Annotated in this window: 53 protein-coding genes and 1 tRNA gene (2 of these 54 running past the window's edge); 15 read left to right on the forward strand and 39 right to left on the reverse strand. The window is 39.3% G+C overall.

What is annotated here, in order from left to right; translation table 11 throughout:
* The 3 genes from pyc to ORD22_RS00990 all read right to left on the reverse strand — a co-directional run.
* Positions 1-1,939: the 5' portion of a pyruvate carboxylase gene (gene pyc, locus ORD22_RS00980; protein ID WP_317643973.1), read on the reverse strand. The gene continues 1,508 nt to the left of window position 1, outside the view; 1,939 of the gene's 3,447 nt are visible here — the first part of the coding sequence; the start codon lies at positions 1,937-1,939; its stop codon lies off the left edge, out of view.
* A 14-nt stretch (positions 1,940-1,953) separates the two neighbouring features.
* Positions 1,954-3,123, reverse strand: coding sequence for an FtsW/RodA/SpoVE family cell cycle protein (locus ORD22_RS00985; protein ID WP_317643974.1), 1,170 nt, complete (start codon positions 3,121-3,123; stop codon positions 1,954-1,956).
* A gap of 63 nt (positions 3,124-3,186) precedes the next feature.
* The gene (locus tag ORD22_RS00990; RefSeq protein WP_317643975.1) at positions 3,187-3,468 is read right to left on the reverse strand and encodes an Fpa/YlaN family protein; all 282 of its coding nucleotides are present in this window, start codon (positions 3,466-3,468) and stop codon (positions 3,187-3,189) included.
* A gap of 180 nt (positions 3,469-3,648) precedes the next feature.
* Here ORD22_RS00990 and ORD22_RS00995 point away from each other — a divergent pair, with 180 nt between their 5' ends.
* The gene (locus ORD22_RS00995; protein WP_317643976.1) at positions 3,649-4,149 is read left to right on the forward strand and encodes a peptidyl-prolyl cis-trans isomerase; all 501 of its coding nucleotides are present in this window, start codon (positions 3,649-3,651) and stop codon (positions 4,147-4,149) included.
* Between the two features lie 13 nt (positions 4,150-4,162).
* Positions 4,163-4,366 (forward strand): YlaI family protein, encoded by a 204-nt coding sequence (locus tag ORD22_RS01000; protein WP_317643977.1) that lies wholly within the window; start codon positions 4,163-4,165, stop codon positions 4,364-4,366.
* Positions 4,367-4,385: 19 nt separating this feature from the next.
* Here ORD22_RS01000 and ORD22_RS01005 read toward each other — a convergent pair whose 3' ends face one another.
* Positions 4,386-4,730 carry a YlaH-like family protein gene (locus ORD22_RS01005; RefSeq protein WP_317643978.1) on the reverse strand — a complete coding sequence of 115 codons (345 nt, stop codon included), beginning with the start codon at positions 4,728-4,730 and terminating at the stop codon, positions 4,386-4,388.
* 15 nt (positions 4,731-4,745) lie between these two features.
* The gene (gene typA, locus ORD22_RS01010) at positions 4,746-6,587 is read right to left on the reverse strand and encodes a translational GTPase TypA (RefSeq protein ID WP_317643979.1); all 1,842 of its coding nucleotides are present in this window, start codon (positions 6,585-6,587) and stop codon (positions 4,746-4,748) included.
* Between the two features lie 99 nt (positions 6,588-6,686).
* Between typA and ORD22_RS01015 the strand changes: the two genes are divergently transcribed.
* On the forward strand, positions 6,687-6,872 hold the full coding sequence (locus ORD22_RS01015; protein WP_317643980.1) for a YlaF family protein: 186 nt from the start codon (positions 6,687-6,689) through the stop codon (positions 6,870-6,872).
* A 56-nt stretch (positions 6,873-6,928) separates the two neighbouring features.
* Here ORD22_RS01015 and ORD22_RS01020 read toward each other — a convergent pair whose 3' ends face one another.
* Positions 6,929-7,681, reverse strand: a complete 753-nt coding sequence (locus tag ORD22_RS01020; RefSeq protein ID WP_317644191.1) for an inositol monophosphatase family protein — start codon at positions 7,679-7,681, stop codon at positions 6,929-6,931.
* A gap of 173 nt (positions 7,682-7,854) precedes the next feature.
* On the reverse strand, positions 7,855-8,055 hold the full coding sequence (locus ORD22_RS01025; RefSeq protein ID WP_317643981.1) for a hypothetical protein: 201 nt from the start codon (positions 8,053-8,055) through the stop codon (positions 7,855-7,857).
* Between the two features lie 162 nt (positions 8,056-8,217).
* Here ORD22_RS01025 and ORD22_RS01030 point away from each other — a divergent pair, with 162 nt between their 5' ends.
* On the forward strand, positions 8,218-8,850 hold the full coding sequence (locus ORD22_RS01030; protein WP_317643982.1) for a YktB family protein: 633 nt from the start codon (positions 8,218-8,220) through the stop codon (positions 8,848-8,850).
* 131 nt (positions 8,851-8,981) lie between these two features.
* Here ORD22_RS01030 and ORD22_RS01035 read toward each other — a convergent pair whose 3' ends face one another.
* The 7 genes from ORD22_RS01035 to ORD22_RS01065 form a co-directional block, all read right to left on the reverse strand.
* Positions 8,982-9,257, reverse strand: coding sequence for a UPF0223 family protein (locus ORD22_RS01035; protein WP_317643983.1), 276 nt, complete (start codon positions 9,255-9,257; stop codon positions 8,982-8,984).
* A 12-nt stretch (positions 9,258-9,269) separates the two neighbouring features.
* Positions 9,270-10,232 (reverse strand): NAD(P)H-dependent flavin oxidoreductase, encoded by a 963-nt coding sequence (locus ORD22_RS01040; protein ID WP_317643984.1) that lies wholly within the window; start codon positions 10,230-10,232, stop codon positions 9,270-9,272.
* 72 nt (positions 10,233-10,304) lie between these two features.
* Complete coding sequence (gene lpdA, locus ORD22_RS01045; RefSeq protein WP_317643986.1) at positions 10,305-11,717, reverse strand: dihydrolipoyl dehydrogenase; 1,413 nt, start codon at positions 11,715-11,717, stop codon at positions 10,305-10,307.
* Positions 11,718-11,722: 5 nt separating this feature from the next.
* Entirely contained in the window at positions 11,723-13,066 is a 1,344-nt protein-coding gene (locus tag ORD22_RS01050; RefSeq protein WP_317643988.1) for a dihydrolipoamide acetyltransferase family protein, read from the reverse strand.
* Positions 13,067-13,096: 30 nt separating this feature from the next.
* A complete protein-coding gene (locus tag ORD22_RS01055) occupies positions 13,097-14,074 on the reverse strand; it encodes an alpha-ketoacid dehydrogenase subunit beta (protein ID WP_317643989.1) in 978 nt (325 codons plus the stop codon).
* A 3-nt stretch (positions 14,075-14,077) separates the two neighbouring features.
* Positions 14,078-15,193 carry a pyruvate dehydrogenase (acetyl-transferring) E1 component subunit alpha gene (gene pdhA / locus ORD22_RS01060; protein WP_317643990.1) on the reverse strand — a complete coding sequence of 372 codons (1,116 nt, stop codon included), beginning with the start codon at positions 15,191-15,193 and terminating at the stop codon, positions 14,078-14,080.
* Positions 15,194-15,475: 282 nt separating this feature from the next.
* Entirely contained in the window at positions 15,476-16,111 is a 636-nt protein-coding gene (locus tag ORD22_RS01065) for a YkyA family protein (protein WP_317643991.1), read from the reverse strand.
* 179 nt (positions 16,112-16,290) lie between these two features.
* Here ORD22_RS01065 and def point away from each other — a divergent pair, with 179 nt between their 5' ends.
* The 3 genes from def to rnjA all read left to right on the forward strand — a co-directional run bounded on the left by def (position 16,291) and on the right by rnjA (position 18,979).
* Positions 16,291-16,848 carry a peptide deformylase gene (gene def / locus ORD22_RS01070; RefSeq protein WP_317643992.1) on the forward strand — a complete coding sequence of 186 codons (558 nt, stop codon included), beginning with the start codon at positions 16,291-16,293 and terminating at the stop codon, positions 16,846-16,848.
* A 196-nt stretch (positions 16,849-17,044) separates the two neighbouring features.
* Entirely contained in the window at positions 17,045-17,308 is a 264-nt protein-coding gene (locus ORD22_RS01075; protein WP_411567599.1) for a DNA-dependent RNA polymerase subunit epsilon, read from the forward strand.
* Between the two features lie 3 nt (positions 17,309-17,311).
* On the forward strand, positions 17,312-18,979 hold the full coding sequence (gene rnjA / locus ORD22_RS01080) for a ribonuclease J1 (RefSeq protein WP_317643993.1): 1,668 nt from the start codon (positions 17,312-17,314) through the stop codon (positions 18,977-18,979).
* Between the two features lie 51 nt (positions 18,980-19,030).
* On the opposite strand, the gene ORD22_RS01085 is transcribed toward rnjA, so the two are convergent.
* Genes ORD22_RS01085 through ORD22_RS01105 form a run of 5 tightly spaced genes read right to left on the reverse strand, consistent with a single transcriptional unit; the run spans position 19,031 to position 23,515 of the window.
* Complete coding sequence (locus ORD22_RS01085; RefSeq protein WP_317644193.1) at positions 19,031-19,690, reverse strand: potassium channel family protein; 660 nt, start codon at positions 19,688-19,690, stop codon at positions 19,031-19,033.
* A gap of 50 nt (positions 19,691-19,740) precedes the next feature.
* The gene (locus tag ORD22_RS01090; protein ID WP_317643994.1) at positions 19,741-20,814 is read right to left on the reverse strand and encodes an ABC transporter substrate-binding protein; all 1,074 of its coding nucleotides are present in this window, start codon (positions 20,812-20,814) and stop codon (positions 19,741-19,743) included.
* Entirely contained in the window at positions 20,811-21,611 is an 801-nt protein-coding gene (locus ORD22_RS01095) for an ABC transporter permease (RefSeq protein WP_317643995.1), read from the reverse strand. Before ORD22_RS01095 ends, ORD22_RS01090 begins: the two co-directional genes overlap by 4 nt.
* Positions 21,595-22,419: an ABC transporter permease gene (locus ORD22_RS01100; protein WP_317643996.1), complete on the reverse strand. Its 825-nt coding sequence runs from the start codon at positions 22,417-22,419 to the stop codon at positions 21,595-21,597. Before ORD22_RS01100 ends, ORD22_RS01095 begins: the two co-directional genes overlap by 17 nt.
* The gene (locus tag ORD22_RS01105; protein ID WP_317643997.1) at positions 22,409-23,515 is read right to left on the reverse strand and encodes an ABC transporter ATP-binding protein; all 1,107 of its coding nucleotides are present in this window, start codon (positions 23,513-23,515) and stop codon (positions 22,409-22,411) included. Before ORD22_RS01105 ends, ORD22_RS01100 begins: the two co-directional genes overlap by 11 nt.
* Positions 23,516-23,713: 198 nt before the next feature.
* On the opposite strand from ORD22_RS01105, the gene ORD22_RS01110 reads away from it, so the two are divergent.
* The 4 genes from ORD22_RS01110 (at position 23,714) to ORD22_RS01125 (ending at position 26,764) form a co-directional block, all read left to right on the forward strand.
* The gene (locus ORD22_RS01110; RefSeq protein ID WP_317643998.1) at positions 23,714-24,016 is read left to right on the forward strand and encodes a hypothetical protein; all 303 of its coding nucleotides are present in this window, start codon (positions 23,714-23,716) and stop codon (positions 24,014-24,016) included.
* A 171-nt stretch (positions 24,017-24,187) separates the two neighbouring features.
* Entirely contained in the window at positions 24,188-24,730 is a 543-nt protein-coding gene (locus ORD22_RS01115) for a peroxiredoxin (protein ID WP_317644001.1), read from the forward strand.
* An 83-nt stretch (positions 24,731-24,813) separates the two neighbouring features.
* Complete coding sequence (locus tag ORD22_RS01120) at positions 24,814-25,269, forward strand: TlpA family protein disulfide reductase (RefSeq protein ID WP_317644002.1); 456 nt, start codon at positions 24,814-24,816, stop codon at positions 25,267-25,269.
* Between the two features lie 304 nt (positions 25,270-25,573).
* Complete coding sequence (locus ORD22_RS01125; RefSeq protein WP_317644003.1) at positions 25,574-26,764, forward strand: MFS transporter; 1,191 nt, start codon at positions 25,574-25,576, stop codon at positions 26,762-26,764.
* A gap of 133 nt (positions 26,765-26,897) precedes the next feature.
* On the opposite strand, the gene ccpC is transcribed toward ORD22_RS01125, so the two are convergent.
* The 6 genes from ccpC to ORD22_RS15125 all read right to left on the reverse strand — a co-directional run bounded on the left by ccpC (position 26,898) and on the right by ORD22_RS15125 (position 31,549).
* On the reverse strand, positions 26,898-27,785 hold the full coding sequence (gene ccpC, locus ORD22_RS01130; protein WP_317644194.1) for a transcriptional regulator CcpC: 888 nt from the start codon (positions 27,783-27,785) through the stop codon (positions 26,898-26,900).
* Complete coding sequence (locus tag ORD22_RS01135; RefSeq protein ID WP_317644195.1) at positions 27,772-29,211, reverse strand: MDR family MFS transporter; 1,440 nt, start codon at positions 29,209-29,211, stop codon at positions 27,772-27,774. The genes ccpC and ORD22_RS01135 overlap by 14 nt, the downstream gene beginning before the upstream one ends.
* A gap of 133 nt (positions 29,212-29,344) precedes the next feature.
* On the reverse strand, positions 29,345-29,794 hold the full coding sequence (gene cbpB, locus ORD22_RS01140; RefSeq protein ID WP_317644196.1) for a cyclic-di-AMP-binding protein CbpB: 450 nt from the start codon (positions 29,792-29,794) through the stop codon (positions 29,345-29,347).
* A 115-nt stretch (positions 29,795-29,909) separates the two neighbouring features.
* Positions 29,910-30,140 carry a hypothetical protein gene (locus ORD22_RS01145; RefSeq protein ID WP_317644004.1) on the reverse strand — a complete coding sequence of 77 codons (231 nt, stop codon included), beginning with the start codon at positions 30,138-30,140 and terminating at the stop codon, positions 29,910-29,912.
* A gap of 176 nt (positions 30,141-30,316) precedes the next feature.
* Complete coding sequence (locus ORD22_RS01150) at positions 30,317-31,186, reverse strand: NAD(P)-dependent oxidoreductase (protein WP_317644005.1); 870 nt, start codon at positions 31,184-31,186, stop codon at positions 30,317-30,319.
* A 162-nt stretch (positions 31,187-31,348) separates the two neighbouring features.
* Positions 31,349-31,549, reverse strand: a complete 201-nt coding sequence (locus ORD22_RS15125) for an aspartyl-phosphate phosphatase Spo0E family protein (RefSeq protein WP_411567600.1) — start codon at positions 31,547-31,549, stop codon at positions 31,349-31,351.
* Between the two features lie 223 nt (positions 31,550-31,772).
* Between ORD22_RS15125 and ORD22_RS01155 the strand changes: the two genes are divergently transcribed.
* Both ORD22_RS01155 and ORD22_RS01160 read left to right on the forward strand, forming a co-directional pair.
* On the forward strand, positions 31,773-31,961 hold the full coding sequence (locus ORD22_RS01155; protein ID WP_317644006.1) for a YkvS family protein: 189 nt from the start codon (positions 31,773-31,775) through the stop codon (positions 31,959-31,961).
* A 59-nt stretch (positions 31,962-32,020) separates the two neighbouring features.
* Entirely contained in the window at positions 32,021-32,656 is a 636-nt protein-coding gene (locus ORD22_RS01160) for a hypothetical protein (protein WP_317644007.1), read from the forward strand.
* Positions 32,657-32,715: 59 nt separating this feature from the next.
* Here the strand turns inward: ORD22_RS01160 and ORD22_RS01165 are convergent, their stop codons facing one another.
* Positions 32,716-34,107 (reverse strand): ATP-binding protein, encoded by a 1,392-nt coding sequence (locus ORD22_RS01165; protein ID WP_317644008.1) that lies wholly within the window; start codon positions 34,105-34,107, stop codon positions 32,716-32,718.
* A 169-nt stretch (positions 34,108-34,276) separates the two neighbouring features.
* Between ORD22_RS01165 and ORD22_RS01170 the strand changes: the two genes are divergently transcribed.
* The gene (locus ORD22_RS01170; protein WP_317644009.1) at positions 34,277-36,043 is read left to right on the forward strand and encodes a B12-binding domain-containing radical SAM protein; all 1,767 of its coding nucleotides are present in this window, start codon (positions 34,277-34,279) and stop codon (positions 36,041-36,043) included.
* A 41-nt stretch (positions 36,044-36,084) separates the two neighbouring features.
* Here the strand turns inward: ORD22_RS01170 and ORD22_RS01175 are convergent, their stop codons facing one another.
* From ORD22_RS01175 to ORD22_RS01195, 5 genes are all read right to left on the reverse strand, one after another.
* Complete coding sequence (locus tag ORD22_RS01175; RefSeq protein ID WP_317644010.1) at positions 36,085-37,434, reverse strand: TrkH family potassium uptake protein; 1,350 nt, start codon at positions 37,432-37,434, stop codon at positions 36,085-36,087.
* 330 nt (positions 37,435-37,764) lie between these two features.
* Positions 37,765-38,523 carry a TerC family protein gene (locus ORD22_RS01180; RefSeq protein ID WP_317644011.1) on the reverse strand — a complete coding sequence of 253 codons (759 nt, stop codon included), beginning with the start codon at positions 38,521-38,523 and terminating at the stop codon, positions 37,765-37,767.
* A 405-nt stretch (positions 38,524-38,928) separates the two neighbouring features.
* Complete coding sequence (locus ORD22_RS01185; RefSeq protein ID WP_317644012.1) at positions 38,929-41,997, reverse strand: efflux RND transporter permease subunit; 3,069 nt, start codon at positions 41,995-41,997, stop codon at positions 38,929-38,931.
* Between the two features lie 178 nt (positions 41,998-42,175).
* Positions 42,176-43,750 carry a peptide chain release factor 3 gene (locus ORD22_RS01190; protein ID WP_317644014.1) on the reverse strand — a complete coding sequence of 525 codons (1,575 nt, stop codon included), beginning with the start codon at positions 43,748-43,750 and terminating at the stop codon, positions 42,176-42,178.
* 1,475 nt (positions 43,751-45,225) lie between these two features.
* Positions 45,226-46,728: a UDP-N-acetylmuramoyl-L-alanyl-D-glutamate--2,6-diaminopimelate ligase gene (locus ORD22_RS01195; RefSeq protein WP_317644015.1), complete on the reverse strand. Its 1,503-nt coding sequence runs from the start codon at positions 46,726-46,728 to the stop codon at positions 45,226-45,228.
* A 186-nt stretch (positions 46,729-46,914) separates the two neighbouring features.
* Here ORD22_RS01195 and ORD22_RS01200 point away from each other — a divergent pair, with 186 nt between their 5' ends.
* Entirely contained in the window at positions 46,915-47,988 is a 1,074-nt protein-coding gene (locus ORD22_RS01200) for a two-component system sensor histidine kinase NtrB (RefSeq protein ID WP_317644016.1), read from the forward strand.
* Here ORD22_RS01200 and ORD22_RS01205 read toward each other — a convergent pair.
* The 8 genes from ORD22_RS01205 to ORD22_RS01240 form a co-directional block, all read right to left on the reverse strand.
* Entirely contained in the window at positions 47,965-49,353 is a 1,389-nt protein-coding gene (locus tag ORD22_RS01205; protein WP_317644017.1) for an aldehyde dehydrogenase, read from the reverse strand. The genes ORD22_RS01200 and ORD22_RS01205 overlap by 24 nt on opposite strands.
* Positions 49,354-49,447: 94 nt before the next feature.
* A complete protein-coding gene (locus tag ORD22_RS01210) occupies positions 49,448-51,553 on the reverse strand; it encodes a heavy metal translocating P-type ATPase (RefSeq protein WP_317644018.1) in 2,106 nt (701 codons plus the stop codon).
* A 216-nt stretch (positions 51,554-51,769) separates the two neighbouring features.
* Positions 51,770-52,663, reverse strand: a complete 894-nt coding sequence (locus ORD22_RS01215) for an RluA family pseudouridine synthase (protein ID WP_317644019.1) — start codon at positions 52,661-52,663, stop codon at positions 51,770-51,772.
* A gap of 267 nt (positions 52,664-52,930) precedes the next feature.
* Positions 52,931-53,767, reverse strand: a complete 837-nt coding sequence (locus ORD22_RS01220) for a malate synthase (RefSeq protein WP_317644021.1) — start codon at positions 53,765-53,767, stop codon at positions 52,931-52,933.
* Positions 53,768-54,220: 453 nt separating this feature from the next.
* On the reverse strand, positions 54,221-55,267 hold the full coding sequence (locus ORD22_RS01225; protein WP_317644022.1) for a threonine aldolase family protein: 1,047 nt from the start codon (positions 55,265-55,267) through the stop codon (positions 54,221-54,223).
* A 446-nt stretch (positions 55,268-55,713) separates the two neighbouring features.
* Positions 55,714-55,786 (reverse strand) — tRNA-Val (locus tag ORD22_RS01230).
* 192 nt (positions 55,787-55,978) lie between these two features.
* The gene (locus ORD22_RS01235; RefSeq protein WP_317644023.1) at positions 55,979-56,128 is read right to left on the reverse strand and encodes a hypothetical protein; all 150 of its coding nucleotides are present in this window, start codon (positions 56,126-56,128) and stop codon (positions 55,979-55,981) included.
* Between the two features lie 353 nt (positions 56,129-56,481).
* Positions 56,482-57,671: the 3' portion of a TRAP transporter permease gene (locus ORD22_RS01240; protein ID WP_317644024.1), read on the reverse strand. 841 nt of this gene lie beyond the right edge of the window; 1,190 of the gene's 2,031 nt are visible here — the last part of the coding sequence; its start codon lies beyond the right edge, outside the window — the gene reads right to left on this strand; it ends in the stop codon at positions 56,482-56,484.

Genomic DNA, 57,671 nt, shown 5'->3' on the forward strand with positions numbered 1-57,671 from the left:
GGAATACATCAATTCCAGATGCTGCGGATTCTTTAATAAATTCACGAATGACGTTGTCAGGGTAGTTTGTATAGCCAACAGCATTCGCACCTCTAAAGAGCATTTGGAACAATACATTTGGAATCTGCTCACGTAATCTCTCCAAGCGCTCCCAAGGGCTTTCCTTTAAGAAACGGTACGCAACATCAAAAGTCGCCCCACCCCACATTTCAAATGAAAATAAATCAGGAAGTAAATGTGCGCTTTCTGTTGCTATGTTCGTCAATTCTTTCGTTCTCATACGTGTCGCTAATAACGATTGGTGCGCGTCACGGAACGTCGTATCTGTCAATAAGACATCCTCTTGCTTACGTACCCAATCCACTAAACCTTCTGCACCCCGCTCATCCAAAATTTGTTTTGTACCTTTTGGAAGCGTTGCTTTCTTATCAATGTCAGGAATTCGAACCGGATGTAACACTGGACGCGTTGGATCATCTATACCAGGGAATCCGTTAATAGTAACATTTCCAAGATACGATAGAATCTTTGTTCCTCTGTCCTGTTTCTTAGTAAACGTGAATAGTTCAGGTGTCTCATCGATGAAGCTCGTATTATATTCACCGGACAAAAAGTTTTCATGACAGACTACATTTTCAAGGAAGGGAATATTCGTTTTAATTCCACGAATTCTGAATTCTTTCAAATTTCTGTGCATTTTACTTGCAGCATTGCCAAATGTCGTGCCCCATGTCGATACTTTTACTAACAACGAATCATAGTACGGACTAATAATAGATCCTTGGTACGCGTTCCCAGTATCCAAACGAACGCCAAACCCTCCAGCTGAACGATAAACTTGCAACTTCCCAGTATCGGGCATGAAATCATGTAATGGATCTTCTGTCGTTACACGCGACTGAATAGCGTAACCGAATAACGGAATCTTTTGTTGTTCAGGAATGTTCACTTTTTCGGAGTGTATCCCTTCACCTGCTGCGATTAGCACTTGGGATTGAACAATATCAATTCCTGTAATCATTTCTGTAATCGTATGTTCCACTTGAATACGCGGATTGACTTCGATGAAATAAAATTCATTATCAGCCACTAAAAACTCAACTGTTCCAGCATTTCTATACCCTACATTTTTCGCTAACTTAACAGCTGCTTCACAAATAGCCGTTCGTAATTCTTCAGTTAATGATAGTGAAGGTGCAATTTCTACTACTTTCTGATGACGCCGCTGGATTGAACAATCACGCTCATACAAATGGACAATTTCACCATATGTATCACCAAGTATTTGCACTTCTATATGTTTTGGTTTATTAATATATTTTTCTACGTATACTTCGTCTGATCCAAAAGCAGATTTCGCTTCGGATTTTGCACGGTTATACGCTTCTTGCACTTCTTCTGCCGATTCAACGATACGCATTCCGCGTCCGCCACCGCCCAACGAAGCTTTAATAATGATTGGATATTTATGTCGTGCACCAAACGCTGCTACTTCTTCTACTGAAGTTACAGGTCCATCACTTCCGGGGATAACTGGAATGTCTGCTGCCATAGCTTGCTCTCTTGCCTTAACTTTATCACCGAACATTTCAAGATGCTTTGATGTCGGTCCGATAAAGATAATTCCTTCTTCTTCAAGACGAGATGCAAACTCAGCATTTTCAGCCAAAAATCCATAACCTGGGTGAATCGCGTCGACATTTGCTTTCTTAGCAATTTCAATAATTCCTTCGATATCTAAGTAGGCGTCGATTGGTTTCTTTCCCTCTCCTACTAAAAAGGATTGATCAGATTTATATCGGTGCAGAGATCTGCGGTCTTCCGCTGAATAAATACCAACTGTAGCTATGCTTAATTCTGTACACGCTCGAAATACTCGGATCGCAATTTCACCGCGATTTGCGACCAAAACTTTCTTAATTTCTCTTCTCCCCACCAACAACACAATCCTCTCTACTTCATTTTTTCATACTTCACAAACATCGATACATTCATCAGTATGCCAAGCGCAATTGACAAAAAGACGACAGACGTCCCTCCATAACTAATAAATGGCAATGTGACACCTGTTAATGGGATCAACCCTGTAAGTCCCCCTAAGTTTACTAGTGTTTGAATGGCGATCAAACTACCGACACCAGCGGCCAACATACGAGCATGTGCATCTTTCGTTCGTAAAGCAACAATAAACGCCCTAGCGACAATGAAAAATAGCCCTCCTAATACAAGCGTCGTTCCCAATAAACCTGTTTCTTCAGAGATTACAGCCATAATGACATCAGTATGTGGCTCAGGTAAATAACCAAGCTTTTGAATAGAATTTCCAAGCCCGACACCTTTCAAGCCACCTGCACCAATCGCAATATAGCCATTGACTATTTGCAATCCAGACCCTTGAATATATTCAAACGGATCTGTGAATGCTAGGAAGCGCCCAACGCGAGACTCCGTCATGACATCATCCCACTTTATCCATAAAAGGATACTAAGCGCACCTCCCAGTATAGCAAAAAAACCACTAATTTTCAAATAATTCCTTATATTCATACCGCTAGCTGCGATCACAGAAACTGCGACTAGAAATAGTATCATGGTTGCTCCGAAATCCGGTTCCAAAATTACTAAAAATAGTGAAATTGTCAAAATGGAGAATGTTGGAAAAATAGTAGTTTTAATTTCATCCAATGTACCTGCGTAATACTTATTCGCGAATACACCAGAGAAATAGACAATAAATGCAATCTTCGCTACTTCCGTCGGCTGTAGATTTCCTAATCCAAATGGCAGTGAAAGCCAACTTTTCGCACCGACATTGTCACCAAAACCAATAAATTTAACAAGAATTAATAATGTGAACATAACTCCAAGCGTAATATATAAGAACTTTTTATTTCTGTAATGTCGATACGGAATAATGGCCGCTACAAAGAAGGCGGGTATCGCGATAGCTAGACTCTTTATTTGTTTAAGATAAAAGTGAGCGGGATCAAAATTATAAATATTGACTGACCACACCATACTGGCACTGTAAATCATAATTAGACCAAACAAACAAAGTAGCAGATAGACTGCAAATAATGGATAGTCAAAGTTTCGTAGTATTCGGTTTACATAAGTCTTCATTTATTCGTACCTCATCGTCCTAAATAAAAAACTCAAACCGCTAAAGTAGTTTGAGTCTTTCATTTATTTATTTGTATACAATTCATGCAAGATATTTAACTCTTTTTCCAGCATTGAGAGAATTTCACGGCCTTTTTCTTGCTCTACTAGACCGACTTTCACAGCAAAATCAATTTCACGGGATAAGCCGTACATTTGCGTATCAAGCACTTCCTCATATAGTGGACATTGCGGCATAGTCAAATTATCCATTTGCACCTTTATTAACTTGGCAATTTTCTCTGCGTCTATGTGCAGTTGTTTCATTGCTTTTTCTTTGTACGTATCTTGAACTTCTATATCCATGGAGACGCCCCCATTATTCATTATTTCCGCAAGTTGTTAATGTCTAAATTGTATCTTTTGCAATTAAAAATTGCAAGTAATACCCGAGATATTCTTATAAAGTCGATTGAAATCCTTTTCACTTGTCAAATGAAACGTTATACTAAAAATAGTGACTACTGAAATTGAGGGGGAAGTATTTTGGAACTGATTATACCTATTACAGGAAACGTAAAACATGCGATCACTTTAGATCCAACGGTTTGGATTTTTGACGATCGCCGCATAGACTTGGATCTATTCTTCTCTAAAGAATTTGTCGAAATAGACGCGATGGAAGAATACAAAGAAAAGATGGGTAAACATTGGTCAAGGGAAATCATGGAAGGCGCTACATACCCTCCAACTATAAAGAGCGAGAAAAGATATGAAAAAGATAAAATGCTGACTGGTAGCTTTGCAATCGTTTTACAGCCTTTTATACGCAACGCTGTACCGTCAGCTAATGCTAAAACATTCACAATCATCACAAAAGATGATGAAAAATACACGTATCCACTTGCGGAAGCGGAAAACATTCTCTTTAAATTCAGTCATGAAGGCAAGCCTTTACGTGAAGATGGGCCTGTCCACGTACTATTTAAAGATGGTTCGAATCAACATTCACCGATCCGTCATGTTCAAGCCATTCAAGTGGACTGAAGGAGATGAGCGCATGCGCGTTAAATGCGTACTATGCGATGAGATTAATCAATTAGAAGATGGGGATCCACTTGCTAAAAAACTGCGTAATCGGCCGATACATACCTATATGTGCCCTACGTGCAAAGAGCGAATTCGTAGGTTGACCGATGAACGAGTAGCGACAGGAAACTTCATCTTTTATAGAAGTTCACACCTAACAGAAAAAGATTTTTAATAAAAAAACGACTCCGTTGTCATTGGACAACGGAATCGTTTTTTTGTTCATTCATACGACGAACACGATAAATGATTAGAATGGCAGCAGCCACAATCAAGCCTTCCACAATCGGAAGGAAGAAAGCCAAGAAAGTCAGTATCAAACATCCTATAAACAAAAATGTATAAATAATGACATTTCGCCAAAGGCCGATCTTTCTCGCAAAGCCTAGTTTATACACAATAGCAGACATGATGAAAACGAGTGCGAACAGAATATAGCCGGCCATCGAGAAATCCGGCGCAAGTTCATAGATCATGCGCGCAATTCCCGACATCCGATTGTAGACCATTTCTGAATCCTCTACTCTCATTCCATACATTCCCTTCTACTTTTATTATTCGCCAAGTTTTTTCTTTTTATTTACACGTTCACGTTCATTCTTGTCGAGAATTTTCTTACGTAAACGAATCGTTTGTGGTGTAACTTCACAGTATTCATCGTCTCCAATGTACTGAAGTGCTTCTTCAAGAGATAAAATACGTGGTTTTTTAGTAGTAACTGTTTGGTCTTTCGTAGCAGAACGAACGTTAGTCGCATGCTTAACCTTAGTCAAGTTAATTGTTAAATCGCTATCACGGTTACTTTCCCCTACTACCATACCCGCATAGATCTCAGCGCCAGTTTCAACGAACATCGTACCACGATCTTCAAGTTGCATTACACCGTAACCAGTTACTGTTCCGTTTTCCATAGAAACAAGAACTCCATGTCTTCTGCCACCAATTTTACCTGTAGTGATTGGTTTATACGCGTCGAATGTATGGTTTAAAATGCCGTAACCACGAGTCAATGTAAGAAACTCAGTAGTATAACCGATTAACCCACGAGCTGGCACTAAGAAAATTAGACGAACTTGTCCATTTCCGTTATTAATCATATCCAGCATTTCGCCTTTACGCTCACCGATTGACTCTATGATTGAACCTGTGTGCTCTTCAGGCACATCGATTTGTACACGTTCATAAGGCTCGCAACGTTTGCCATCAATTTCACGAATGATAACTTGAGGCTTAGACACTTGCAACTCGTATCCTTCACGACGCATATTTTCAATTAAGATAGACAAGTGAAGCTCTCCACGACCTGAAACAATCCACTCATCGGGTGAGTCCGTTGGCTCTACACGAAGGGAAACATCTGTTTCTAACTGTTGATCCAAACGTTCTTGGATTTTACGTGCAGTGACCCATTTACCTTCACGTCCAGCAAATGGACTGTTGTTTACTAGGAAACGCATTTGTAATGTAGGCTCATCGATATGAAGTTCTGGAAGTGCTTCTTGATGATTAGTCGGACAAACTGTCTCACCGACATCAATATCACCCATTCCGGAAACTGCTACGAGGTCGCCCGCATATGCTTCTTCAACTTCTACTCTCTTCAGTCCAAGGAAGCCATACAATTTCGTTACACGTAAATTCTTAACAGAACCATCACGCTTCAATACTGCAACTTGTTCGCCGACTTTCATCGTTCCACGGAAAATACGTCCGATACCGATACGTCCCACGTAATCATTGTAGTCTAAAAGTGACACTTGGAACTGCAACGGTTCCTCACGATTATCAATTGGTGCTGGAATATGTTCTATAATCGCATCGTAAAGAACACGCAACGTATCTTCTTGTGTTGCTGGATCTGGAGAAAGACTTGCAGTACCATTAAATCCTGAAGCATATACAACAGGGAACTCTAACTGCTCATCGTTTGCGTCCAACTCGATGAATAACTCTAATACTTCGTCAACTACTTCTTCCGGTCTAGCAAAGTCACGGTCAATTTTGTTCACTACAACGATTGGCTTTAAGTTTGTTTCTAAAGCTTTCTTCAAAACAAAACGTGTTTGTGGCATACACCCTTCGAATGAATCGACAACTAATACAACGCCGTCTACCATACGTAAGATTCTTTCTACCTCGCCACCGAAGTCAGCGTGTCCAGGTGTGTCTAAAATATTAATCTTAGTGTCATTATATTCAACAGCTGTGTTTTTAGCTAAAATCGTAATTCCGCGTTCACGCTCTAGTTCGTTTGAGTCCATTGCACGTTCTTCTACATGCTCGTTTGATCGGAAAATGCCCGATTGTTTAAGTAATTGGTCGACTAATGTCGTTTTACCATGGTCTACGTGGGCAATAATTGCAATATTTCTAAGATCTGTACGTTCGTTTGTCATTTTTTCACTCCGTTTATCTTTTTTCAGATGTTCAACTGTGTTATTATAGCACAAGATAGTTCATTTCAATAATATTTAAATTTATATGGAGGGATTTTTTTGAAAGACATTAAGTGGATTTTCGTTCTGTATTCACTTGCAGCTGTTATTTCTATGTCTGCAATCGGCGTTGGAATAGGCATGCGTAGCCTTTTCGTCGTTGTACTTGCCATTGTCGCTCTGATCTTAATAATGGGTAACGGATTTAAAACTAAAGCACGTATGCGTCGTGAAGGTACGCTATAAAGATAGCAAAGGGACTGTACATTAAACCTATTTGGTTTAACAAACAGCCCCTTTTTTTATTTTAGTCGGATATATTTTGATAAAATCTCCTCATGTAAACCTGGACGCGTCACGATAAATGTGTCCATTCCAAGTAAATGGGGCGTTTCTCCACTCAAATTCGTAGCAACCGCACCTACTTCTTGAGCAATAACAATTCCCCCTGCTATATCCCAAGGTGCTAGGCGCATGGAAATATACGCATCAATTCGACCTGAAGAAACATATGCTAACTCAATTGCCGCTGACCCATAGGACCGCGTTCCTCTGCAACGAGTCACGAGTTCAATAATCTTTTCATTTTCTACTTTGCGATTAGGCGCAACCCAAGCTGCGTTAATACCGATGATTGCCTCTTCAAGTGGTGTTATTTCAAGCTGTGGTAATCGCTCATCATTGAAATAAGCGCCCTCACCCGTTGCTGCATGGTATAAATCATCCCGCATAACATCATATATGTAGCCCAGCATCCCCACGCCGTCTACATAAATCCCCAATGAAATTGCGAAGTTTCTTCTTTGATGGATAAAGTTCATCGTTCCATCGATTGGATCTAAAAACCAGACAACTCCATCCAACGAAGAAATTTTATCTCCGAATCCCTCTTCCGAAACGATTTTATGTTCCGGAAAATCATTTTTTACTCTTTCAATAAAAAATCTTTCTACTTCTTTGTCAATATTGGTAACCAAGTCATTAGCATCAGCTTTTGAATCGATGTCTATTTTATTAAAAAAAGACACGCGAATCTTGTGCCCTGCTTCTTTGATTAATGATTTTGCATATCCATCATGCCACCTCTTCCCATTCCGACTAGTGTTAGTATAACATACAGTCTATAGAACAGAAGAGATAACGGTTACAGCTAGTTAAGCAAAAAGGCATCCCGTCACATTTCCTTCAATTCTGAAGTAGATGGGGATGCCTTTTTATTGCGTACAACTTACATTGAGAAAACATTTAGAGTCTCCATTTCGTTATGAATTTCAGCAAGACGTAGTTTACTTTTTTCGGCTTGTTTTTGATCTTGTTCCTGAATCGCATCAAATAGAGTAGCTAATTCATAATCAAGCTCCAATTGCAACGTTCTAATATATTCTCTCTCAACATCCTCTTTACGAATGAAATGAACTACTTGTTTCATAATAAGCACCCCTTTTTAGTCATTTTTTCTCTTCTAACCACCTTATTATTATAAGTATGTCAAATTTTTAACTTTATACTGGTTAGAAGCCTTCTTATTTTAAATTATTCCCCGTTTATTGATAAGATAAACGTAGCAAAGATAAACTGGAGGAGATTTTTATTGACTCAGACATTTTGGACGACGAAAGATTTTGAAGTTTTTACAATAGATGGTCTTGATTCGCGCATGACAGCATTACAGGAAATTATCCAGCCAAAGTTCAGAGCATTAGGAGATCATTTCTCACACCACCTTTCAGTACATGGTAAAGGAGAGTTTTTCCCGCATGTCGCAAAACATGCAAGACGGACAGTGAATCCACCAAAAGACAGCTGGGTGGCATTCGCTCCCGCTAAGAGAGGTTATAAAGCGTTGCCTCACTTTCAGATTGGCTTATGGGGCACACATTTATTCATCGTTCTTGCAATTATTTATGAAAATCCAGATAAAGTTGGAATCGCTGAACGTTTAGAAAAAAACAGGAAGGTCCTAACATCTTTACCAAAGGACTTTATTGTTTCTGGTGACCATATGAAACCAAATGCGGATCTCCTTAGCGAAGTAGGAACAGAAGGTTTAGAGAAAGTGTTAGAACGTCTACAAACCGTGAAAAAGGCGGAATTCCTAGTAGGTAGACATGTCTCAAGCGAGCAAGCAATAAAAATGGATGAACAAGAGTTTTATAACATAGTCGAAGACACATTCAATCATCTTTTACCTGTTTACGATGTGGTGATTAATTCATTTGTTTGATATGTCGAGATGTAAATGTGGCTAGAATAATATTAAAAAACCGAGTGAATGCCAAGTTATGCGAATCTCGGCTTCACGCGGTTTTTATTATTCTTTAAAGTTACACAAGATTTTCCACTTGTGCACTAGCCTTATTTTATCTTTATTTGAACTCCCGCAGCACTTTCTTTTGCTAGTTTTACGACACGAAACGCGACGTATTGGCTGCTTTCTTCAAACTCTTTACATAACGTCTTTTCCTCAGCCATAGATGGCACGACTTGTTTAAACGCACGATAATGCTTCATGAACTCTTCTCGTTCGACAGAGGACTCATATGCTTGCTCTACCTTTGTAAAAAAGTCGATTACTGCGATAACCTCCTCGGTGGACCAATCTGCACGCAAAGGATATTGATAACCAGACATATTCTTCCCTCCTTATTTCACATTCCATTTTACTCTAATATTTTCTGCTTCGTTTTTCATTCTCGCAAATAATTCTGCTACACTCGGAACATCATCTATCATTCCAGCTACTTGACCACCCCAACCGAAACCTTCACCCTGTAGACCTTCGTGGATGAATTTACGGTTGGCATCCCCACTGATATAGGATTTCAACCCTTCATAATCCACACCTTTTGCTTCTTTCTCTAAGATCTGAGCTGTCCATTCATTCGTAAGTGCTCGTGCAGGTGCTCCTATTGTTCTTTTAATAACTGTCGTATCTTGCTCACTACTCTCTAGTAATGTTTGAATATACGCCGGGGAAGCATCTACACATTCTTTCGTGGCGATAAAACGTGTACCCATCTCTATCCCTTCTGCACCTAGCGCATGTGCAGCCATCCAGCCACGTCCATCACCTATTCCACCAGAACCAATGACTGGAATACTGACAGAGTCTACTATGCGCGGAATCAATACCATCGTTCCGATATCATCGCGACCTAAATGTCCTCCGCCTTCTTGGCCGACCGCAATCACTGCATCGGCACCAATCTCTTCTGCTTTTTGCGCTTGTCTTGTAGCCGCTACAAGTACTAACTTCTTGACGTCAGTCCCTTTTAGCATGTCAAATAGAGGGGTTGGATTTCCTCCCGTAACAGAAATAATCTTCACATTTTCTTCCAAAGCAGCATCCACCATCGCTTCAAACGATCGGCCATGGTTTCCAATAGCAAAATTGACACCAAACGGCTTAGATGTTTTCTCTCGCACTTTGTGAATTTCCCGCTTTAACGCATCTGGCGAAGATAAACTCATTGCAGTAATTTGACCAAGTCCACCCGCTTCTGAAACAGCAGCGGCTAAATCAGCGTATGCCAAATAAGCTAACCCACCTTGCACAATCGGATAATCAATTCCAAACAACTCTGTCACTCTCGTTTTCCAATTCATAATCCCACCCCTTGTCATAATGTAAAAACAACCCATGAGAAAAGAATTCCCATGGGTTGTTTTCTAGCTGTATTATTTCGTCATCATGTGAATCGGCTTACCAAGAGCAACTTCTGCTGCTTCCATGGAAATTTCACCGAGTGTCGGATGCGCATGGATTGTCATAGAAACATCTTCAAGCGTCATGCCTGCTTCGATAGCTAATCCCAATTCAGCGATCATATCAGAAGCATTTTCTCCAACGATTTGAGCTCCTAGAAGCAAACCATCTTCTTTACGCGCAACAAGCTTCACAAAGCCTTCTGTTGCGTCCAATGAAATTGCACGGCCATTCGCAGCAAACGGGAATTTACCAGTTACTACTTCATAGCCTTCGTCTTTCGCTTGTTGTTCGTTCAAGCCGACTGTTGCAAGTTCTGGATCTGTAAAGCAGACTGCCGGAATTGCTAAGTAATCTACTTCAGACTTTTCACCTGCAATAGCTTCAGCTGCAACTTTAGCTTCGTATGATGCTTTATGCGCAAGCTGCGGTCCCGCCACGATATCACCGATTGCATATACATTCGGTAAGTTCGTACGGCATTGCTTATCTACTTCAATCAAACCGCGATCAGTCATGTTCAAACCAAGACCTTCTAAACCAATTTCATCTGTGTTTGGACGACGACCCACTGTTACCAATACATAATCAGCTTCTACTTTTACTTCTTCACCTTTAGCTTCATATGTAACAATAACACCGTCTTTTGTTTCTTCAACACCTTTTGCAGATGCTTTTACTACGACTTCAACGCCTTTTTTCTTCAGGCCTTTTTTCACAATTTGTGTCATTTGTTTTTCGAAACCTGCAAGGATATCATCTGCACCTTCAATAATCGTTACTTCTGATCCTAGGTTTGCATAAGCCGAACCTAGTTCCGTTCCGATATATCCGCCACCGACAACAACAAGCTTCTTAGGCAATTCTTTCAAGTTCAACGCACCTGTTGAATTAATCACGCGGTCAGTGAATTTGAACGTTGGAATTTCAACTGGACGTGCACCAGTTGCAATGATGACGTTATTGAATTTATACGTTTGTGCTGATTTCTCAGTCATTACTCGTACTGTATTCGCATCAACGAAGTATGCTTCACCCATAACAGTTTCTACTTTATTGCCTTTTAACAGACCTTCAACGCCACCTGTTAATTTAGATACTACACCATTTTTAAATTTCTGAGCTTTAGCAAAGTCTAGTTTTACAGATTCAGCTGTAATTCCCATAGAATCAGAATTTTGTGCTGCTACAAAGCGGTGTCCAACAGAAATCATTGCTTTAGATGGGATACATCCAACGTTTAAACAAACGCCACCGATTGTCTCTTTTTCTACTAGTGTTACTTTTTGTCCAAGTTGTGCCGCACGAATTGCTGCAACATACCCTCCTGGGCCTGAACCTACTACGAGTGTATCAACTTCGATTGGAAAATCTCCTACTACCATGTGCTTTACGCCTCCATTAATAAAAGTGATGGGTTCCCTAGTAATTCCTTTAGATAGTTTAACGCTAATTGTCCCGTTACGCCATCAATTACTCGGTGATCGAACACTAATGACAATGCTAACATAGGTGCCACTATAATTTCACCATTTTTCACTACAGGTTTCTCAGAAATTCTTCCGACACCTAAAATAGCTACTTCAGGATGATTGATAATCGGTGTAAACCATTGGCCGCCTGCTGAACCAATATTCGTAATTGTACATGATCCGCCTTTCATCTCAGAAGCTTGTATCTTACCAGAACGTGCTTTTTCTGCAAGTTCATTCACTTCCGCAGAAATAGCAAACACTGATTTACGGTCTGCATTTTTAACTACCGGTACCATTAGACCACGATCCGTATCTGCAGCGATTCCAATATTATAATAATGTTTCTGAATTAATTCTTCAGTTGCATCATCCAGTGATGTATTAAGTTGTGGGAATTCACGCAATGTAGCGACTAATGCTTTCACTACATACGGTAAATACGTAAGTTTAATATCTTTCTTCGCTGCAATCTCTTTGAATTCTTTACGATGAGCAACAAGCGCTGTGACATCCACTTCGTCAAGCAACGTAACATGAGCTGCTGTGTGCTTAGAATTCGACATAGCTTTAGAAATTGCTTTACGCATAGGAGACATTTTTTCGCGCGTTTCCGGGAACTCACCTTCAAAGACTGGTTGTTGTTTTTCCGCAACCGCCACTGACTCAACTTGAGCATCCTGCACAGTATCAACAACTTCAGCACTAGCTTGTTGTTGACCACCCGATTTGAAGGAGTCCACATCTTCTTTTAACACGCGACCATTTTTTCCACTACCTACAACTTCTGCAATCACTACATCTTGCTCTCTCGCATATTTGCGAACAGACGGCATGGCAATTACACGGCGGTTTTCATCTGGAGTTCCAGATATCTTTGGTTGTTGCGTTTGTTCAGGTTGATCTTCAGCAGGTTTCTTAGCTTCTGTTCCACCAAGCGCCTTCTCTACTTGCTCATGAGATTTTTCGGCACTAGCTTGTTCAGATGCCGTATCATCCTCGTGGTGATCAGGAATACCATGATCCGGTGCATCAAAACGCACTAACTTATCACCTACAACAGCTACTGTACCTTCTGTAACGTAGATTTCTTCTACAGTACCGGAAACTGGCGATGGAATTTCTACTACAGCTTTATCATTTTGCACTTCTAGTAATGTATCATCTTCCTGGATAGTATCGCCCGGTTTTACGAACCACTTAACGATTTCTCCTTCATGTATACCTTCTCCAATGTCTGGTAAACGAAATTCATAGGTCACATAATTCACCCTTTCTGGATTGTCTAACAATTAAAATGTTAGTACTTCTTTTGCTTTATCAACAATGTCTTTTGCATTTGGAAGCCAAGTGTTTTCACCCGCTGCGAATGGATAGACAGTATCTGGTGCTGTAACACGCATAACAGGTGCTTCTAGACTTAAAATCGCACGTTCTGAAATTTCCGCTACAACATTCGCAGCAATACCCGCTTGACGTTGCGCTTCTTGAACAACAATTACTCGATTCGTTTTTTCAACTGATTGAATAATCGTTTCAATATCAAGAGGTTGAATCGTACGTAAGTCTACAACTTCTGCAGAATAACCTTCTTTCTCTAATGTTTCTGCAGCTTTTAGACTCTCCTGAACCATCGCACCGTATGCAATGATCGTCAAATCCGTACCTTCACGTTTCACATCAGCTTTGCCTAATGGAATAGTATAGGCTTCTTCTGGAACTTCTTGTCTAAATGAACGATATAACTTCATATGCTCTAAGAAAATTACTGGATTCTCATCTTTAATCGCTGAGATCAATAGACCTTTAGCATCATAAGGAGTCGATGGAATAACTACTGTTAAACCTGGCTGGGCTGCTACCAGTCCTTCTAAGCTGTCCGCGTGCATTTCTGGAGTTGCTACGCCACCACCAAACGGTGCTCGAATCGTAATCGGCGCATTGTAACGGCCACCTGTTCTAAAGCTCATACGTGCCATTTGGCCACTTACAGAATCCATTACTTCGAATAAAAAACCGAAGAATTGAATTTCCATAACCGGACGGAAACCAGTTAGCGCAAGACCAATTGCAAGTCCGCCAATACCTGACTCTGCAAGAGGTGTATCAAACACGCGCTCTTCTCCAAATTCTTTATGAAGGCCTTCCGTCGCACGGAAGACACCTCCATTTGCGCCTACGTCTTCACCAAATAACAATACATTTTCATCTGCTTTCAGTTCCGTACGAAGCGCTTCTGTAATCGCTTGAATCATTGTCAATTGTGCCATGGGTCAGTTCGACTCCTTTCCTACATACGCATCTAATTGTTCTTGTAAATTAAACGGCATATCGCCTTTATACATAATTCTCATAAAATCTGTTGCTTTTTGTTTAGGTACAGCGTCCGCTTTTTTGATAGCTACTTTAATTTCTTCTTTTGCACGTTCTACTACTTGTTCTTCCTGCTCTTTAGACCAAATTCCTTTTCCTTCTAGGTACGTTCTGAAGCGAACGATTGGATCACGCTTCTCCCATTCACCATCGATTTCCGAAGTACGGTAACGAGTCGGGTCATCTCCAGCCATCGTATGTGGTCCGTAACGGTAACACATTGTTTCGATAAGCGTCGGTCCATCTCCGTTGATCGCGCGCTCTCTTGCATCACGAGTCGCCACATATACTGCCAACGGATCCATTCCGTCTACAAGCACACTTGGCACTCCAGCTGCTACACCCTTTTGCGCCAACGTTTTCGCTGCTGACTGTACATCACGATGTGTTGAGATTGCATACTGGTTGTTTTGGATAATGAAAATCGCAGGTACTTTAAATGACCCTGCAAAGTTTAAACCTTCATAGAAATCACCTTGTGACGTACCACCGTCACCTGTATATGTGATGACTACTGATTTCTGCCCTTTTTTCTTAAACCCAAGCGCTACACCAGCCGCTTGAATGTATTGAGCACCAATGATGATTTGTGGCGGGAAGATATTTAGTCCTTCCGGAAGGACACTTCCTTCGTAATGACCTCTCGACCATAGGAACGCCATTTCTAACGGCCAACCATGAAATAGCAATTGTGGTACATCACGATAGCCTGGAAGAATAAAATCATCTTTCTCAAGAACGTAGTGAGATGCGAGCTGTGACGCTTCTTGACCAGCTGTCGGTGCATAGAAGCCAAGTCTACCTTGTCTATTTAAAGAAATAGAGCGTTGATCTAAAATTCGTGTGTAGACCATGCGATTCATTAACTCCACTAACTCTTCATCAGAAAGCTTAGGATCTAGATCTTTATTTACGATCTTTCCTTCTTCGTTTAAGATTTGAACCATTTCGAATTGACTTTCAATAAGTTGAAGCGCTTTCACAGGGTCGTATTGGTTTCCTTTTTTAGCTACCATATGTCAATCTCTCCTTCATATCTGTATTATATTTTTTTCGAACAAAATGAATACAACTGATTATATTTTTTAGTATACTCAAAACTGAGCGGTTGGTCAACCATTGTCTTTAAAGAGTTTTCCACTAACAACTAGTTTTATAAAATAATTCTGTACTAATACAATAATCATTGTGTATTGGTACAGTATAAGTATTTTCATTGTTCTCATACATTGTAATTAAGCAGAAACACGGTTCAACAAAATCATCCCGCAATTTCCTCTTCCTATTTCTCTCTTTCCTTATTTTATCTTTTCTAAACTTGCGAATACACGTGACTTTAATCGATTAACCTCTGTTGTTGCTTCGTTAAACTCATGGAGGTCTCTTTCAACAACCGAAGTTAATCGATTCACTTCATTTACTTGATCATCTAGCACTCTCAAACGAATTGTACGATCTTCTAACTCTGTATATAATATAATTTGCTCATTTATTAGCTCCTTATAATCAGACACAAATCGATCATGTGCATCATAACGATCAAGTAAGGCATTTTGTACCTTTTCCACTTTTTCTATATATTCTCCATCAACCCCACCCATAAGCTCCTGGAAGTATTTTAGTTCCATTCTTGCATCACGTAACGCCTGCTGTTCTTTATCAATAATGACCATTCGCTCATTTGCAGATTTCTTAAGTGCAGTCACTAACTTTCTTACTTCGGTATATTGTTGTTGCGTTAACTCCATCGTATCACTAAATAATTGTTGTTCTTTTTGTTCGCGCTGATTCAACTTCCTAACATAACTTGTCCCGAGCTTCTCTTTTTCATTCACGTTAGCTAAAAGATGTGCGAGTCGTCGTTCTAACGAAGAGTCTTTTGAGCAAGCAGTTAATAGAATAAATATCGATAATACTAAAAAGGTTTTCTTCATCGTGAACCTCCTATTGACTAACATACATTTCTCTTTCACCACATTCCCTATTCGTTTATACTATATAGGATAAGTTAAATGGACTAACTGTATACATGCCACACTAAACAACAGGCAGTACAACTATGTTTTAATTTGAAATAGAATAGTCACAATCATATTCGAGGGGAAGAGTAAAAATGATTTTAATGAAAGATATTATTCGCGAAGGCCACCCAACATTGCGCAAAAAAGCAAAGGAAATGAGCTTTCCACTCAGTACGGAAGATCGTCAATTATGTGATGACTTACTAGAATATATAGTGAACAGTCAAGATGATAAACTAAGTGAGAAATACGGTTTACGCTCCGGCATCGGCCTGGCGGCTCCCCAAGTTAATGTTTCGAAAAGAGTATTCGCGTTGCACATACCAGACGATGATAAGCCTTTTGAAAAGTTCATCGCAATCAACCCGAAAATCGTCAGCCATTCTGTTGAAAAGACGTATATTTCAACTGGGGAAGGTTGCTTGTCAGTTGACCGAGAAGTTCCCGGATATGTACCGCGCTACGCACGAATTTCTATTAAAGCATTCGATACAGAAGGCAATGAAATGAAAATGCGCTTAAAAGGTTTGCCAGCCATTGCATTCCAACACGAGTTAGATCACTTGAACGGTATTATGTTTTATGATCATATCGATGAAAGTGATCCATATAACGACATTCCTGGTGCGCTACCATTCGACAGAGAGTAAAGCAATTAGACTTGACAGTTGGAGATTAATATGATACAGTCTTTTCAAGGAGTGATGACGCCATGTATAAACGTCTGAAACGCAAACTGCTTAGACGACTCAATGGCCTGCTCGGTAAAAAGACAATTGCCTAGACTTTTATGCCTGCCAAGAAATTGGTGGGCTTTTCTTTATTTTAAAGAAATTGCATGCTATTATGGAGAATATGTTTACTAACGAACGTATCGAACGTAAAAAAGGAGAGTTCATAATGATCTATAAAGTTTATTACCACGAAAACGTACATCAAGTTCCAGTCCGCGAGAACACACTTAGCTTGTATGTAGAAGCTGAAACAGAAAAGGCAGTTCGTGATCAGTTGCACGACCGCCCGATCATGATTGAATATATTCAGAAGCTGGAAGGCGAGCATTTAGAGTACGAACAAGCTTCTCCGCATTTCCAGGTTGAGCAGGTTTAATCAATGAAATCTATTAAGAATAACGAAACAGCCGTTTTTGCCCTAGGCGGACTAGGTGAAATCGGTAAAAATACGTATTGTGTACAGTTCCAAGATGAAATCATCATTATCGATGCTGGAATTAAGTTTCCAGAAGATGATCTATTAGGTATTGATTATGTCATTCCTGACTACACATATCTTGAACGCAATATCGACAAAATCAAAGGACTTTTCATTACACATGGTCATGAAGATCATATTGGCGGGATTCCATATTTATTACGCAAAGTAAATATTCCTGTCTACGGTGGCAAATTGGCGATCGGTTTACTTCGTAATAAGTTAGAAGAGCACGGTTTATTACGCACAACGAAACTTCATGAGATTGAAGAAGATGATTACATTAAATTCCGTAAAACAGCGGTATCATTCTTCAGAACAACTCACAGTATTCCTGATGCGTATGGTGTAGTCGTTAAAACTCCATCAGGTAATATCGTGCATACGGGAGATTTCAAATTCGACTTCACCCCTGTCGGTGAACCAGCTAACTTGCATAAGATGGCGAAAATCGGTAGCGAAGGCGTCTTATGTCTATTATCAGATAGTACGAATGCTGAAGTACCAAACTTTACAATGTCTGAAAGAAAAGTCGGCGAAAGCTTGAATGACATTTTCCGCACGGTTGATGGTCGAATTATTTTCGCTACATTCGCTTCAAATATACACCGTTTACAACAAGTAATCGAAGCAGCACAAAACTTTGACCGAAAGATCGCTATCTTCGGACGCAGTATGGATAATGCAATTACGATTGGACGAGAACTCGGTTATATCGATGCACCAAAAGAATTATTCGTTGATTCCCAATCATTAAATCGTCTACCTGCAAACAAAGTAATGATTTTATGTACAGGTAGTCAGGGCGAACCAATGGCTGCATTGTCACGTATCGCAAACGGTACGCACAGACAAGTTCAAATTCAACCAGGCGACACAGTCATCTTCTCGTCTTCTCCAATTCCAGGTAATACATTAAGCGTCAATAAAACAATCAACTCCTTATTCCGAGCTGGTGCGGAAGTTATTCATGGTCCATTGAATAATATCCATACATCAGGTCACGGCTCACAAGAAGAGCAAAAACTAATGCTTCGTCTGATCAAACCGAAGTACTTTATGCCTATCCACGGTGAATACCGTATGATGGACATGCACTCACAACTAGCTGTAGACTGCGATGTAGAGCGCGAGAACATCTTTATTATGTCTAACGGTGACGTACTGGCACTAACTGACGATACAGCTAGACTAGCCGGCAGAGTGCCTTCTGGGGATGTTTATATCGATGGTAGCGGTATTGGTGATATCGGTAACGTAGTTTTACGTGATCGCCGAATTTTATCTGAAGACGGTTTAGTAATTGTAGTTGCGACAATTGACACTAAAAAGAATCGCTTAGTTTCAGGTCCAGACTTAATATCACGAGGATTCGTTTATATGCGCGAATCTGGCGCAATGATCAACGAAGCGCAATATATGCTTTCTAAAACATTGCAACGTAAATTAGCAGCAAAACCTGATTCAGTAAACAATTTAAAGAGTGACATTATCGATACACTGGTTCCTTACCTTTATGAGAAAACAAAGCGTAAGCCAATGATTCTCCCAGTAATTATGGAACTATAACTACTAAAAAGACTGTAGACTAACTCTTATGAGTCGGTCTACAGTCTTTTTTTAATGTAATGCCTTTCGCTCAAAACGATGAATATCCACATCAGAACCGATGACAATCAATATATCATTTACTTCAATCTGTTCGATTGCTTGAGGTGAGACAAGTATGTGTGAACCTCTTTTAATAGCCACGATATTGACCCCAAATTTTGCACGAATATCCAAATCAATTAGTGAAGATCCCGCGATATGATTATTCGCTTGGATTTCCACGATAGAATATTCATCAGATAGCTCTAAGTAATCCAAGATATTATTGGAAACTAGATTATTCGCAATCCGCTTGCCCATATCCCGTTCTGGATGGACTACTTGGTCGGCGCCAATCTTACGCAATACTTTTTCATGATAATCATTTTGAGCTTTAACCGTGATTCGTTCTACTCCGATTTCCTTCAAGATAAGCGTTGTTAAAATACTAGCTTGAATATTTTCACCAATTGCTATGACGACATGTTCGAAGTTTCGGATACCTAAAGAGCGCAGAGCTGCTTCATCTGTCGTATCGACCGCCACAGCTTGGGTTGCAATGTTTGCAAACTCCTCCACACGTTCCTGTGATTTATCAATTGCCATGACATTCGCTTCTAACTCAATCAATTCTTTGACAATACTACCGCCGAACCGACCTAATCCGATGACTACAAATTCCTTCTTCATCACATTACCCCTCGCCATTACATAGTAGACTCGCTTCTCTAACTCACTTCTTATCGTAAACCCATTTTGAATTTCAAGAATAACTCATTATACACCCCAAGTGTTTCTAAACCTAAGTTTTCATACACTTCTAGATGCTCTCTCGCTTCTTCATCTGGATAAAATCTTTCATCACGAATCGTTTCTTCATCCATATAGGACATCGCCCCGATATTTGGTGTAGAGTAACCGACATACTCCGCATTTTGCGCAGCAATTTCTGGATCTAACATGAAATTAATGAATTTATGAGCGCCTTCTATATTCCCAGCCGTTTTTGGAATAACTATATTGTCAAACCATAAATTCGATCCCTCTTCCGGAACGATATAATCAATCTCATCATTCTCAGAAATCATATCAGCCGCTTGCCCTGACCAAGTAAGCGCGACAGATGCCTCATTATTGATCATTAGCTGCGTCACTTCATCACCAATTACCGCTTTCACATTCGGAACCATTGTTGCTAGTTTATCTGTCGCTTCTTTTAATTCCTGCAAACTTGTCGAATTCAATGAATAACCTAATGAGTTTAGCGAAACCCCAAGTACTTCACGTGCACTATCTACCAATATCAATTTTTGACGTAGCGACGCATCCCATAAACTATCCCAACTTTCAAATGTTTGTCCGTTTAAAAGCGATGGATTATATGCAATACCTACCGTCCCCCAAAAGTAAGGTATGGAGTACGTATTCTCCGGATCAAACGGTAAGTTCATAAAATACGGATCAATATTTTTTATATTAGGGATTTTCTCATAATCCAGGGGCAATAACAGATTCTTTTCTTCCATCATCTGCACCGCATACTCTGAAGGTACTGAAATGTCATACGACGTACCGCCCTGTTCAATTTTCCCCATCATCCCCTCATTGGAATCAAAAGTTTCATAAATTACTTTAATACCTTCACGCTCTTCGAATTCTTTCAAAAGATCTGGATCAATATATTCTCCCCAGTTGTAAACAGTAATCGTATCTTTCCCTGCACGACCTTGCTTATTTTCTAGTTGATAATTGGTGAATAGTAAGATAAAAGAAACGAGTAAGATCACTACTACACTACTGACTAGTCCTTTCATCTTTTCACCTCCTTGGCTGACACTTTCGTTTTATTGACTACTATATAATAGCCTAGCACTAAGACCATCGTAATCAAGAAGATCAAACCCGACAATGCATTAATCGTCAGCGTAATCCCCGTACGTGCCATCGAATAGATTTCTACAGATAATGTAGAGAAGCCGTTACCTGTGACGAAAAAAGTTACCGCAAAGTCATCCAATGAATACGTTAAGGCTAGAAAGAAGCCCGCAAATATTCCAGGTTTAATATACGGTAAGATGACACGCGTTAAAACATCTTTACGTGTAGCACCTAAATCTAGCGCAGCATCTATTAATGACGTACTCATTTCTTGCAACTTCGGCAAGACCATGATTACAACAATTGGTACACTGAATGCAATATGCGAAATTAAAACAGACGCAAATCCAAGTTTGACTCCAATTAATGTAAAGAGTATTAAGAATGATGCACCGATAATAACATCCGGACTCACGATTAAAATATTATTCAAAGACAAAACCGTTTGGCGAGCAGATTTATTTTTCATAAAATAAATCGCTAGTGCTCCAATTACTCCAATAGTTGTAGAAAGCAATGCAGACAACAACGCGATAATTAGCGTATTCAGAACGATAATTAACAGACGCGTATCTGAAAAGACTGCTTGATAATGTTCTAGCGTGAATGATTCAAAATTGGACATTCCTCCGCCAGAATTGAATGAGTAATAAATAAGATAGAAAATAGGAGCATACAAAATAATAAAGACGACGGCTAAGTAAATCTTCGGTAGACTACTTAACTTTCCCATTAGCAGACGCTCCCTTCTCTTTTCTTGATGTCAGGACCATGATTAAAAACATGAAGATAATTAGGAATACCGCAATCGTAGAACCCATCCCCCAGTTTTGCGTCACTAAAAACTGCTGTTCAATTGCAGTTCCAAGTGTGATTACTTTATTACCCGCAATCAGCCGCGTAATCATGAAAAGTGAAAGTGCTGGGATGAATACGACTTGTATCCCCGATTTCACTCCGTCAATTGTCAGCGGCCAAACCACTCGTTTAAATGTTACCCATGCATTGGCACCTAAATCCTTCGATGCATCTAGTAACGCAGGATTAATTTTATCGAGCGAATTAAAAATAGGCAAAATCATAAACGGTATAAAAATATAAACAGATACGAAAACAAAACTGAAATCAGTAAATAAAATTTGTTGACTACCGATTCCGATCGTTTCTAAAAACGCATTAATCGGTCCATACAATCCCATCAACCCGATAAACGCATAGGTTTTCAATAGTAAGTTAATCCAAGATGGAATAATGATCAATAACAACCACAATTGCTTATGTTTCGTTTTCGTCAGGAAATACGCTGTCGGATACGAAATAAGCAATGAGAAAAACGTAATAAGGAAGGCATACCAAAACGAACTCATCGTCAATTTGAAGTAAATGGACGTGAAAAAGTTACGGTAATTCCCTAATGTCAATTGACCTGATAAATCAAAAAAGGAATAATACACGATCACGACGATTGGTGCTAAAACGAACAGGAGCATCCATACAGCATAAGGCACAGCATAAACGAAGCGCAGTGGATTATTCTTCATCTTCCACCACTCCAAACGATTCTAGACGCGCGTCGAAATCTTCTTCTGATTCATTCAGACGCATTACGTGAATATCAGCTGGCGCAAAATCTAATCCAATCATCGTACCAACGTCCGCAGGTTTAGTCGAATGGACAAGCCATTCATTGCCGTCCGCATCATACGTAGAAAGTTCATAGTGCACTCCTCGAAACAACTGTGTATCAACCGTGACACTTAACTTCCCTCGTTCAATTGTCGTCATTTCCAAGTCTTCTGGTCGAATAACAATATCCACTTTCTCATTAGGATAAAACCCTCCGTCCACGCACTGAAACTGCTTACCAGTAAATTCAACTAAGTAATCCTCGACAATTCTGCCGGATACAATATTGGATTCACCGATAAAATCCGCAACAAAGCGATTGATTGGCTCATCGTAAATATCAATTGGTGTACCTGATTGTTGGATTTTTCCATTATTCATAACAAATATTTCATCCGACATCGCAAGCGCCTCTTCTTGATCATGCGTAACGAAAACAAAGGTTTTGCCCAGCCGTTGCTGTAGCTCTCGTAACTCATATTGCATTTCAGAACGGAGCTTTAAATCTAGCGCGGATAAAGGTTCATCCAGTAGGATTACTTCTGGATCATTGATAATTGCACGAGCAATCGCTACACGTTGACGCTGCCCACCTGACATCTCCGTAATTTCACGCGATTCATAGCCTTCTAAATTGACGAACTTAAGCGCTTCTTTCACTCTTCGATCTATGTCATTCTTCTTCACTTTCTTGATACGTAATCCAAAAGCTACATTTTCATAGACATTTAAATGCGGAAATAAGGCATAATCTTGGAAAACCGTGTTTACTTGCCTCTCATTTGCAGGTACGGAGTTAATCTTCTTTCCATTAAAATGGATCAAACCATCTGTAGCTTCTGTAAAACCAGCAATTAAACGCAAAATAGTCGTTTTCCCACAACCTGATGGACCGAGCAAAGTATAAAATTTCCCGCGTTCCATTTCAAATGAGACACGATCAAGTACGGTTGTTGATTCACTATATCGTTTGGTAACATTTTCAAAACGAATAATCGGTTGATTTGTCAATCTAACTCCTCCTTGTATAGGCATATATGAACAAAATTATAGAAACCTTGTAAACCTAATTATTATACACAAAACAATGATGAAAGCAAATGTTCTCAAGGTTCTACAAAAAAATCGAAAATCAGAAAATTGGTCATGAAAATTGTTTTTTCGCGAATGACATAGTAGAATGAAACGAGATATAGAGGAGGGATTCAGTTGGAAGACCACTTGTTTTTTTATTTGGACACTGACGCCAAGCGGAATCGAAAGACAGAGCAAGCAACTAAAGAAAATCAACTAGAAGGAATCTATCTAGTAAACAATAGAAAAATCCGTTCTTGGAAAGAAATGGCCTCTCATTGCGTTGAATGTATGGAGCCACTACACTATAGCGACGAGTTCGATGCACGCTATTGTAAAGACTGCGACGAGTGGCGGGAAATGATTTGTGATCCAAATTGCCAGACTTGCCAAGCTAGACCGGTAAAACCTTCTGAGTGCCAACAAGATTTTGAGTAAGAACTTTACTCACCAAAATCTTTTACATACAACTTAATTGACTGCTTTTAATAATAATTATTATCTTCGAGTCATTCTAATTGTAATTGCAACCAATATTTGATATTATATAGAAGAATTGTGTAACACAGTTAAGTAGTTGCACAAAAGATTAATTGGAGGGATTTATAAATGGCTGAACGTATGGTAGGTAAACAAGCTCCAGATTTTACAATGGAAGCAGTATTAGCTGACAAATCTTTTGGGAAAGTTAGTTTACAAGAAAACATCAAAAACGACAAATGGACAGTTCTTTTCTTCTATCCAATGGACTTCACTTTTGTTTGTCCAACAGAAATCACAGCAATGTCTGATCGCTATGATGAATTCCAAGATCTAGATGCAGAAGTAATCGGTGTTTCTACTGATACTATCCACACTCACCTAGCTTGGATCAATACAGATCGTAAAGACAATGGTCTTGAGCAACTTAAATACCCACTAGCAGCTGATACGAACCATTCAGTATCACGTGAGTATGGTGTATTGATCGAAGAAGAAGGTATCGCATTGCGCGGTCTTTATATCATCAACCCTGAAGGAGAACTTCAGTATCAAACAGTTTTCCACAACAATATCGGTCGTGACGTGGATGAAACTCTTCGCGTTCTTCAAGCACTACAAACTGGCGGCCTTTGCCCTGCAAACTGGCGCCCGGGTCAAGAAACTCTTTAATTTTGGACAAGCATCCCCACGCTTTACTTCAGCTGTGGGGATTTTTCTATAAATAATACGCAGTTAACTAGGAGGAACTCTTGATGAAATTACGTGAACAAATGCCTGAACTTCAAGGTGCAACGACTTGGTTAAACGGTGAAACGACAAAATCTGAATTAGTCGGTCAGAAGCCTACATTAATCCACTTCTGGTCAGTCAGCTGCCACATGTGTAAAGAAGCAATGCCAGATGTAAACAAATTCAGAGATCAGTACAAAGATGAATTGAACGTAGTAGCTGTACATATGCCTCGTTCAGAAGACGATTTAGACCTAGAGCAGATCAAGTCAGTAGCGGCTGAGCATGATATCACACAACCAATCTTCGTAGATAGCGAATTGAAGTTGAACGATGCATTCGAAAACCAATACGTCCCTGCTTATTACGTCTTTGACAAAGATGGACAACTTCGTCACTTCCAAGCAGGCGGAAGCGGTATGAAAATGCTAGAAAAACGCGTCAATCGTGTACTTGACGAAATGAAAAAAGAAGACTAATCTTCCAACTGCTCCTCATTTGAGGAGTTTTTTGTTTTCTGTGTAAGCTGGAGACCGTTTCACAGATGTATTTCCCTGAAATAAGTGAGGAAGTGTTCAGCTCTGTGCCTATTCGAAGAGTGTAGAACTATCAATAAGTCACTTGACAACTATAATGTAACGGTCTTCTAGCCTCTATTACTCTTTCTCGCTTACATATTCCCCCATTCTACATGTAAGATTACTATTCGTAAGCATGGCTAGTGTCAACACGAATTATTTATGATACGATAAAATAAAAAGTTATACGAAAGTGAGCTGTTGAATGATCAAAACATCTAAAAATTTCGCACTCTACATACTCATGTTCAACATGTTCATTGCGATGGCTGGAGTCGGACTCGTTATCCCTATTATGCCAGAATACTTAGCTACATTTGGTGTGGCAGGACAAACACTTGGGCTTTTAATAGCTATATTTTCATTTGCTCAATTTATATTTTCTCCTATCTCTGGTAATCTTTCGGATAGACACGGAAGAAAACGAATTATTATTGTCGGTTTACTTATCTACGGACTTTCTCAATTAGCTTTTAGTTTATCAACCGAGCTATGGATGCTGTATGTCTCCCGATTCTTTTCAGGTTTCGGTTCAGCCTTTATCGTTGCACCTACTATGGCTTTTGTTGCAGACATTACCTCCCTAGAAAACCGCGGAAGAGGCATGGGACTTCTGGGCGCTTCTATGTCATTAGGATTTATGGTAGGTCCAGGAATTGGTGGTTTTTTGTCGAAAATCAGCTTATCCTTTCCTTTCTACGCAGCAACAGGATCAGCCATTTTAGCAGCTAGTGTTTCCTTACTATTCCTACCGAATCCTAAGCCGGTCTTACAGGCCGTGGCAACAAACGAGAATCTCTTTCAACAGATGCGGCGGTCTACACAGACTACCTATTTCATCATGCTCATCGTTATGTTCGTATTTTCTTTCGGTTTGGCAAACTTCCAAACGACGATTTCACTTTATTTAGACCAAAAATACTACTACACCCCTTCTCAAATCGCTTTAATTATTACCGTCGGCGGATTTGTAGGTGTAATTATTCAAACGTTCGTTATTGATCGGTTGTTCAAGCGCTTTGGTGAAATGCGAGTCATCCTAATTAATCTAGTAGTGGCTGCAATCTCCATGTTAGGTATTCTATTCGTTAATACCTTTTTTACCATTCTTTTAGTATCAACGATTTTCTCTACCGCCACATCCCTTTTACGACCTGCCGTCAACACACTAGTCTCTAAACTAGCAGGTAAAGAACAAGGTTATGCAGCTGGTATGATGAATGCCTATATGAGTTTAGGTAATATGATAGGCCCCGCAACAGCAGGATTTATTTTCGACTGGAATATGAAATCTCCATATATTTTAGGAACTATCATTTTATTACTATGCTTCACACTAGCTTCTTACTGGTCAAAGCGACATCAATCACTCATCCAGTCTTCCAGAACTGTATAATCCACTGAAAAAGCCTACCCGCGATGGATAGGCTATTTTCTATTACTAATAAGTAATGTATTTAATGAATGATTTGAGATTCGCGCATCAGAAGAAAACACACGTAGCATAACAGTCCCCTTCCACCCTCTCCTTATTGATCCTTGCGCAACAATCTGGCATGGCTCTGTGCAATCTCAACAAACGCTTTCACTTGCTTTAATTCAAACGTCGAGCTATAACCAATCAACCACGTATCGCGTGTCAACTCAAATTCTTCCTCACTATTTAACAACGGAATTCGATTCACTCGCTCATCCCCCGAAAGCGTAATAGACGGAAGGATTGCATAACCAATTCCATTCAATGCCAACTGCTTACACGTCTCGATCTGATCAACGGTAATCTGCCGACTCGGATTTTGATTAAAATGCTTATTCCACCAACGCTGGATCTCCATGTAATAATTCGAATCACTTTTAAACTGAATAAAATGTCGATTGGTATCTTTTAATTCATCAATCGTAGAAATCTCGGAATCGACCAAGTATAACTGATCACGGAACAAATACATCCGATGACTTTTCCAATCGGTTTGCCCTCTCACTATTCCAATATGGGCTTCCCCTTCATAAAGTGCCTTCGAAATTTCCGAACTCCAACCAGTCATCAATGATATTTTAGCATCGGGATACAACGCTACATAATCTTTCAGAACTTGCGGTAGCCATGTCTGACCAATAATTGAAGCGCAAGCAATTTTCAATGTGCCATGCACCTTATCTTCAAGGGAGGCTATTAACTCTAGTGTCTCATCTCGCTTCGCTAATGATTCTTTTGCATATGAGATAACATGTTCACCTGCAGGCGTCGGTTCCAGACCTTTCTGTGAACGGATGAACAACTGCATGCCCCACTCTTTCTCGATCGTCTGTAGACGCTGTGATAAAGCAGGTTGAGATAAATGCAGTCGTTCTGAAGCTTTACGCATATTCCCCTCTTCAGCTAACGCTTTAATAATATCCAACTCAGTTGTTGACATGGTCATACACCTTTCCTCGTGGAATTCGTAAAATCAGTAGCAAACTAATAATCGCAAAAGCAAATATCGCAATATATACCCAGTGCAAAGAATATTCAAGACCTCCTTGCAAGCTCAGCAACTCCTGATTAGGAATCCTCAATCGACTTTCTTCCGTCAATAAATTATTGACATCATCTATAGAATACGATAAATTTCCCGCTGCAAAATAGGACAAAAGCATACCATTTAATATTGCACCAAATACGGAGGCACCAATCGTGTTCCCGAAGTTTTTCATGAACATATTTGCCGCAGTTGCTGAGCCCCTTTGTTCTCTTGAAACGGCACCTTGGATCGTGACAATGAATGAAGTATTAGTCAGCCCCATTCCAACCCCAATAAAGAAGCTCGAAACCGCAGCCCATAGTGGCCCTAGACTAACATTCATGAAGACAAACAGTAACGAGCCAATCACAAGCGATATCCCTCCAGCAAAGGATACGAGAAATGGCCCGAAACGAATAAGTAAATGCCCAGCTACAGACGAAGCTAATGGCCATCCAATAGACATCGTCGTCAATGCGAAGCCTGCAATGATTGCTTTTTGCTCCATAACGCCTGATACATAAGTAGGCAAATAAGAAGATACACCGATTAAAATAATTCCAGTAGTTAATGACACTAAGTTTGCATATAGAATTACAGGATTCTTCCAAATACTAAAAGATATTAGCGGATCTTTCGCTATTTTTTGTTGCCGGAAAAACAAAATGAATACTACCACAGCTAGTAATAGTAATAGCAAACTATTAATCGAAAGACGTTCAAATGACTGTCCACCTTCTACTAACCAAAATAAAATAGAAGATAATGCCGTCGCTAGCAAGAAAGCCCCTTTGTAATCAATAGAAGCTTTGCGCGTCTTTTTCGGTTCGTGAAGGAAAAAGTAAATCCCCGCCATCGACAGCAGGCCAAGTGGTACATTGACCCAAAAAACAAATTGCCAGCTAACGTATTGAACTAGCAAGCCTCCGATGACCGGTCCAGAAACCGCAGAAATTCCCCAAATACTTGATAGATATCCTTGTATCTTCGCACGCTCTTCAGTCGAGTACATATCTCCAACAATTGTTGTCGCAATTGGCATAACTGCACCAGCACCAACTCCTTGTATTAAACGATAAACAATAAGTTGTTCCATAGAATCTGCATAACCACAAAGAATAGAACCAATTAAAAAGATGGTCAATCCTATAAAAAATATTGGTTTGCGACCGAATAAATCCGCCAGCTTTCCATAAATCAATACTGTTACTGTGCTCATCAATAAATAAGATGAGAAAATCCAACTATAGCGTGAAAATCCACCTAGCTCAGACGCAATCGTTGGCATCGCAGTCGTCACAATTGTCGCCTCAACAGCTCCAACGAACATTGCAAGCATAACCGCAGCAAGCACAAACGGACGCTTAGTTTCTTTTTTCACATACTCAACTCCCTCTATTAGAAAAAGGCTCCAGTAGAGGAGCCTTTTTGTCATTTTTCTATATGATTACACCTCACTATTTAACAGAAAATCAGTGAACATTGTAAATATACTTTTTGAATTCTTTCATAATTACGCGTCTCGTTATGATTCCCGCAAACGTACCATCCTCTTCTGTTACGCACAAAAATGGGTGATTAATCAATAGATCCAATGCTCGTTGAAAACGATCATTTACTCGAATCGTCGGAAGATTGGTATCCATAATCTCGTCTACTTTAATATCTTCCAATCTCTCGTATTCAATTCTCTCCATGCCTAAAATCGAATCAGTAATCATACCAATACCTAATAATCCTTTTAAATGATATTGAGTGTCTAATACTGGAATAGCAGAATAACCAGTCTTCGTTAAAACGAGAAGAGCGTGTTCTGCATTATTTCCGAGTTGCACGTGAGCAACTTTTTCTGAAGAAATTATTTTATTAGCGAAAGTCTTTATTATTGATAGAAACCATAGGTAATCGCTCCTTCTGTTCATCATCATTTCCATAAATTCTACTTACAAGTCTATTCTTATCCATTCTATCATACCACAAATTGCCTTTCCCTACCTCTAAACAAGGATTATTCTAATGAACAAAAAACCTCTTTCTTTAATAGAAAGAGGCCCAGTAATAAAATATAACTATGATTATGAAGAAAGATGCGATGACTATAATCCACAGCAGTGGATTCATCGTAAATGGATGCTCTGCTGCCGTCTCTGGTATGCGATCCGTTTCATTCAGTCGAAGAGATTTACTATACTTTTCAATACCGGCTACTCCAATCAAAACCATAATACCGAGTGCGATAACCATGGGCCATAGCCAAATATCCCACATGAGTACACTCTCCTTTCTATGCCACCTGTATAATACAGCTTGTGCAAAAAACGAGAATTTATGTACTCCATCCGCTAGTAATGAGTGATTTGCATATAATTTTTTCACCAACGTCTGCTACTTACGCTTGACTGTAGAATCTAAAAAAGAAAATACTATTCTTACTATTTATAGAGTTACTCTATATACTGTTTGATTAGTACTTGTGTTCCTTTTTCACCATATCCTTTTTCCAATAAATCCGTATACATTGTTCTCGCTAATTTTAAACCTGGTAATTCCAATTGCAATCTTTCGGCTTCCTTCAACGCAATATTCAAGTCTTTCACAAAATGTTTTACATAGAACCCTGGTTCATAGTCTGCTTTAATCATTCGTGGTGCTAGTGCCGATAAATTCCAAGAACTAGCTGCACCAGAAGCGACTGATTTCAGCATAGTCTCAGGATCTAACCCCGACTTCATCGCATAGGCTAACGCTTCACATACACCGATCATATTTCCTGCTACTGTGATTTGATTGCACATTTTTGCATGTTGGCCAGCTCCCGCTTCACCTTGATAAACGATTTGCTTGCCGAATACGGATAAAATCGGCATCATTCGGTCAAATAACTCTTCCCTACCGCCACACATGATGGAAAGGGTACCATTTTGCGCTCCAATATCACCGCCCGAAACCGGTGCATCTAGGGAGTGCATATGTAATGATTCTGCCTTCTTAGCAATAGCAATCGCTAGCTCAGGGCTTGATGTCGTCATATCTACAACGATTTGAGAAGCATATCCATTCGCAAAAATACCGTTTTCAGACAAATAAACTTCCTCTACATCAGTTGGCATTCCAATCATTGTAAAAATGATATCTGCTCCACGTACAGCTTCCGCGACTGTTTCTGCCCATTTTGCTCCTAATTCAACTAACGGTTCAGCTTTAGACTTCGTTCTTGTGTATACAGTCACTTCATATGATGCGTTCAATAAATGTTTTACAATGCTAGAACCCATTACACCTGTCCCTATAAAAGAAATCTTTTCTTTTTGCATACTAACACTCCTCGTATAGTAATCCATATGTTCTATCGTACCGAATTTGAAATATTTATACAATGAACTGAACAAAAAAAGAGGATCAACCTTAAAAATAAGATTGATCCATAAAAGGGGGAAATGATAATGTTGCTGTGTTCATTTCTAGTATGCCCCTTTTCACTTTTTATAAACATTGCTAACGCATTTTGATGAATTTTTATTATTTTCTTGCTCTACAAATTTATTGATTAACAAGTCTAATTTTCGACTAAGAATTATGGTGCGATCAGCATGCATGCCTTCTTCTGAAGCGACTTTAATTAATTGATCCCTTAGTCGTTCAATTTCAAATTTATAGTTACACTTCAAAATATACACCTTCCATCAAAATCCTTTTACCTTATAGTATACTAAAGTAATAAAAAACTCTTTATAATCTTTTCGACAATTCTCGACAGATGTACTATTTTCAGCTGCATTCTTTTAAAGATTTTACTTTACCTTTTACATATTTTAAGGCAAACTATAGAGTGATTCTTAAATTAATTTATTCACTCTATTACATCGTGCGTATTCATAAACATAGAAAGGATGTTACCAGATGACAATTGCAGAAATCGGGGATATTATTGAATTCAAAGAAGGTTTACAAGGCATTGTAGAAAAAGTAAACGAGAACTCCGTTATTGTTGATTTGACTTATATGGAAAATTTCGATGAATCATCAATGGACGAAAAAACCGTAATTAATCATAAGCGCTATACAATCATTCATCATTCGAAAAAATGAAACTTTATTTTTAACTATCCGTCTAATTGCTAGATACTTAAATAAAGGAGTGTTTCACTATGAATAATAAATGGCGTATCATTTTCGCTTCATTCGCTGTATCTGTAATGCTCGCCGCTTGCGGAACGTCAGCTACAGATGAAACAGAAACAGAAATAGATGATTCAAATGGAACTGCTATTGAAGAACCAGCAACAAATTCAGAAACAGATGTTGAAGACAATGATCCAGTCGCTACGGAAGAACCTGAAGCAGACAGAATGAAAGATGCTGTCGAAACAAAAAGTGATGAACAAGACTATTCCATGATGGTGCTTCCTGGCTATACTTTAACTAGCGAAGAACCGGGAAGAGATAGCTTATATCTAGAAGAGGATAGCAGCCTCTTCATGCGTATTGAAACGATGCCAAAAGGCGGAGAGTCTTATACATTCGACGAACTGTATGTAAACATGCAAGAGTTACTAGTAGCTTCAAGTAATGGCGAAACATCTCAAGAAATAACAGACGCAGCAGAACTCCCACAAAATGATGGAATTCTGAACGCAAAAGGTGCACAAGTACAATCTAGTGAAGGCTACTTTAAAGGATTTGTTATCGAGCGTGAAGACAAGCTTGTCCGCGTGACTATTTATGCTTCAGAGGATAACGAGCATATTGAAGAATTCAAACAAATGGCATCTACAATCAAGTGATGATTTAACGACTAAAAAATCTGAACCGCTCACGCAGTTCAGATTTTTTGTACTTATCATTAACTCACTACTTCTGATAAGCTGACGTCTATTCGTGGAAAGCTTAGCTGGAATGCAGAGCCCTTTCCTATTTCACTCGTTACCGAAATCGTTCCCCCATATTCAAGCATCGTTTTTTTAACAAATGGAAGCCCTAAACCAGTACCTCCCTCTTTTTCAGTCACAAACGGTAAAAAAATATTTTCCATCATATCTTCACTCATGCCAGTACCTGTATCAGAAATGCAGACCTCGACCTTGTTATTTGCAACTTCAATAACCTTAATGTTTAATGTCCCGTTAGGTTCCATTGCTTCCATCGCATTTTTCAGCAGATTCACTAGTACTTGCTTAATACGATTGGGATTTGCTTTGATAAAAACAGGGTCAATTATACATTTTTCATTTACTATGTTGATTTGATCTAACAACGCTTTTGGTCTTAATAGAATCAATACTTCCTCAACTAAAACAGAAAGCGAAAATACGGTGATTTCATCTACCATAGGTTTAGATAGCATGAGCAACTCATTTAAAATCTCATTCATCCGTTTTACTTCTTCCTGAATTACGGTTACATATTTATGCGCATTCCCTGTTACTTCATGCTCAAGTAGCTGTAGGAAGCCTTGTAGCGTGGTCATAGGATTTCGAACTTCATGTGCAATACTAGCGGCGATTTCGCCCGTTGTACATAATTGATCAGAATGGGCTAACAAGTCCAGTAGATGCTCTTTTTCAGTCACGTCTTCCACTTTCAAGACAAACTTTTCAGTTTCAGCATCAAGCTGTAATATTAAATTAAAATATTTAGTTTCCCCATACAGTTGATAAGAAACTTTCACCTGCGAAAACGCTTCACTCTTTGCCCGTAGGAAATAATCAGTGTAACAGAAACGCTCATAATGCTGAAAACTTTCTATAAACGTTTTTAATTGAAAATTGTCATCGCTACTAGGATAGCGAAAAATTTTATAAAATGCAGTATTTGTAGTGACAAAAAACCCCCATTCATTCACAATTGCCAACGGAGTTAGGGTTGTGTTAAAAGTATTCTCATATATTTGACACACCGGTTCTTTTTCATCATTTTTCATAGTAATAGTCGCCATTTCAACTTCCGGCTGGTATATAATATAACAGGATGCATAATTCTCATCTGTAAGTTTCAAATGCCCAATTAATGATTTTTCGACAGGGCTTTGAAGTTGTATAGTACTTTCAAGTATAGAATGTATTTTTTTTATTAATAGATCATCAAATATTTCTGACATATGGTTAGGTATTGCTTTTTCACCCACCATATTTTTAAAAGCTTTTGTCATCCCTAGTATGTTACCATTTTTATCAATGATTAATTTACTTAAAGAACTTTCTAGTAATTCGTTAATATCTGATACTTCCATTACCATATGAAAAACCCCCCTCATTCAAAATACGCTTGGAAAATAAAAAAATCTATTTATGGAAAATAATTCATTCGGCTTTGTTAGTATGTCATATTTACAAAATGGTTAGAATAGGTATAAAATATCATTTTCTTACAGTTATATTACCCAATTTATAATAAGGAGCATACACATGAATATCGTTTTATCTACTTTAAATGCAAAATACATACATACCAATATCGCAATACGTTACCTAAAGGCCTATGCTGAACCAGAATTCCATTGTGAACTTGCTGAATTCACAATTCACGATCCCACATTATCTATTGTCTCGGAACTTTATCAGCATACTCCACAGGTTGTAGGTTTCAGTGCATACATTTGGAATATTGAAGAAACGATTAAAGTGATTCGGTTATTAAAATTAACTAGTCCAGAAACTATTATCGTCTGTGGTGGACCTGAAGTCACTTACGATTATGATCAATGGTTAGCACGAGTACCCGAAATTGATTATATCGTTATAGGTGAAGGCGAGCGAACATTTAAAGATCTTCTTCATGCAATCGACGGAAAAATGGACATTTCAGACGTTCAAGGAATTGCCTACCGACAAGATGAGCAACTAAAGATTACCGCACCAGGACCTAAACTAGATTTACGCACATTACCTTCTCCTTTTCGTTTTACTGAAGACCTAGCACACCTCCCGAATCGCGTGACTTACATCGAAACTAGTCGGGGCTGTCCGTTCTCTTGTCAATTCTGTCTTTCTTCTATTGAAGTAGGTGTCAGATATTTCAATCGCGAAGCCATTAAAGAGGATATTCGCTATTTGATGGAGCATGGAGCCAAGACGATAAAGTTTGTCGATCGTACATTCAATATTAGCCGAAGTTATGCGATGGAAATGTTCCAGTTTCTCATTGATGAGCACAAGCCAGGAACTGTTTTCCAATTTGAGATTACCGGGGATATTATGCGACCGGAAGTTATTCAGTTTTTAAATGATGAAGCACCTGCTGGGTTATTCAGATTTGAAATTGGTGTTCAGTCAACGAATGATTTGACAAATGAACTCGTCAAAAGACGACAAAACTTCACAAAACTTTCTCGCACCGTGACGATGGTCAAAGAAGGCGGAAAAATTGCACAGCATCTTGATTTAATCGCTGGATTACCCGAAGAAGATTATGCATCTTTCCGTGATACGTTCAATGAAGTATTTGCATTGCGACCTGAAGAACTACAACTCGGATTCTTAAAATTATTGCGTGGTACAGGGCTACGAATTCAAGCGGAACAATATGGTTATCGTTATATCGACACAGCTCCTTACGAAATTGTATCGAATAATGTACTATCATTTGATGATATGCTGAAGATTAAACAAACAGAAGACATTCTTGAAAAATATTGGAACTCAGGACGATTTATACACTCTATGGAATATATCGTTACAGAGTTAGTCGATACGCCATTCGACTTCTTTCAACTGTTTGGTGCTTTCTGGGAAAAACAAGGTTGGTCTCGAATCGGTCATCAATTCGAAGACTTATTCACTCGCCTAGAACAATTCCTGAAAGAAGTATTAAAGGTCGATACAGCCGTTGCACAAAGTTTAATGAAAATTGATTACTTGATGCATCAAAAGTTCTTACCTAGAAAGATTTGGTGGGCTCCTTCTTCTAGTTTGCAAGAAGAACGTTTGAAAGTGATCTATCAATTACTTGTCAGCTCACCACATCTGCTAGGCAATGCATTTGAATCACTCGGCCATACAGAACGGACAATTAGAAAGCAAGTCTTCATCACCGAAACGGCTGCAAAGCTTGAAGATGATCTAACTGTTACGAAGAATCCTGGCTATCTCATCATACAATATAGTCCGGGTAAAAAAGCTCAGTACTATCACCTTTCCGAACAAGCTATAGAATCCACAAAAGAATATCAATAAAAAAGCAGTATGAGATTTTTTCTCATACTGCTTTTACATTATTAACCGATAATTACACGCTCTGTCGGATAGTGATATGGTGTTTTGTTCGTTTTTCCGCCCAATGTGTAAATAAACGATATCAATCCAACACGACCGATAAACATCAATGTCATGATAATCAGTTTACCCACTACAGATAAATCTGATGTAATACCAAGTGACATTCCGCAAGTCCCGAACGCTGATGTAATTTCAAACAACAAAGGTACAACTGGAATACCCGGTTCCGTAAGCAACAACAGAAGCAACGCGCTCATTACCATAGCACATGCTACTAAAATTACCGCATAAGAACGGAACACATCAATAAGTTTAATTTGACGTTTAAAAATATGAATCACATCATTCCCCTTCGCAAAATTAATGAGGAATAATAGCGCAATTGCAAACGTCGTTGTACGAATGCCACCACCAACAGAACTCGGTGATGCTCCAATAAACATCAAGGAACTAACTAGTATGTCCGTCGCTTCACTGAAATTCGTCACGTCATACGTCACAAGCCCTGCAGATCGCGCAGATACAGAATGGAATAATGCCGTGAAAAATTGTTGATGCCAACTCATTCCTTTAAACGAATGAAATGATTCTAGCAACCAGATCATCACAGTACCGAGTACCATTAACATACCGAATGTAGCTGTAGTGATTTTTGTGAAAAGAGAGAATCGAAAATTTGGAACTTTTTTAGAAAAGTAGGATTTCACTTCGATCAATACAGGGAAACCGATAGCCCCAAGAATAATTAACGTCATTAAGATCATTTGAACAAAGTAATCATTGTGATATGGCATCATCGACGAGCCTGTAATATCAAAACCGGCATTGGTCGTTGCAGAAACAGACATAAACATTCCGTTAAGTAGTGCTTCACCAAATGAATTATAAAAACGATAAATATAAAGTGTTAGAATCGAGCCACCGATCAACTCAATCGCAACAATGAGTTGAATAATGTGCTGAATGAGTTTAACAACACCTTGCAATGTATATTGATTCGTGTCGACCATTATGAGTTGCCGTTCTCTCATCCCAATCTTTTTTTTGACAAGCAACCAAAAAAACGTACCTAGTGACATGATTCCAATTCCACCTAGTTGCAGAACGAGCATAATCATACACAAACCGAATACCGAGTATGTTTCCCCGATACTAATGGTTGATAAGCCCGTGACACTTACGGCGCTTACAGCTGTGAATAGGCTATCTATAAATGAAACACTCACGCCCGGTTTATATACACCCGGTAAGTTCAGTAATAGGAAGGAGGAAGCGATGGCCATAAAGTAATAGAACACAATAATTTGCGCTGGGGTAAATTTTTGAAAAACTTCCCTATTGAGCTTCATCTTTTTAAATTCCTTTCATAACAGAAACTTCATTTTCTTACTTTATCAAATGCATTAGCGAAAAGATAGCGTTACAATGAACTTTACACTCTTTTTGCTATTTTAAACCTTTGGACGATTATTTTACTACACAAACAGCTAAGGTTGAAAAGGTTACCGTAACTCTACACTAGGCAGATGCATCACCTTCTAAAGTGAGAGTCTTGGAGAACTGATTTTACGAACGTAAGCCTAGGTTGGAAGTACATCCTTGCCGTTAATACCGGATTACTTGTTACGTTTTCATATTAAAAATCCTCTTCCACAAAAGTAGAAGAGGATTTTTTGATATTATCTTTTCAATCGTTGCTTCACAACAGCAAGCGCATAGCCGCCTACCGCCAATACTAGAAGAACGATCCAGAATGTTGTTTTCCATACTGTAGAGTGTGGGAATGTCTCAGGAATGATTAATAATGATGGATGTGCCAATGTTAACACGACCAACTTCACACCTACCCAACCTACAATCAAGAAAGCTGCTGTTTCGAGTGTTGGATACTTTTCAAGTAAAACAACGAACTGTCTCGCCGCAAAACGAATCATAATCAAACCAATCATACCACCGAGCAACATGACAACGAATTGTCCACCGTTGATGCCACCGATATGGAAATCACCTAACTCAGGCAATGTCACCGCAAGTGCAACCGCAGCTAGCATAGAGTCTAAAGCAAATGCAATATCCGCAAGCTCGACTTTGAAAACAGTCATCCAGAAACCAGACTGTTTTCTAGGCTTCTTATCTGGATGATCTTTTTGTGAATGTGTCACTTTGTCATATATGTTTTTGGCCGAAATAATTAATAAGTATGCTGCACCTAAAGCTTGAATCTGCCAGATATTCACCAAAAATGTAATCATGAACAATGCACCGAATCGGAAGACGAACGCTCCAACTAAACCATAAAATAATGCTTTTTTCTGTTGCGGTTTCGGTAAATGCTTGACCATTACGGCCATAACGACTGCGTTGTCTGTTGCTAAAAGACCTTCAAGTACAATTAGTACGACAAGCACCCATGCGTATTCTAATAAAATCGGATCCAACAAAATTCCTCCTTATTTTTCACAATATAAAAAGACCCTCACCTAATAAAAGGCAAAGGTCTCGCTAAGTCGGAATTTGACAATCAAAATCCAGCTATCATAACCGATGGCGATTGAATTCCATGTATTGACGATTATGAAATAGGTTTCCCTATAGCTACTCCCCTTTGACATTGCGTCAAAAGTTATTAAGTTATTGGGTGCTTTTTAAATATTATAACATAATAACTTCTCATTGCAAATGATTTAGGCGGCGTCTGTAGAACTATTCAATTTCAGTACACCTGAAAGGAACTTATTCTTACTACCATTGTACTTCTGATACACATAAATTATACGCATCACGTTACACATAAAAAAGGCCAGCAAAGAGTTTTACTCTCTGCTGGTCTTTCGTTTAAAATATTATGCTTTCACTTTCGCTTTTCGGCGTGTTTCACGATCGAACAAGCTGTAGATGATTGGTACGATATACAACGTTAAGAATGTTGAACTGATTAATCCACCAATGACTGCAATTCCCATCGGTTGATTCAATTCGGAACCTTCGCCAAGTCCTAAGGCCAGAGGCAGCAATCCCAAGATTGTCGTTAAAGCTGTCATAAGGATAGGTCGCACGCGGTCTCTGACAGATGACAAGATTGCATCGTACGAACTGAGGCCAGCTTCTTTTCTTTGATTGATATAATCGACTAAGACAATCCCGTTGTTCACAACAATACCTACAAGTATGAGAAGCCCAATAACCGCCGTCACACTGACCGGTGTATTCGTTATGAAAAGCCCTAAAGATACACCAATAATCATGAGTGGAACAGAGAACATAATAACGAATGGATATTTAAATGATTCGAACTGCGCCGCCATAACGATATAAACTAATACGACAGCGAGTATAATCGCCAATAACATATCATTAATCGCACTTTCGAATAATTCACGGTCCCCACCGTATGAAAGTTCGACTTCGCTTGGCAAGTCTAAATCATCAACTATCTCGTTAACACGCTTCGTCATATCACCAAGTGTCTCACTAGAAAGATACTTCAATGTAAATGTAATTGAATGCGCTTGGTCTACACGCTGAATAGCGACAGGACCTTCTGCTACTTTAACATCCGCCACGTCTTTTAATTTTACGAATGTATTTAGCGGTGTTTTCAATTCCAATTCTTTTAATTTATCTACACTGTTGCGGAATTTCTCATCGTAACCGACGTTTACACCAACTACATCGCCTGTTTTTCCAAAGACGATTTGTGTAGCAAACACTCCTCGCGTGACATCGCTGACCGTTTGTGCAATTTGATAAGGAGCTAAGCCGACATCTGAAGCTTTTTGTCGATCGACTTCGATTTTTACTTCTTCCACCGTATCAACTAAATCATTTTCCACTTCTGTCACAGTCTTCATTTCGCGTAATTTCTTATCGAGTTTCGTAACTGCTTCTCCTAAACGTTCTTCATTTGTATCATTCAATGAAAACGTTAACGTATTCGGGCTAGAACCAGCAGCTGTCTGCATGTTGAAACTAACATCTGCGTCTTCACCTACTTCATTTAACACAGTTGGTTGTACTTCATCAACAAATTCAAATACAGAGCGATCACGCTCATCTAAAGGAACTAGTTTGACATACATTTCAGCCATATTTCCTTCAGATCCACCTTGTGCCATACTCTGCTGTGTTCCGCCGACTAAACTTACATATACTTCTACATCTTTTTCATTTTTAATTTTCTCTTCGATTCGTTTGACAACATCATTTGTTGAATCTAAGGATGAGCCATTCGGAAGCTTTACATTAATACTAAAGAAACCTTCATCCGTGGAGGGTAAAAATTCTGTTCCAACTTTTAATAGACCAAATCCACCGGCCCCTAGTAAAATTGTAGTCATCACAAGAACAATCACGCGATGCCCCAGTGCCCAAACGACCGTTTTCTCGAATGTCTTCCACCCTTTTGAACGTTGCTTTTTCGCCTTCGTCAATTCATCAGGAGTTTTAAGCAACCGACTCGCAAGCATCGGTACAACAGTCAATGCGACGACTAACGATGCAAATAAACTAAACGAAATAGTCAATGCAAATTCTGTAAAGATTTGTCCGATTAACCCACTGATGAAGATAACCGGCACAAATACTGCAAGTGTAGTGAGCGTAGATGCAGTAATCGCACCGCCCACTTCTTTCGAGCCATCTTTTGCGGCTTCTTCTGGATGTTTACCCATCGCTAAGTGGCGTTCAATGTTTTCAATTACTACAATAGCATTATCGACGAGCATCCCGATTCCTAAAGCTAATGCGCCGAGCGTCATAATATTAAGCGAGAAATCCGCAAAATACATTAGGACAAATGTAACAATTACGGAATAAGGGATTGCCACACCAATAATAATCGGACTTTTAATACCGCGCAAGAAGATAAACAATACAAGCATCGCGAACAATCCACCGAGAATGAGCGACTGTCCAATATTACCGATCGCAAGTTTCACATAGTCTCCTTGGTCAAATAGAACATCAGATTCAATGTCTTTATATACGTCTTTTTTAAGCAATTCATCTAATGAAGATTTGAATTCCTTTGACACCGTTGCTGTATTAGCTCCCGATTCCTGAAGAACGGACAATAACACAGCTTGTTCATCGTTCGCTCGCGTCTCTGTCTGCACTTTCGGTTCAAGTAGCGCAACATCTGCTACATCAGAAACGGTAATCTTGTCACCCGTTAACGGATTTACACCTAACTGAATATCGCGAATATCCGAAATACTTTGGATGGAACTGATAATTCTTGTCGTTAATTGTCTACCATCATTCGTATCTATCGGATTTCCTGGCATTGAAACATTACTTGCCTGAATCATTTGCACAACATCTGACTGAGCGAGGTTGAACTCTTTTAACTTTTCAGGGTCTAAAATCACTTGTACATCTTCAATAACTTTCCCTGACACGTTAACGCTTGCTACACCATCAATTCGGCGCAACTCTTTTTCCAAGTCCTCCGCGATACTTCTAATATCCGCTTCTTTATCTATCGTTCGTAGGGATAGCTGGATGACCGGGAATTGAGATGGATCAAACTTCATGAAACGCGGCTTATTCGCGCCATCTGGCATTGGTACTTGATCAATTCTTTGTAGTATATCCATTTGGACATCATCAATTACAGAAGACCAATCAAACATTAAGAAGATTAAATTCGCACCTTCTTGTGAAGATGATTGCATAGATTTTAATCCTGGAGCCGTCGATAAACTTTCTTCTAGTGGTTTCGTTATTTTCTCACTAACTTCTGTAGGAGAAGCACCTGGATAGTTCGTAACGACTACTGCGACAGGCGGATTTAATTCCGGAATTAATGTGATGGGAATCTTAAAAAATGAAACGGCTCCCAAAATAATAATTAAAAACATAGTGACCAACGTGAAAACCGGCCGTTTAACTGAAAAACTACTAATTTTCATTATATTATTCCTCTCTACGCTAAGTATATATAACGAATATCTGGTTGATCATTCGCACTATTGAACTTAACTATACAACTTTCCTAACATACCAATTATTAGTTCAATCATTCGCAATTTTAACAAATAACCCGGACAGATTACAATTAATCCGACCGGGTTTGTAAGTAATAAAATTTTAAAGAAGATTATACAAACGAATATCTGGATATTTATCATGGAACCAACGCATAGCAAATTCATTTTCGAAAAGGAATACTTTTCGATCATGACGATCTTTCACAAGCAACGCACGTTGTCCCGCCATTGATTCTTTTACATCTTCTTCATTCTCGATCCAACGTGCGACTTTAGATCCCATTGTTTCCATTTGCACATCCACGTGATACTCTGCTTTCATACGATGTTCAAACACCTCAAACTGAAGCTGACCTACTGCACCTAAGATTACTTCTTCCGTATGCAATGTCTTATAGTATTGAATCGCACCTTCTTGTACTAACTGTAAAATCCCTTTATGGAACTGTTTCGATTTCATAACGTTTTTAGCAGCTACACGGACGAATAATTCTGGTGTGAATTGAGGTAAGGCATCAAACTCGAAATTACCTTTACCACCAACGACTGTATCGCCAATTTGATAATTTCCTGTATCATAGAGTCCGATAATATCGCCAGCCACTGCTTCATCTACCGTTTCGCGATCATCCGCCAAAAACTGTGTAGTTTGCGTCAATTTAAAGGTCTTGGATAGTCGAGGTACATTCACCGACATTCCCCGTTCAAATTCACCCGATACAATTCGGACAAACGCAATACGATCTCGGTGCGCCGGATTCATATTCGCTTGGATTTTAAAGATGAATCCTGAGAACACTTCTGACTCCGGATCTACATCGTTACCTTCTTTAGTCTTTCGCGATTGTGGAGATGGAGCGAACTGCAAAAACGTTTCAAGGAACGTCTGCACACCAAAGTTCGTCAAAGCACTACCGAAAAACACAGGTGTCAGTTCACCTCGAGCAATCCGCTCTTCATCGAAATCATTACCTGCTTCATTCAATAACATAATATCTTCCAACGCTTGCTTATAGTAAGAAGTTTCCGTCATGGAATGTTCAACTGCAAGTTCTCCTTCTTCATCGATCGGAAGGAAACGTTCACCTAGTTCTGGACGCGCTAATTCCACTCTTTTATTAAAACGATCGTAAATACCGAGAAATTCTTTCCCCATACCGATCGGCCAATTCATTGCATATGATTGAATTTCAAGTACTTCTTCTAGTTCTTCCATAAGCTCTAATGGTTCTTTACCTTGTCTATCCATTTTATTGATAAATGTAAAAATCGGAATACCACGCATTTTACATACTTTAAAGAGCTTGATCGTTTGAGGCTCGATACCTTTAGCTGAATCCACCATCATCACCGCAGCATCTACCGCCATTAACGTACGGTATGTATCTTCACTGAAATCTTCGTGTCCAGGGGTATCTAAAATATTGACGCGTTTTCCATCATAGTCAAATTGGAGAACGGAAGATGTAACAGAAATACCACGCTGTTTTTCAATTTCCATCCAGTCGGAAGTCGCAAATTTTCCACTCTTTTTTCCTTTAACTGTTCCCGCATCACGAATCGCGCCGCCAAAGTATAGAAGTTTTTCAGTTATTGTCGTTTTACCGGCATCCGGGTGCGAGATAATCGCAAACGTTCTCCGTGAAGTTATTTCATCATGTATATTCTTTTGCATCAGGGTACTCTCCTTTTGTTTTACGTTTTCTATCATAGAGAGTATGGCAAAGCATTTCAATGCTTTTTCATGAATCACCAAAATAATTCTACGCTCTCAAAGCTAGACGTTCATTTGACCGTTAGTTTTAGTTTGTATGTGTATGTTTTAAAACCACTTGGTGTCGGGTCGTTGCTTAATTCTTTTTCGGTACTGAAGATAGAGACGATTTGGTTTCTATCACCGCTGCGGCACGTGGGGATTACCTCCCACAAAGAGCCCGCAGTTGTGCCTTCGCTAATAAGTACAGTGTAGTGTTGGTAGTCTTTGAAACTTACTGAATTTCACTTTTTGACATCAATGTACTTGCTAACTACTACTTAAAAAATGTAGGCGCCTTACAAGCGGTAGGCGGAGCAATAAGACAGATAGGTGCCCTTCCTATCTGGCTTATTGCGGGAGCCATCCGCAAGCGCCGAAGTGGGTTCAGTGACGAATTATTTCTCTACATACAGAAGCGGATTGAAGTGTCTAGGGCTTACTGAATCCCTTACTAACATTTCCGGTACTGAAGTTAGTAAAGGTCAGCTTCCTATCACCGCTTCGGCACGTGGGGGATTGCCTCCCACAAAGAGTCGGCTAGCGAAAGTCGCGCTAGCTGTCTCTTTGTTTCGGCTGACCCCGCAGTTGTGCCTACGCTAGTGAGTACAGAGTAGTTTTAGTAGGCTATGTTACAGGGAAAATCCATTTTGTGTTGGATCGTTCCACGACTCTATTTCGATACTAATGTTAGTAAAGGTCGGCTTTCTATCACCGCTTCGGCACGTGGGGGATTGCCTCCCACAAAGAGCCAACTAGCAAAAGGCGCTAGCTGTCTCTTTGTTTCGGCTGACCCCGCAGTTGTGCCTACGCTAGTGAGTACAGAGTAGTGTTGGTAGTCTTTGAAACTTACTGAATTTCACATTTTGACATCAATGTACTTGCTAACTACTACTACTTAAAAACGAAGGCGCCTTACAAGCGGTAGGCGGAGCAATAAGACAGATAGGTGCCCTTCCTATCTGGCTTATTGCGGGAGCCATCCGCAAGCGCCGAAGTGGGTTCAGTGACGAATTATTTCTCTACATACAGAAGCGGATTGAAGTGTCTTGAACTAACTGAATCCCTTACTAACTTCAACGTACTATGTCACTTATTTACCTTCACCAAACGCAGGCGCCTTATAAGCGGTAGGCGGAGCAATAAGACGGATAGGTGCCCTTCCTATCTGGCTTATTGCGGGAGCCATCCGCAAGCGCCGAAGTGACTTTAATGATGAATTACTTCAATATATACAGATGGTTATTAAAATGTCCTGAATTCACTGAATCACTACACAACTTTAATGAACGACACAACGTACTTCTCCTCATCAAACGCAGTGCCTTACAAGCAGTAAGCGCGAGTACAGTGATGAATTACCTCACTATATACATGCGTCATGAAGTGTCTAGCAATTACCGATCGAATTTATTCACTACAGAAGCATTTCCAAATTTCTTAGCCGCTTCATCCAGTGCAATCGCTGCGTCTGAATGAGGATATTTCGTCTTACCGATGATTTGGAAATCTTCATGACCTTTTCCAGCAAAGATAATAATATCCCCTTCATTAGCCATTTCAATTGTATACCGCACAGCTTCTTCTCGATCCCCAATACATGCAAACTGATTATGAGGCATGCTTGCGCTTAGCTCCGACACAATCGATTCATAGGACTCGTCTCTCGGATCATCTGTCGTAAACACTACATAATCCGCGGCCGCTGCTTTTTCTCCCATGATTGGGCGCTTTAAGCGATCCCGGTTGCCACCTGTTCCGATTAAGAACAGTAAGCGGTTCCCCTCTTTTTTCAAAGGCTGAACAGTGGCGATTGCTTTTTCAATCGCATCCGGAGAATGTGCATAGTCAACAAATATAGTTAACGGTAATGTTGTTTCTACTTTTTCCAAGCGACCTTTCACAGTAGAAACTGTAGCAAGTAACGGTAGAATCTCCTCTATCGCCATTCCTTTCGCGTACAATGCGGCTACAGCTGCCAATGCATTGTAGACGTTGAACTCACCGATTAAAGGCATTGTGACTGAATGCGTACCATCAGGTGCCAACAATTGAAATTCTGTTTTATTGGAAAACATTCGAATGTTTGTAGCCTGAAAAGAAGATTTGACGTGAATACCATAAGTGAATAGCGGAAATGAGGTCATCTCCGACATTTTACTGCTCCACGGATCATCTGCATTGACGATGGCGAATTTCTGTTGATCCAATTGTTGCCCTAGCTGCGCAAACAACAAACCTTTTGCCGCACTATAATTTTCCATCGTTTTATGATAATCCAAATGATCATGCGTCAAATTGGTAAAGATCGCAATATCGAATTCTGTCCCCGCCAATCGTCCTTCTACTAAACCATGAGAAGACACTTCCATCGTCATTGACTGGCATCCTTCACTCGCTGCTTGAGCAATCATTTGCTGTGTCGTCAGTACATCTGTCGTTGTATTTTCTGTTTCATATAATATATCATTTAGCTTGAAGCCGATTGTTCCAGACACCGCTGTCTTCTCTTCGGCTTGGCGTAACATATCGTGAATAATATTGCTAACGCTTGTTTTGCCGTTTGTACCAGTCACACCGATCATCGTCATACGTTTGGATGGATAGTTATAAAACTTGGCCGCAAGTAATTGAATAGCTTTCGTTGTATCTTCGACGTATACAACCGCGATACGTTCTTCATCTACTGTAATAGGTTCAGATGCGATAATTAGGCGTGCTCCACTTAGAATTGCTTGTTTTACAAACTGATGGCCATTCACTGTATAACCTTTCAGACAAACAAACGCCCCTCCGTCTTGAACAGCTCTGGAGTCAACCGCTAAATCAGTAACACGTTCGGGCATAGTACCTTTTATAGTTTTCACAGGCAGTACAGATAGAAGTTCTTTCGTATTCATAAGATTTCCTCCAATAAAAAAGTAGATCAATCAAATTAATATCACAATTTTCGTTCAAAATATATTTTATCGTATAAGAAATGAGGTAGTATATAGAGAGCCAGATACTTCCATCATACGCATATTCTCTACTCACATCCACCTTGGACAGTCACTAGGCTATTAATAGATTAGGAAGTGAACATAATGTCTACACAACTAAAAAATACACCTACATTCTATAATTATTTGGAACAACTTTTCAAACAATCGCAAGATGCTATTTCTGTATGTAACATAGATGATACGATGATCTGTTGTAATCCTGCATTCGAAAAATTATACGGCTGGACAATGGATGAATGCATAGGTAAAGTCATTGATTTTTATCCCGAAACAGAAATAAAAAAAGGTAAAGCCCGGCGCGATCAAATGAAGGAAGGTAAAACCTTTAAAAATGTACGTGTAATCGAACGACGTAAAGACGGTTCAACGTTTCACGCCGAAATAGATATGTTGCCTATATTTAATGAATACGATGAAGTGATAGCCATTTCATATAGTACACATGATATCACGTCACGTCTTCTGCTTGAACAGAAAAGGGCAGAGCTCTTTAGACTTAAAAATCTAAGTACTATTGCCTCTTTTTTAGCACACGAAGTACGAAATCCAATGACCGCAATTACTGGTTTCATTCAAATGATGAATAAGGATGCAGAAAACCCTTATAGGAATTTCACAACAATCATGGAAAATGAAGTCGACAATGTAAATCAACTCATAACCGATTTCTTAGAACTAGCTACCCCTTCACTTCATAATCAAACCATGGTTTCAACTTTAGAAGTGATTCAAGAAGCGATGAGTGATTATGACGCAACGTTCAGTAATCGTGCAATCACTTGCCGTCTTCATACACCAACACATGACACTTTGATACTAGGGAATATATATTCTTTAAAACAAGTATTCAGCAATATTATTTCGAATAGCTGCGATGCCATTGGACAAGATGGACAAATAGACATCACCGTAAAACTTCTGGATCAATTTATTTGTATAACGATTGTGGATAACGGTTCCGGTATGAGTCCTTCTACTTTAGAATCGATTGACCAGCCATTTTTCACTACAAAAGATGGGGCTAGGGGACTCGGTATCCTTATTTCGAAAAAGATTATTTTGGATCACTACGGGTCACTCGACATTGAAAGTATCGAGCACGCAGGAACAAAAGTTACGATCTGCTTACCTTTATCGAATGAATCTCTTCACTAAAGGAAGCTTTCCTTTATAAGGCGGGTAACCTACTGACAACGTTACAGCTGTACTCTTTTTCATAATCGACTTTGAATGGGAGAACGTTTCAAAGCTAGCTTTCCCGTGATACTGATTCATACCAGACGGTCCAACACCTCCAAAAGGAAGATGGATATTACCTGCATGTGAAATGGTGTCGTTAATACACCCACCGCCAAATGGTAAGTTTTCAATAAAATGATCTGCTGCTTTATCATTTTCTGTGAAGAAATAAGCTGCTAGCGATTTAGGGAGCTTGCTGATTTGTTGAATAGCCAATCCTAAACTCTCATATGGAAGTACCGGAAGAATCGGTCCAAAAATCTCCTCTTGCATACTCGCTTGATCCCAATCTGGTAAAGCGAGGAGCGTCGGTTCGATATAAAGATCTTCAGCATCCGTACGACCGCCTTCTACGATATACATTTCGTCTGCCTCTAAAATGTCTACGAGTCTTTGATACTGACGCTCATTAATGATTCGCCCATAATCCGCACTTTTCTGAGCATCTTTACCGTAAAATCGTTCAATTGCTTTTTTCATTTCCTCAAGCAACTGATTATAGATCGATACATCTGCCAAAACATAATCTGGCGCAATACACGTTTGACCTGTATTCAAGAACTTACCCCAGACAATCTTTTCAGCAGCTTTGCGTATATCCGCAGTGCTGTCAACAACTACCGGACTTTTTCCACCTAACTCCAACGTCAGCGGTGTTAATCGCTCTGCACAAGCGTGCATAACAATCTTTCCAACGTTTGCGCTACCCGTGAAGAATACATAGTCAAAAGGTGCTTTTAATAGAAGCTGAGTCTCTTCTTTTCCACCTTGTACAACAGTGACATATTCTGATGGGAACGTATTAGCAATCAATTTCTCCACAAGACTCGCTATATAAGGAGCGTCTTCTGATGGTTTTAATACTGCACAATTCCCCGCAGCAATCGCACCTACTAACGGGTCAAGCAGCAATTGTAATGGATAGTTAAATGGCCCAATAACTAACGCAATACCATATGGCTCTTTGACGATAAAACTTGTGGCTGGTTGCAAATGAATCGGTGTCTTAACTTTTTCAGGCGTCATCCATTCATCCAAATGTTTCATTGTATGTGTAATGCTTGATAAAACAAATCCTATTTCCGTCACATATGCTTCCAGTGGGGGTTTGCGTAGATCTTTATGAAGTGCTTCTGAAATTTCTTTCTCATGGCGCTCAATCGCATCATATAGTTTTTGTAACATCATTATACGAAATCCAATACTCCGCGTCACACCCGACACATAATATTTTCTCTGTTTGTTCATGATGATTTCTAACTCGTTACTTGTCATCCCCACATCATTCACACTCCTCATTCTCTTACTACTATCTATTCTATCATTCCATCGAACATAAAAAACACCAGACGATGTATTCATCCGGTGTTTTTCGTTATACATTGTTTCTCATCAACCGTAAAGAATTCAACACAACGATCACTGTCGCACCCATATCTGCCATAACCGCCATCCATAATGTCAACCAACCTGGAATTATGAGTAACAGCGCAAGTACTTTTAAGCCAAGTGCAATGGAGATGTTTTGCAAAATTACTTGTTTCGTTCGCTTACTTAATTTGATCGTATAAGGTAGTTTTTCCAAGTCATCTGCCATGAGCGCAATATCAGCAGTTTCTAGCGCTGTATCTGTACCAGCGCCGCCCATTGCAATCCCAACATTCGCTGTAGCTAAAGCCGGTGCATCATTCACACCATCACCGACCATGGCTACTTTTCCATATTGTCTTAAGGATTTAATCATCTGTACTTTTTCATGTGGCAGTAATTCCGCTTTCACTTCTGACAAGCCTAATTGCTGTCCAATCGCTTTGGCTGTAGAATGATTATCTCCTGTTAACATTACCGTTTTTTCAATACCGATTGTATACAACTTTTGAATAATTGATAAGCTACTTTTTCGAACTTGATCCGCCACAGCTATTATTCCGTTCAGGCCCTTTTCTGACCACACCATCATAACCGTCTTCCCTTGCTGTTGAAGGTCAAGAATTTGCTGTTCAAATGAAGATCCAAGCGGACTCATCTCTCTATACAAATTCGGACTGCCGACATGTACTAACTGACCATCTATTACGGCTTTCGCACCTTTTCCAGTTATCGACTGAAAGTTCTCTACTTCAATCAAGCTATCAGTTAATTTTTCCGCCGCTCTCATTATGGATGAAGCAAGTGGATGCTGAGAGAATTTCTCGATAGATGCCGCTTGAAGAAGCACTTCATCCTCAGTCATAGAAGAAACAGAAATGATGTCTGTCACTTCAGGTCGCCCTTCAGTCAACGTACCGGTCTTATCAAAGGCAATAACTTTAATTTGTCCCGTCTCTTCTAAGTGAATACCACCCTTGATGAGTACACCGTTTCTCGCGGCATTACCAATCGCTGTAACAATCGCTATAGGTGTCGAAATAACTAATGCACACGGACAGCCTACAACGAGTACGACGAGCCCTTTATAGAACCATTCGCCCCATAACCCTCCCATCGTAAGTGGCGGTATCACCATAATTAATAATGAAATGACAAGAATTGCTGGTGTATAGTATTTAGCAAAACGATCAACAAATTGCTGCGTCGGTGCTTTTTCTGCTTGTGCTTCTTCAACTAAATGAATAATTTTTGCAATCGTCGTATCCTCTGCAAGCTTCGTCACACGCACTTGCAAAGAACCTTCTTCGTTCAATGTCCCCGCGAACACTTCATCACCAAGTACTTTATGAACAGGTACGGACTCGCCTGTAATAGCTGCCTGATTAACAGATGAATCTCCTTGAATCACTTCTCCGTCCATCGCAATCTTTTGGCCCGGTTTGATCAAGATGACATCATTTATTTGTAAGTTTTCAACATCTACTTCAAACTCCTTACCACCACGTAACACAATGGCAGTTGAAGGTGCTATATCAATTAAAGAACTGATCGAGTTTCTAGCTTTATCAATCGAATAGCTTTCCAATGCTTCACTGACTGAAAATAAGAACACTACAACAGCACCCTCTGCCCAGTCACCGATCAACGCCGCCCCAATGACAGCGATCGTCATAAGCGTAGACATATCAAAGTCTAGTTTGGAAAGGTTACGTAACCCTTCTTTCATAAGGCTGTAGCCACCGATTAAAATAGCCGCCAGGAATAACGCGATAGATAACCAGTTGTTGCCCCCATTGGACGTAGACACACCGTAACCGGCAAGCAATAGGATAAGCGAAGCAATTGTCGTCTGATTCTCTCGTTTTTTCCAGAACGGTATATGCTGCTTAATGACACGTTGTTTTTCAGGAAATACTTTTATGCCATCAAATGCGCCCGCCTCTTCTAATTGTAGAATCGAAGCATCACCAGTCACTGTTAACTTAGATGCACCAAAGTTTAACTGCACATCTTCCACCGTATCAATTTGCCGAATATTTTTTTCGAATTTCGCAGCGCAATTTGTGCAAGTCAATCCTTGTAAACGATAAACATTTTTTTCGGCAGCCATATTACCAGTCCTTTCAACGCATCTGAGAGTGTTAAACATTTCATTCAATCGTTCGTTTGATTGATTACTTTCAGTATATGCAAATCAGATATAGTTGTCAATTTATTCATTCAAACTTCTATTTGAATGTATAAATAAAAAAAGCAGCCCCCTAGACATATGGTCTAGTCAGCTACTTACTGAGATCACTCTCTATTTCACGATTGTCTTATTCTACTATTTTGAGCGCGTACTAAACATCGGTGGCACTTCCGCTACAAATCGAACCAATTCGCCGGTTCGTGGATGAAGGAAGGACAAAGCGGTCGCATGTAACCCCAACCTACGTAGTGGATTACTAGTTGCACCATATTTTTTATCTCCTACAACTGGATAACCAAGCTCTTCCATATGTGCGCGTATTTGATTTTTCCTACCTGTCTCCAAAAGAATTTCTAACAACGAATATTCTTTGTTCGACTGTATTTTTTTATAATGTGTAATTGCGTGTTGTCCACCATTATCAAATGGACTTGAATATACTTTAAATGCACTATTTTCAGTTAACCAAGAAGTGATTGTACCTGAATCACTTACTACTTTTCCTTCAACAAGAGCCGTGTACATACGCTCCTTAACTGATTCATTCCAAGTAGTTTGTAGCGTTTGTTGTGTTTTTTCATTTTTAGCAAACATCATCACGCCGGATGTGTCTTTATCTAATCTGTGCACGACAAATACTCTATTTTGAGGACGGCTACTTTTAACATAATTTGTCACTTGACGGTAGGCAGTCATCTCATTTTCTGTTTTAGAAGCTACAGAAAGGAGTCCTGCTTCTTTATTAATTACAATGAGATCTTCATCTTCATGTAAAATGGTTACGCCAACTAATTTCGAATGATTTAGTGACGCTTTGTTACTTTGAATTTCTACCTTCTGACCTGGTTGGAGTAAATAATTATGTTGTTTCACCGATTGCCCATCTACACTAACTTGTCCACGCGTAAGAATAGACTTAACCGAATTCCGACTACTCTTTGACATAGTTTTCAATAAAAATGGCAGTAACTCGATCGGTTCTTGAACTATATATTCCGTAGCGCGATTTGCTTGTTGCTTTCTCTTCATAAAAACTTCCCCCTGCTCACCTAAATAGGCATAGTAGTTAAATTATACACCACAGCCTCTGAACTTGTATGCTTGAATTACTTCTTCCCACCGAAAGATGATATAACCAGAATAATCCCTCAGCAACGTCAAGTCGCAAGGGATTTATAGTATATTTCGTGAATTATTCGGTTGTTTGTATACTAACGGAGGGTATATCTAGCCCACCATCAGTTTTTAGTTTCAATACCTGAACAGCAAATGGAGTTTGCTAACAATAAATTCATATTAAGCTAATGGTCCGTTCGCCTCTGGGATATTATTCATGTCAATGGCATTCAATTTACAGAAATACTCCAGAAATTCTGTAGCTACTTTAATTTGCTCTTCATCCGTTTTTAATGCAATGATATCTTTTACGATTTGAGCAGTCCAAATATTATCAAAATAACGAAATCTTCCCGAATTCCATGAAGTTCGATCAGGGTAATTCTTATTTTTATAATATTTCCAGAAAGGCATTTGCTCTGCTTCTTGTTCTGTAAGCTCAATTCTTAATTGTGCATGGGAAGGGACCATACCGTCAGGGCCAAGATTGCCTGTAAACGTTTCATTTACCATGAAGAGTCCAAGAATCCGTCTTTCTGTTTCGGGTTGATCTGATGCTCTTGCAGTAAGAAGACTTGCGCTATTTGGACGCAAACGAGCTACTCTATTTGGCTGACCTTTATTTTTACCACTTTGAACATTACCAGTAGATACTTGCCAGTCAGTAAATACTTCTTCTTGCATTGACTCGTCCAGCCAGAAAGCAATTTGTGAGCTCTCATGAATACTATGGTTCTTTAGCATGTCTCTTCGTTGCTGTTCAAGCAACTGAATCGCTTTTTCTTCTTCACGTTTTCTTTTAAGTAACTCTTCTTCCTCTTCTTTTTTCAAAATAACTTCCTTCAATGTTTTTGCTGCACTACGATCATTTAATGTAATAAACTTTTTAAATGCATCTGGATAAACAAACTTTTTACTATGTTTATCAAAATTAACGGTAATAACCGATTCCTCATGTTCCACAATATTTCCTTCACCGAACACTTTATGAGTTATTTCTTCATTAATTAAATTCACCGACCCACACTCCTCATATAATTATTTCGATATTTCTTCCTGCCCAACCTACTTATCCAAAAACTATTTAAGCGAATCAAACAAACAACCGTTAAATCAAAAAAACGCACTCAAATTCTTGTCGGAAGAAGTTGCGTACGATTATCGAATGCCCTGTCAATTACTGATATAACTACATCATACCATATATTTTGAATTTTATCAAACTTTTGATTGACAATCCATATTTATATATCGTACAATTTAGTGTTTTGTGTTTATATTTATGTAAAAAAAACACTATACATCCCACTACTCAAGTGTAGTATGGGGACAATCGTTACTTTTTCTTGGGACATAAAAAAGGCTCGAATCCATACCGGCTTCGGCCCTTCCTTTTGTCGCTATACTTTTTGTTGTACCAACATTTAGTACCTAATCAAGCGCCCAATCATCGAATGAACTGTAGCGCAATTATATTTTAAGTGCAATATGCTTTACATCGTTTATTAACATTTCTACATGCTCTTTTTTAGTAGCCCAACTTGTACAAAATCTCACTGCACTATTTGTAGCATCAACTTTTTCCCAGAAGGAGAATGAATACTTTTTGCTTAGTTCCGAAATTACGTGATCCGGTAAAATCGGGAATTGCTGATTTGACGTAGAATCATAACGTAATGAAAATCCACTTTTAACAAACGCTTCTCGAATGATCATCGCCATTTCCACAGCATGTTCAGAGATTTCATTGTATAACCCATCTTCAAACAAAGTTTCAAACTGAATGCCTAATAGTCTGCCTTTAGCGAGCAGACCGCCTCTTTGTTTGATAAAATAACGGAAATCTTTTTTAAGAGTTTCATTGGTGATGACTACTGCCTCCCCAAACAGAGCACCCATTTTCGTTCCACCAATGTAAAATACATCACATAGTTTTGCAATATCCGTCAGCGTTAAATCACTATCTTTTGCCGCCAAGCCGTACCCTAATCTAGCGCCATCCAATACTAATGGCAACTCACATTCACGACACACTTGACTCAAAGCTTCCAATTCCGCTTTACTATAGGTCGTTCCGTTTTCTGTAGGATTAGAAATGTAAACCAAGCCCGGTTGCACCATATGCTCATGTGTAACATCATTCCAATGCGCATCATATAGTTCTTTCACCTGAACCGCTTGGATTTTTCCATCTTCACTAGGCAAAGTAAGCACTTTATGACCGGTAGCTTCAATGGCTCCCGTTTCATGTACTGCGATGTGTCCACTAACTGCAGACACCGCCCCTTGATGCGGCCGCAAGATAGACGCGATTATAGTTGTGTTCGTTTGAGTGCCACCTACCAAAAAATGTACATCCGCATTTTCAGCATCACACGCTTTTTGAATATAAGCTCTTGCATTTTCACAATGCTCGTCCATGCCATATCCTGGAGTCTGTTCTTCATTAGTCTCGATCAATCTCTGCAGAATTCGCTTATGCGTTCCTTCTGTATAGTCATTTTCAAATCGTATCATTTTTCCATCTCCAGACTTTTATTCTAATGTTCATACTACGTTGCTGATACCGCTTCGACAATAAGCCCATTTCCTTAACAACCTGTAGAATAAATCATATCACTTTTTTTACGACCTACCAACCAAACAACAACAATCGAAGGAGTGTAATCAATTAGCTCCTTATAAGTACTAGCGACGACACTCATATTATGCTTTTAAAGATGCGGTCACTATAAAAGTGCGTCTATTTTCATTTTGGAACATTGTTTTTATAATAACAAAAGGTGTTTCCAAACCAGCAAAACACATTGGTTTGGAAACACCTTTTAAATAATCCTATCCTAATAAATAGAATAAGTTCAATTTCAACACATAAAAAAACAGCCCCTAGACATTCGGTCTAATAGGACTGCTTATTGTTAAAAACCGTGTTCCGACGGTAAATAACTTAGGTTTGGCACCTATGCCCCGTACTGGGTTCGAACCAGTGACCTCTTGCTTGTCGAGCAAGTGCTCTCCCAACTGAGCTAACGGGACGTAAAAAATTGTATTCGTTAAACTTGAATCAAGTAAGCATGTTAGCTTACTTAAGCACAAATACTATAATAGCATCATCCTCAACTTTTGTAAATAGGGAATTTAAAAATCAGTAACTTTTCTAATCTAGTAGAAAAATTACTGATTTTCATGCAAGCATTTTACCAGATTCAGTTTAAAATCCCCCTTTACTTATTGCATTTGATTTAAGTGCTCCTCAACTTGCTCAATTTCAAAATACAAAAATTCTTCTTGATCTAGTTCGCCCATACGCTCTTTATTGAATCCGTGTGCTAAGTGTCCTTCAAATACAGTTTCCCACCATATATCCTGTGTTTGCATAGCGTTCTCTCCTTTCTAGTTGTTATTGAATTGTGAATCAATATGTGTTCACCGTTATTTGTTATCGAATTGCTTATTCGTAGTATATACAGAATGAGTCTTTGCAAAACTGCGTAAATAGTCCAAAAATGTTTCTCTTTTTTACGTCCCTTTGGAATCTTGACTTTTCAATTTAATTATGTTTCTTTTATCCACAGCTAGCTAACACCTCACGATTACTAGTCTAGTGAAGGTTGCTATTTTTCTGAAAACCTTAGGACTATACTCCTTCACTCGATAGCTTTTAGATTGTAAAAATAGTTAAAAGGTTAAAAAAATCTTGCTTACTCAAATAATTGAGCAAGCAAGATTTTTTAGTTAGTTGCAAGATGTGGTGGATCATTTTTCTTCTTCGATAGAAGCTGAAACGCCAACAAAATTGCAAACAATACAAGACCTATTATATCAGTATATGTTTCTGGATAGATCAACATCATACCTGTTGCAATTGTCACCAGACGCATAATCCAGTTCAGTTTATGGTACCAATACCCTATCAACCCTGCACCGATTGCAACCATACCGATAATGGCGGTAAACGTCACCCAGACAATCTCCGTTATACTCGAGTCAAGCATTAGCATTGCTGGGTTGAAGACGAACATATACGGAATGATAAACGCTGCAATAGCGAGCTTCGCTGAAGTAACACCTGTCTTGATAGGGTCTCCACCCGAAATACCAGACGCCGCAAATGCTGCAAGTGCAACCGGTGGCGTGATATCGGCAATAATTCCGAAGTAGAAGACAAATAAGTGAGCTGAAACTGCCACTACAATCGGTACAGCTGCACCTGTAGGCTCGTCAAGCATTAATAACGTAATGATAGCAGGTGCTGCAATCGTCGACGTAATAACATAGTTTGCTGTCGTCGGAGAACCCATACCGAGAACAATTGCCGCAAACATCGTAAAAATTAATGTTAATAAGACATTACCACCAGCAGCCGAGATAAGGCCCGTTGCCAAGCTAAGTCCTAAACCTGTCTTCACGACAACTCCTACGATTATACCTGCACAAGCAGTAGCCGCTGCAACAGCGAGTGCTGTCCGTGCGCCATCTACTAGCGCTTGAATCATATCGCGGATACCAATTCTCGTATCTTTACTGAATGAACTAACTACAATCGTCAGCACAATACCTAATAACGCTGCTTTCATCGTTGGAATACCAGCTAATAAGAAGACGATAATCCCGACAATTGGAAGCAATAAATAAATTTTCTTCAACGTTTCTTTTCGATTAGGAATTTGAGAAGCATCCATTCCTTGCAAGCCTACACGCTTCGCTTCAAAATGCGTCATAATCCAAATACCTGTAAAGTAAAGCAACGCTGGAATAGCTGCCGCTTTAGCAATTTCCCAATACGTTACACCACCGATAAATTCAACCATTAGGAAAGCCGCAGCTCCCATGATTGGTGGCATGATTTGTCCACCTGTAGAAGCCGCAGCCTCTACTCCACCGGCGAATTCTTTTCGGTACCCAAGTTTTTTCATCATAG

It is taken from the genome of Sporosarcina sp. GW1-11 (genome assembly GCF_033088395.1).
Classification (GTDB): Bacteria; Bacillota; Bacilli; order Bacillales_A; family Planococcaceae; genus Sporosarcina.

Coding starts and splice junctions, on each gene's coding strand:
- ORD22_RS00985 (WP_317643974.1), bottom strand. CDS start 3,123: ATGAAGACTTATGTAAACCGAATACTACGAAACTTTGACTATCCATTA.
- ORD22_RS00990 (WP_317643975.1), bottom strand. CDS start 3,468: ATGGATATAGAAGTTCAAGATACGTACAAAGAAAAAGCAATGAAACAA.
- ORD22_RS01000 (WP_317643977.1), top strand. CDS start 4,163: ATGCGCGTTAAATGCGTACTATGCGATGAGATTAATCAATTAGAAGAT.
- ORD22_RS01005 (WP_317643978.1), bottom strand. CDS start 4,730: ATGTATGGAATGAGAGTAGAGGATTCAGAAATGGTCTACAATCGGATG.
- typA (WP_317643979.1), bottom strand. CDS start 6,587: ATGACAAACGAACGTACAGATCTTAGAAATATTGCAATTATTGCCCAC.
- ORD22_RS01025 (WP_317643981.1), bottom strand. CDS start 8,055: ATGAAACAAGTAGTTCATTTCATTCGTAAAGAGGATGTTGAGAGAGAA.
- ORD22_RS01035 (WP_317643983.1), bottom strand. CDS start 9,257: ATGTCTGGTTATCAATATCCTTTGCGTGCAGATTGGTCCACCGAGGAG.
- ORD22_RS01040 (WP_317643984.1), bottom strand. CDS start 10,232: ATGAATTGGAAAACGAGAGTGACAGAGTTGTTTGGAATTGATTATCCG.
- lpdA (WP_317643986.1), bottom strand. CDS start 11,717: ATGGTAGTAGGAGATTTTCCAATCGAAGTTGATACACTCGTAGTAGGT.
- ORD22_RS01055 (WP_317643989.1), bottom strand. CDS start 14,074: ATGGCACAATTGACAATGATTCAAGCGATTACAGAAGCGCTTCGTACG.
- pdhA (WP_317643990.1), bottom strand. CDS start 15,193: ATGGTAGCTAAAAAAGGAAACCAATACGACCCTGTGAAAGCGCTTCAA.
- ORD22_RS01065 (WP_317643991.1), bottom strand. CDS start 16,111: ATGAAGAAAACCTTTTTAGTATTATCGATATTTATTCTATTAACTGCT.
- def (WP_317643992.1), top strand. CDS start 16,291: ATGATTTTAATGAAAGATATTATTCGCGAAGGCCACCCAACATTGCGC.
- ORD22_RS01075 (WP_411567599.1), top strand. CDS start 17,045: ATGGAGAATATGTTTACTAACGAACGTATCGAACGTAAAAAAGGAGAG.
- rnjA (WP_317643993.1), top strand. CDS start 17,312: ATGAAATCTATTAAGAATAACGAAACAGCCGTTTTTGCCCTAGGCGGA.
- ORD22_RS01085 (WP_317644193.1), bottom strand. CDS start 19,690: ATGAAGAAGGAATTTGTAGTCATCGGATTAGGTCGGTTCGGCGGTAGT.
- ORD22_RS01090 (WP_317643994.1), bottom strand. CDS start 20,814: ATGAAAGGACTAGTCAGTAGTGTAGTAGTGATCTTACTCGTTTCTTTT.
- ORD22_RS01095 (WP_317643995.1), bottom strand. CDS start 21,611: ATGGGAAAGTTAAGTAGTCTACCGAAGATTTACTTAGCCGTCGTCTTT.
- ORD22_RS01100 (WP_317643996.1), bottom strand. CDS start 22,419: ATGAAGAATAATCCACTGCGCTTCGTTTATGCTGTGCCTTATGCTGTA.
- ORD22_RS01115 (WP_317644001.1), top strand. CDS start 24,188: ATGGCTGAACGTATGGTAGGTAAACAAGCTCCAGATTTTACAATGGAA.
- ORD22_RS01120 (WP_317644002.1), top strand. CDS start 24,814: ATGAAATTACGTGAACAAATGCCTGAACTTCAAGGTGCAACGACTTGG.
- ORD22_RS01125 (WP_317644003.1), top strand. CDS start 25,574: ATGATCAAAACATCTAAAAATTTCGCACTCTACATACTCATGTTCAAC.
- ccpC (WP_317644194.1), bottom strand. CDS start 27,785: ATGTCAACAACTGAGTTGGATATTATTAAAGCGTTAGCTGAAGAGGGG.
- ORD22_RS01135 (WP_317644195.1), bottom strand. CDS start 29,211: ATGCTTGCAATGTTCGTTGGAGCTGTTGAGGCGACAATTGTGACGACT.
- cbpB (WP_317644196.1), bottom strand. CDS start 29,794: ATGAACAGAAGGAGCGATTACCTATGGTTTCTATCAATAATAAAGACT.
- ORD22_RS01145 (WP_317644004.1), bottom strand. CDS start 30,140: ATGTGGGATATTTGGCTATGGCCCATGGTTATCGCACTCGGTATTATG.
- ORD22_RS01150 (WP_317644005.1), bottom strand. CDS start 31,186: ATGCAAAAAGAAAAGATTTCTTTTATAGGGACAGGTGTAATGGGTTCT.
- ORD22_RS01155 (WP_317644006.1), top strand. CDS start 31,773: ATGACAATTGCAGAAATCGGGGATATTATTGAATTCAAAGAAGGTTTA.
- ORD22_RS01160 (WP_317644007.1), top strand. CDS start 32,021: ATGAATAATAAATGGCGTATCATTTTCGCTTCATTCGCTGTATCTGTA.
- ORD22_RS01165 (WP_317644008.1), bottom strand. CDS start 34,107: ATGGTAATGGAAGTATCAGATATTAACGAATTACTAGAAAGTTCTTTA.
- ORD22_RS01170 (WP_317644009.1), top strand. CDS start 34,277: ATGAATATCGTTTTATCTACTTTAAATGCAAAATACATACATACCAAT.
- ORD22_RS01175 (WP_317644010.1), bottom strand. CDS start 37,434: ATGAAGCTCAATAGGGAAGTTTTTCAAAAATTTACCCCAGCGCAAATT.
- ORD22_RS01185 (WP_317644012.1), bottom strand. CDS start 41,997: ATGAAAATTAGTAGTTTTTCAGTTAAACGGCCGGTTTTCACGTTGGTC.
- ORD22_RS01190 (WP_317644014.1), bottom strand. CDS start 43,750: ATGCAAAAGAATATACATGATGAAATAACTTCACGGAGAACGTTTGCG.
- ORD22_RS01195 (WP_317644015.1), bottom strand. CDS start 46,728: ATGAATACGAAAGAACTTCTATCTGTACTGCCTGTGAAAACTATAAAA.
- ORD22_RS01200 (WP_317644016.1), top strand. CDS start 46,915: ATGTCTACACAACTAAAAAATACACCTACATTCTATAATTATTTGGAA.
- ORD22_RS01210 (WP_317644018.1), bottom strand. CDS start 51,553: ATGGCTGCCGAAAAAAATGTTTATCGTTTACAAGGATTGACTTGCACA.
- ORD22_RS01215 (WP_317644019.1), bottom strand. CDS start 52,663: ATGAAGAGAAAGCAACAAGCAAATCGCGCTACGGAATATATAGTTCAA.
- ORD22_RS01225 (WP_317644022.1), bottom strand. CDS start 55,267: ATGATACGATTTGAAAATGACTATACAGAAGGAACGCATAAGCGAATT.
- ORD22_RS01235 (WP_317644023.1), bottom strand. CDS start 56,128: ATGCAAACACAGGATATATGGTGGGAAACTGTATTTGAAGGACACTTA.